The organism is Rhizobium sp. GR12 (genome assembly GCF_036596185.1).
In the GTDB taxonomy this organism is placed as follows: Bacteria; Pseudomonadota; Alphaproteobacteria; order Rhizobiales; family Rhizobiaceae; genus Agrobacterium; species Agrobacterium nepotum.
Window position 1 is genome coordinate 56,784 of sequence record NZ_JASXTH010000012.1, and the last position, 56,485, is coordinate 113,268.

56 protein-coding genes (2 of these 56 only partly in view) are annotated in these 56,485 nt (G+C 59.7%); 35 read left to right on the forward strand and 21 right to left on the reverse strand.

Going from position 1 to position 56,485, the window contains the following annotated elements:
* Nucleotides 1-588, reverse strand: the 5' portion of a protein-coding gene (locus QSK43_RS20380; RefSeq protein WP_332305093.1) for a LysR family transcriptional regulator. Its footprint begins 297 nt before the window's first position; 588 of the gene's 885 nt are visible here — the first part of the coding sequence; it begins with the start codon at nt 586-588; its stop codon lies off the left edge, out of view.
* Nucleotides 589-743: 155 nt separating this feature from the next.
* Between QSK43_RS20380 and QSK43_RS20385 the strand changes: the two genes are divergently transcribed.
* Entirely contained in the window at nt 744-1,397 is a 654-nt protein-coding gene (locus tag QSK43_RS20385; RefSeq protein WP_045020042.1) for a hydrolase, read from the forward strand.
* Between the two features lie 164 nt (nt 1,398-1,561).
* Here the strand turns inward: QSK43_RS20385 and QSK43_RS20390 are convergent, their stop codons facing one another.
* Nucleotides 1,562-1,966 (reverse strand): VOC family protein, encoded by a 405-nt coding sequence (locus QSK43_RS20390; RefSeq protein WP_332304997.1) that lies wholly within the window; start codon nt 1,964-1,966, stop codon nt 1,562-1,564.
* Nucleotides 1,967-1,992: 26 nt separating this feature from the next.
* Nucleotides 1,993-2,328 (reverse strand): cupin domain-containing protein, encoded by a 336-nt coding sequence (locus QSK43_RS20395; RefSeq protein ID WP_332304998.1) that lies wholly within the window; start codon nt 2,326-2,328, stop codon nt 1,993-1,995.
* Nucleotides 2,329-2,482: 154 nt separating this feature from the next.
* Here QSK43_RS20395 and QSK43_RS20400 point away from each other — a divergent pair, with 154 nt between their 5' ends.
* The gene (locus QSK43_RS20400; protein ID WP_332305094.1) at nt 2,483-3,028 is read left to right on the forward strand and encodes a MarR family winged helix-turn-helix transcriptional regulator; all 546 of its coding nucleotides are present in this window, start codon (nt 2,483-2,485) and stop codon (nt 3,026-3,028) included.
* A 30-nt stretch (nt 3,029-3,058) separates the two neighbouring features.
* Here the strand turns inward: QSK43_RS20400 and QSK43_RS20405 are convergent, their stop codons facing one another.
* Nucleotides 3,059-4,090, reverse strand: a complete 1,032-nt coding sequence (locus QSK43_RS20405) for a LacI family DNA-binding transcriptional regulator (protein ID WP_332304999.1) — start codon at nt 4,088-4,090, stop codon at nt 3,059-3,061.
* Nucleotides 4,091-4,255: 165 nt separating this feature from the next.
* On the opposite strand from QSK43_RS20405, the gene QSK43_RS20410 reads away from it, so the two are divergent.
* On the forward strand, nt 4,256-5,203 hold the full coding sequence (locus QSK43_RS20410; RefSeq protein WP_332305000.1) for a dihydrodipicolinate synthase family protein: 948 nt from the start codon (nt 4,256-4,258) through the stop codon (nt 5,201-5,203).
* A 228-nt stretch (nt 5,204-5,431) separates the two neighbouring features.
* Entirely contained in the window at nt 5,432-6,814 is a 1,383-nt protein-coding gene (locus QSK43_RS20415) for an MFS transporter (protein ID WP_332305001.1), read from the forward strand.
* A 163-nt stretch (nt 6,815-6,977) separates the two neighbouring features.
* Here QSK43_RS20415 and QSK43_RS20420 read toward each other — a convergent pair whose 3' ends face one another.
* Entirely contained in the window at nt 6,978-7,874 is an 897-nt protein-coding gene (locus tag QSK43_RS20420; protein ID WP_332305002.1) for a LysR family transcriptional regulator, read from the reverse strand.
* A gap of 123 nt (nt 7,875-7,997) precedes the next feature.
* Here QSK43_RS20420 and QSK43_RS20425 point away from each other — a divergent pair, with 123 nt between their 5' ends.
* Nucleotides 7,998-8,903, forward strand: coding sequence for an arginase family protein (locus QSK43_RS20425; RefSeq protein WP_332305003.1), 906 nt, complete (start codon nt 7,998-8,000; stop codon nt 8,901-8,903).
* A 97-nt stretch (nt 8,904-9,000) separates the two neighbouring features.
* Here the strand turns inward: QSK43_RS20425 and ehuA are convergent, their stop codons facing one another.
* From ehuA to QSK43_RS20480, 11 genes are all read right to left on the reverse strand, one after another.
* Nucleotides 9,001-9,780 (reverse strand): ectoine/hydroxyectoine ABC transporter ATP-binding protein EhuA, encoded by a 780-nt coding sequence (gene ehuA / locus QSK43_RS20430; RefSeq protein WP_332305004.1) that lies wholly within the window; start codon nt 9,778-9,780, stop codon nt 9,001-9,003.
* Nucleotides 9,777-10,469, reverse strand: coding sequence for an ectoine/hydroxyectoine ABC transporter permease subunit EhuD (gene ehuD / locus QSK43_RS20435; RefSeq protein ID WP_332305095.1), 693 nt, complete (start codon nt 10,467-10,469; stop codon nt 9,777-9,779). The genes ehuA and ehuD overlap by 4 nt, the downstream gene beginning before the upstream one ends.
* Before the next feature lie 13 nt (nt 10,470-10,482).
* Nucleotides 10,483-11,148, reverse strand: a complete 666-nt coding sequence (ehuC, locus tag QSK43_RS20440; RefSeq protein ID WP_045020026.1) for an ectoine/hydroxyectoine ABC transporter permease subunit EhuC — start codon at nt 11,146-11,148, stop codon at nt 10,483-10,485.
* 57 nt (nt 11,149-11,205) lie between these two features.
* Nucleotides 11,206-12,057 (reverse strand): ectoine/hydroxyectoine ABC transporter substrate-binding protein EhuB, encoded by an 852-nt coding sequence (ehuB, locus tag QSK43_RS20445; RefSeq protein WP_332305005.1) that lies wholly within the window; start codon nt 12,055-12,057, stop codon nt 11,206-11,208.
* 62 nt (nt 12,058-12,119) lie between these two features.
* Nucleotides 12,120-13,133: a N(2)-acetyl-L-2,4-diaminobutanoate deacetylase DoeB gene (gene doeB, locus QSK43_RS20450; RefSeq protein ID WP_332305006.1), complete on the reverse strand. Its 1,014-nt coding sequence runs from the start codon at nt 13,131-13,133 to the stop codon at nt 12,120-12,122.
* Between the two features lie 4 nt (nt 13,134-13,137).
* Complete coding sequence (gene doeA, locus QSK43_RS20455) at nt 13,138-14,316, reverse strand: ectoine hydrolase DoeA (protein ID WP_332305007.1); 1,179 nt, start codon at nt 14,314-14,316, stop codon at nt 13,138-13,140.
* Complete coding sequence (gene eutC, locus QSK43_RS20460; protein ID WP_332305008.1) at nt 14,313-15,326, reverse strand: ectoine utilization protein EutC; 1,014 nt, start codon at nt 15,324-15,326, stop codon at nt 14,313-14,315. Before eutC ends, doeA begins: the two co-directional genes overlap by 4 nt.
* Nucleotides 15,323-16,342, reverse strand: a complete 1,020-nt coding sequence (eutB, locus tag QSK43_RS20465; protein ID WP_332305009.1) for a hydroxyectoine utilization dehydratase EutB — start codon at nt 16,340-16,342, stop codon at nt 15,323-15,325. The genes eutC and eutB overlap by 4 nt, the downstream gene beginning before the upstream one ends.
* 63 nt (nt 16,343-16,405) lie before the next feature.
* On the reverse strand, nt 16,406-17,854 hold the full coding sequence (gene ehuR, locus QSK43_RS20470; RefSeq protein ID WP_332305010.1) for a MocR-like ectoine utilization transcription factor EhuR: 1,449 nt from the start codon (nt 17,852-17,854) through the stop codon (nt 16,406-16,408).
* A 180-nt stretch (nt 17,855-18,034) separates the two neighbouring features.
* Nucleotides 18,035-19,438 (reverse strand): aspartate aminotransferase family protein, encoded by a 1,404-nt coding sequence (locus tag QSK43_RS20475; protein ID WP_332305011.1) that lies wholly within the window; start codon nt 19,436-19,438, stop codon nt 18,035-18,037.
* Nucleotides 19,439-19,452: 14 nt separating this feature from the next.
* Complete coding sequence (locus tag QSK43_RS20480) at nt 19,453-20,931, reverse strand: NAD-dependent succinate-semialdehyde dehydrogenase (RefSeq protein WP_332305012.1); 1,479 nt, start codon at nt 20,929-20,931, stop codon at nt 19,453-19,455.
* 121 nt (nt 20,932-21,052) lie between these two features.
* Between QSK43_RS20480 and QSK43_RS20485 the strand changes: the two genes are divergently transcribed.
* Nucleotides 21,053-21,520 (forward strand): Lrp/AsnC family transcriptional regulator, encoded by a 468-nt coding sequence (locus QSK43_RS20485; protein ID WP_045020007.1) that lies wholly within the window; start codon nt 21,053-21,055, stop codon nt 21,518-21,520.
* Between the two features lie 129 nt (nt 21,521-21,649).
* Here QSK43_RS20485 and QSK43_RS20490 read toward each other — a convergent pair whose 3' ends face one another.
* Both QSK43_RS20490 and QSK43_RS20495 read right to left on the reverse strand, forming a co-directional pair.
* On the reverse strand, nt 21,650-22,510 hold the full coding sequence (locus QSK43_RS20490; protein WP_332305096.1) for a D-amino-acid transaminase: 861 nt from the start codon (nt 22,508-22,510) through the stop codon (nt 21,650-21,652).
* A gap of 8 nt (nt 22,511-22,518) precedes the next feature.
* Entirely contained in the window at nt 22,519-23,292 is a 774-nt protein-coding gene (locus tag QSK43_RS20495; RefSeq protein ID WP_332305013.1) for a LamB/YcsF family protein, read from the reverse strand.
* A gap of 242 nt (nt 23,293-23,534) precedes the next feature.
* On the opposite strand from QSK43_RS20495, the gene pxpB reads away from it, so the two are divergent.
* The 8 genes from pxpB to QSK43_RS20535 are packed head-to-tail and all read left to right on the forward strand — an operon-like array spanning nt 23,535 to nt 30,368.
* The gene (gene pxpB, locus QSK43_RS20500) at nt 23,535-24,278 is read left to right on the forward strand and encodes a 5-oxoprolinase subunit PxpB (RefSeq protein WP_332305014.1); all 744 of its coding nucleotides are present in this window, start codon (nt 23,535-23,537) and stop codon (nt 24,276-24,278) included.
* Nucleotides 24,275-25,249 carry a biotin-dependent carboxyltransferase family protein gene (locus tag QSK43_RS20505; RefSeq protein WP_332305015.1) on the forward strand — a complete coding sequence of 325 codons (975 nt, stop codon included), beginning with the start codon at nt 24,275-24,277 and terminating at the stop codon, nt 25,247-25,249. Before pxpB ends, QSK43_RS20505 begins: the two co-directional genes overlap by 4 nt.
* Nucleotides 25,242-25,886 carry a GntR family transcriptional regulator gene (locus tag QSK43_RS20510; protein WP_332305016.1) on the forward strand — a complete coding sequence of 215 codons (645 nt, stop codon included), beginning with the start codon at nt 25,242-25,244 and terminating at the stop codon, nt 25,884-25,886. Before QSK43_RS20505 ends, QSK43_RS20510 begins: the two co-directional genes overlap by 8 nt.
* Nucleotides 25,883-26,830 (forward strand): NAD(P)-dependent oxidoreductase, encoded by a 948-nt coding sequence (locus QSK43_RS20515; RefSeq protein ID WP_332305017.1) that lies wholly within the window; start codon nt 25,883-25,885, stop codon nt 26,828-26,830. Before QSK43_RS20510 ends, QSK43_RS20515 begins: the two co-directional genes overlap by 4 nt.
* Nucleotides 26,827-28,074, forward strand: coding sequence for a hydantoinase/carbamoylase family amidase (locus QSK43_RS20520; RefSeq protein ID WP_332305018.1), 1,248 nt, complete (start codon nt 26,827-26,829; stop codon nt 28,072-28,074). The genes QSK43_RS20515 and QSK43_RS20520 overlap by 4 nt, the downstream gene beginning before the upstream one ends.
* Before the next feature lie 5 nt (nt 28,075-28,079).
* On the forward strand, nt 28,080-28,724 hold the full coding sequence (locus QSK43_RS20525) for a GntR family transcriptional regulator (protein ID WP_332305019.1): 645 nt from the start codon (nt 28,080-28,082) through the stop codon (nt 28,722-28,724).
* Nucleotides 28,725-28,735: 11 nt separating this feature from the next.
* Nucleotides 28,736-29,920 (forward strand): M24 family metallopeptidase, encoded by a 1,185-nt coding sequence (locus tag QSK43_RS20530; RefSeq protein ID WP_332305020.1) that lies wholly within the window; start codon nt 28,736-28,738, stop codon nt 29,918-29,920.
* Between the two features lie 34 nt (nt 29,921-29,954).
* Nucleotides 29,955-30,368: a VOC family protein gene (locus QSK43_RS20535; RefSeq protein ID WP_332305021.1), complete on the forward strand. Its 414-nt coding sequence runs from the start codon at nt 29,955-29,957 to the stop codon at nt 30,366-30,368.
* Nucleotides 30,369-30,449: 81 nt separating this feature from the next.
* On the opposite strand, the gene QSK43_RS20540 is transcribed toward QSK43_RS20535, so the two are convergent.
* On the reverse strand, nt 30,450-31,625 hold the full coding sequence (locus QSK43_RS20540; protein ID WP_332305022.1) for a M24 family metallopeptidase: 1,176 nt from the start codon (nt 31,623-31,625) through the stop codon (nt 30,450-30,452).
* Between the two features lie 369 nt (nt 31,626-31,994).
* Between QSK43_RS20540 and QSK43_RS20545 the strand changes: the two genes are divergently transcribed.
* From QSK43_RS20545 to QSK43_RS20605, 13 genes are all read left to right on the forward strand, one after another.
* Entirely contained in the window at nt 31,995-32,621 is a 627-nt protein-coding gene (locus QSK43_RS20545) for an urea carboxylase-associated family protein (protein ID WP_332305023.1), read from the forward strand.
* The gene (locus QSK43_RS20550; RefSeq protein ID WP_332305024.1) at nt 32,618-33,427 is read left to right on the forward strand and encodes an amino acid ABC transporter ATP-binding protein; all 810 of its coding nucleotides are present in this window, start codon (nt 32,618-32,620) and stop codon (nt 33,425-33,427) included. The genes QSK43_RS20545 and QSK43_RS20550 overlap by 4 nt, the downstream gene beginning before the upstream one ends.
* Nucleotides 33,427-34,083, forward strand: a complete 657-nt coding sequence (locus tag QSK43_RS20555; RefSeq protein WP_332305097.1) for an amino acid ABC transporter permease — start codon at nt 33,427-33,429, stop codon at nt 34,081-34,083. The genes QSK43_RS20550 and QSK43_RS20555 overlap by 1 nt, the downstream gene beginning before the upstream one ends.
* Before the next feature lie 114 nt (nt 34,084-34,197).
* A complete protein-coding gene (locus QSK43_RS20560) occupies nt 34,198-34,986 on the forward strand; it encodes a transporter substrate-binding domain-containing protein (protein ID WP_332305025.1) in 789 nt (262 codons plus the stop codon).
* A 153-nt stretch (nt 34,987-35,139) separates the two neighbouring features.
* Nucleotides 35,140-35,598 carry a DUF1801 domain-containing protein gene (locus QSK43_RS20565; protein WP_332305026.1) on the forward strand — a complete coding sequence of 153 codons (459 nt, stop codon included), beginning with the start codon at nt 35,140-35,142 and terminating at the stop codon, nt 35,596-35,598.
* Nucleotides 35,599-35,862: 264 nt separating this feature from the next.
* Complete coding sequence (locus tag QSK43_RS20570) at nt 35,863-36,900, forward strand: NAD(P)-dependent alcohol dehydrogenase (protein ID WP_332305027.1); 1,038 nt, start codon at nt 35,863-35,865, stop codon at nt 36,898-36,900.
* 375 nt (nt 36,901-37,275) lie between these two features.
* Nucleotides 37,276-38,160, forward strand: a complete 885-nt coding sequence (locus tag QSK43_RS20575; protein ID WP_332305028.1) for an AraC family transcriptional regulator — start codon at nt 37,276-37,278, stop codon at nt 38,158-38,160.
* Between the two features lie 96 nt (nt 38,161-38,256).
* On the forward strand, nt 38,257-39,168 hold the full coding sequence (locus QSK43_RS20580) for an ABC transporter substrate-binding protein (protein WP_332305029.1): 912 nt from the start codon (nt 38,257-38,259) through the stop codon (nt 39,166-39,168).
* A 71-nt stretch (nt 39,169-39,239) separates the two neighbouring features.
* Nucleotides 39,240-40,742 (forward strand): sugar ABC transporter ATP-binding protein, encoded by a 1,503-nt coding sequence (locus tag QSK43_RS20585; RefSeq protein WP_332305030.1) that lies wholly within the window; start codon nt 39,240-39,242, stop codon nt 40,740-40,742.
* Nucleotides 40,732-41,709 carry an ABC transporter permease gene (locus QSK43_RS20590; RefSeq protein WP_045019995.1) on the forward strand — a complete coding sequence of 326 codons (978 nt, stop codon included), beginning with the start codon at nt 40,732-40,734 and terminating at the stop codon, nt 41,707-41,709. The genes QSK43_RS20585 and QSK43_RS20590 overlap by 11 nt, the downstream gene beginning before the upstream one ends.
* Nucleotides 41,710-41,747: 38 nt before the next feature.
* The gene (locus QSK43_RS20595; protein WP_332305031.1) at nt 41,748-42,479 is read left to right on the forward strand and encodes an SDR family oxidoreductase; all 732 of its coding nucleotides are present in this window, start codon (nt 41,748-41,750) and stop codon (nt 42,477-42,479) included.
* A gap of 27 nt (nt 42,480-42,506) precedes the next feature.
* Nucleotides 42,507-44,117, forward strand: coding sequence for an FGGY-family carbohydrate kinase (locus QSK43_RS20600; RefSeq protein ID WP_332305032.1), 1,611 nt, complete (start codon nt 42,507-42,509; stop codon nt 44,115-44,117).
* Nucleotides 44,118-44,172: 55 nt separating this feature from the next.
* Entirely contained in the window at nt 44,173-44,898 is a 726-nt protein-coding gene (locus QSK43_RS20605) for an SDR family oxidoreductase (RefSeq protein ID WP_045020210.1), read from the forward strand.
* 136 nt (nt 44,899-45,034) lie between these two features.
* On the opposite strand, the gene QSK43_RS20610 is transcribed toward QSK43_RS20605, so the two are convergent.
* The gene (locus tag QSK43_RS20610) at nt 45,035-45,331 is read right to left on the reverse strand and encodes a PRC-barrel domain-containing protein (protein WP_332305033.1); all 297 of its coding nucleotides are present in this window, start codon (nt 45,329-45,331) and stop codon (nt 45,035-45,037) included.
* A gap of 214 nt (nt 45,332-45,545) precedes the next feature.
* Between QSK43_RS20610 and QSK43_RS20615 the strand changes: the two genes are divergently transcribed.
* The 4 genes from QSK43_RS20615 (at nt 45,546) to QSK43_RS20630 (ending at nt 50,463) form a co-directional block, all read left to right on the forward strand.
* Nucleotides 45,546-46,385, forward strand: coding sequence for an inositol monophosphatase family protein (locus tag QSK43_RS20615; protein ID WP_332305034.1), 840 nt, complete (start codon nt 45,546-45,548; stop codon nt 46,383-46,385).
* Between the two features lie 53 nt (nt 46,386-46,438).
* Entirely contained in the window at nt 46,439-47,047 is a 609-nt protein-coding gene (locus tag QSK43_RS20620; RefSeq protein WP_332305035.1) for a dual specificity protein phosphatase family protein, read from the forward strand.
* Nucleotides 47,041-48,723 carry a metallophosphoesterase family protein gene (locus QSK43_RS20625; RefSeq protein ID WP_332305036.1) on the forward strand — a complete coding sequence of 561 codons (1,683 nt, stop codon included), beginning with the start codon at nt 47,041-47,043 and terminating at the stop codon, nt 48,721-48,723. Before QSK43_RS20620 ends, QSK43_RS20625 begins: the two co-directional genes overlap by 7 nt.
* Before the next feature lie 96 nt (nt 48,724-48,819).
* Nucleotides 48,820-50,463, forward strand: coding sequence for a Na/Pi cotransporter family protein (locus QSK43_RS20630; protein WP_332305037.1), 1,644 nt, complete (start codon nt 48,820-48,822; stop codon nt 50,461-50,463).
* Nucleotides 50,464-50,506: 43 nt separating this feature from the next.
* On the opposite strand, the gene QSK43_RS20635 is transcribed toward QSK43_RS20630, so the two are convergent.
* A complete protein-coding gene (locus QSK43_RS20635) occupies nt 50,507-51,493 on the reverse strand; it encodes a LacI family DNA-binding transcriptional regulator (RefSeq protein WP_332305038.1) in 987 nt (328 codons plus the stop codon).
* 518 nt (nt 51,494-52,011) lie between these two features.
* Here QSK43_RS20635 and QSK43_RS20640 point away from each other — a divergent pair.
* From QSK43_RS20640 to QSK43_RS20655, 4 genes are all read left to right on the forward strand, one after another.
* Nucleotides 52,012-53,865, forward strand: a complete 1,854-nt coding sequence (locus QSK43_RS20640; protein WP_332305039.1) for an ABC transporter permease — start codon at nt 52,012-52,014, stop codon at nt 53,863-53,865.
* The gene (locus QSK43_RS20645) at nt 53,865-54,998 is read left to right on the forward strand and encodes an ABC transporter ATP-binding protein (RefSeq protein WP_332305040.1); all 1,134 of its coding nucleotides are present in this window, start codon (nt 53,865-53,867) and stop codon (nt 54,996-54,998) included. The genes QSK43_RS20640 and QSK43_RS20645 overlap by 1 nt, the downstream gene beginning before the upstream one ends.
* Nucleotides 54,999-55,042: 44 nt before the next feature.
* Nucleotides 55,043-56,170 (forward strand): ABC transporter substrate-binding protein, encoded by a 1,128-nt coding sequence (locus tag QSK43_RS20650; RefSeq protein ID WP_332305041.1) that lies wholly within the window; start codon nt 55,043-55,045, stop codon nt 56,168-56,170.
* Between the two features lie 62 nt (nt 56,171-56,232).
* A protein-coding gene (locus QSK43_RS20655; protein ID WP_442967868.1) for an ABC transporter substrate-binding protein crosses the window boundary here: on the forward strand, nt 56,233-56,485 show its 5' portion. 848 nt of this gene lie beyond the right edge of the window; 253 of the gene's 1,101 nt are visible here — the first part of the coding sequence; the start codon lies at nt 56,233-56,235; the stop codon falls past the right edge of the window.

Genomic DNA, 56,485 nt, shown 5'->3' on the forward strand with positions numbered 1-56,485 from the left:
TTGCCAGGTTTCTGTGCCTTGCATCAGCGCCTGATGGTCGGACAGCTCCTGCAACGTTTCGGGCGCTCCATGAATCCTGATGTAGTCCGGGCTTGCAACGACTTTACCGCAGATCGGTCCGACGCGTTTGGCGATCAAATTGGAATCCGGAAGAAAACCGAGCCGTATCGCACAATCGTAGCCTTCTGCGATGAGATCGACGATGTGATCACTATAGCATGTGTGAATGTGGAGGAGAGGGTGGCGCCGTGCCATTTCCGCCAGCACGGAAGCGAAATGGGTTGGACCAAAGGACAGCGGTGCGGCAACCCTCAGACGGCCGCGAAGCTCGCCGGCGGGCAGAATGGTTTCCCTGGCGACGTCGATTTCCGCGCAGACCCTGGCGGCATAGTCCCGGAATGTCGCCCCGGCTTCGGTTAGAGCCGCGCCCCTGGTCGTCCTTGCAAGGAGCTGAACGCCAAGTTCCTGCTCAAGCCGGATGAGCCGTCTGCTGACCATAGACTTGGAGACGCCCAAGCGAAGCGCCGCGGCTGAAATCCCGCCGGCATCGGCAACTTCCACAAACGTTTCAAGCTCGACGATATCCAAGTCAGCGTTCCCGTTTTTGCGACACAGCTTAACGGCAAAGAGTACTACCGCATCACAAATGGGGATGACAAGTTTTGGCCGTCCGGGAGCGCGGAACTCCGCGCATGTCCCGTTCGAATCCCTATTCACCAACGACGCTAGCATAGGATGTATTCATGACCTTTCGTAACGGCCTTGATTCACTTCTTCGTCCTGAAGATTCCGTACTCGTTCTCATCGACCACCAGCCGTACCAGCTCACGAACCTGAACAGCCACGACCCGCATATGGTGGTGAACAATTCGACGGCTCTGGCAAAGGCAGCCAAGGCGTTTGGCGTGCCTACCATTTTGACAAGTGTAATCGCCGACCGGGGCGGACTCATTTTCCCGCAAATTACTGACGTGTTCCCGGGCCAGGAGGTGATCGACCGGACGTTCATCAACACCTGGGAGGACCGGAAGGTGGTGGATGCTGTCAAGGCGACAGGCCGCAAGCAACTCATCATTGCCGGCCTGTGGACCGAGGTTTGCGTCGCGATGCCGGTGATCCAGGCGCTGGGCGAAGGCTGGGATGTCACGGTCATCACCGACGCCTCGGGCGGGACTTCGGTCGAGGCTCATGAAGTCGCCATCCAGCGCATGATCGCGGCCGGTGCGAACATGATGACCTGGCTGGCGCTGGCCTCCGAATGGCAACGTGACTGGGCCAGAACCGCGCACGCCGCAGAACTGACGGACGTGCTCAAGCAACATGCCGCCGGCAGCGGCATCGCGTATTTGTGGGAGCAGCAACTGCTCAATACGCCGGTGCCGAGCATTCGAGGATAATCACAGCATGGATGACGAGAGTTGCGGTCCGATGCGTTGTGACAACGCGAAACGATCGTCTCTCTCGTCATTCCGGTTCGGTCGAATGTTCCACGTTCTGTGGGCGTGAAGGAAGGGCTAAGGTCGCTGCTCATTCCCGCTGCGGTCAATCGCCCTTTGTCATGTTAGCCGTCAACACTCAAATCCATATAGGCTGGCTCAAAAACATGGCCATCGAGGTCGGCGAAAGTGCGGAGATACATGAAACCCATATCCTGTGGTTCGCGAACATCCGCTTGCCCGCCCGCTTTTGCGGCGGCCTCAACCATGGCATCAACCTCTTCACGGCTTTCGCGGGAAAGCGCGATCATCATGCCGTTGGTTGCATGGGCGTCGGCGACCGGCTTGTCGGTGAAGGTCTTGTAGTAGTCGTGTCGCAGAAGCTGGAATGTGATCGTTTCCGACCACACCATCGAGCTCGCATCTTCATTGGAGAACTGCTCATTCTTCTCACAACCGATCGCCCGGTAGAAGGCGGTAGAAGCAGTCAGGTCTTTCACCGGCAGGTTCACGAAAATCGTTTTGGCCATTGTCTTTCTCCTTAAGTTTGAACGGATTACAGGAAAGTCTGCTCGAAGGTCGCGCTCGGGTGGATGCAAATGATTTCCAGCCGTTTCCTGCCGACATTTTCGAAGCGATGGGGGATATTCGCGGGCCCGACGACGATGTCGCCGGACGAGCCGCGCGCCTTTTGGTCGCCGATCGTGAACTCAGCCTCGCCTTCGCGCACGATCCACGTCTCGGCATAGGGGTGAACGTGCAGATCGGGACCGCGACCCGGATCGGCGTTGACCAGAAAGATCGATACGGCACTCCCGTATTCGCAGCCTTCGTAACGCACTGTTCGGCTCGCGCCGGGCTCGGGTTCATGATGACGACGAACAGAAAACATCGTGATCTCCTCCTGACGACGAAACTATCTTGACGAGAAGATATATTCTGGAATTATCTTCTCGTCAAGACATTTATCTTCTTGCAAAGATATCTTCACGGAGCGACCCAAGCCGTATATGGTTTGCGGATTGGAGATGACGGGGTCAGGTAAGATGATGCAGGCAATGCCGGATGCGAAAACGCGCGGGTCTATCGACGATGGCAGGGAGGATCATGTCGATCGGCTTCGCACCCAATGGGCGCGGGAATTACCTGATCTCGACACGGAACCGATGGTTATCCTCGGGCGGGCAAAACGGCTCTGCAATCTGGTGGCGCCGTCCATTGAGGAAACATTTGCCGGGTTCGGTCTTGATCGCGGCGAGTTCGACGTCATCGCGACATTGCGCCGGTCGGGCCCACCCTACCAACTGACACCGACAGAAATGTACACAACGCTGATGCTCTCGTCGGGCGGCCTGACGCATCGGCTTGACCGCTTGGAGAAAGCGGGCCTCATCGAACGCAGAAAATCTGAGCGTGACGGGCGAAGCGTCATTGTTTGCCTCATGCCCGCCGGCATCGAACTGGCCGAGAGGGCCTTTCGCAAGGACATGGCAAGCGAACTGGATTTTCTGCAGGGCCTCGATCGTGAGGAACGCGATAATCTCGCAGCATTGCTGAAAAAGCTGGTGCTAAACATCGAGTCTCGCCTGTAGCCCATCTCGAGTATGGTGATTCGTATCTCTTCAAGACCTGGGCTTGGCGGTCGATCTTCTGGGTATGAGGGTCGGAGCCGAAATGCGAATGCGGTCGTCAGCCGAAACGGCGCCACTTGTAAGCAGCTCCAAAGCGTTTGACGCAATCTGTTCGAAGGGTACGCGCAGCGTTGTCAGCGGGGTCGGAAGATGGCTGACAATAGGGATGTCGTTGTAGCCAACGACCGAAACATCGTTGGGTACGGAAATTCCGAGCCTGGCTAGACCAGAAAGAGCGCCGATCGCGGTGTTGTCGTTCACGGCAAAGATCGCCGTCGGGCGATCTTCCAGGCGCATGAGCTGCTCGGCTGCATCGGCTCCCGCGTCGATCCCGAAGGTCGATGGAACGATGCAATCCGGACAGATAAAAACTCCCGCCTCTTCCAGAGCCTGCCTATAGCCTTCGACGCGTCCCCGCGAGCTGGAGGCATATGACGGACCAGCAATCACCCCGATACGACGATGACCGAGGTCCAGGAGGTGGCGTGTCGCCAGATATCCTCCCAACCGGTCGTCGCCGATCGAAGAAAGATTTCGTCCATCGGTGCGAAGGGCGAGGACAAAAGGCACACCTCGGGCCATCAGCTCGTCAGGGAAATCATCATCTTCGCGTGCGGTCGAAAGGATCAACCCGTCAACGCCCCGTTTCAGAAGCGACTCGACGGCAAGGCGGTCGGCCCTGGGTTTGTCATCGGTCGTCGCGACAACGGCGAAGCGGCCACTTTTGCTGCACGCCTTCGCCAGCGATTCGTAAAGCATTGCCATGACGGTGTCGGTCAGCCGGGGCACGATCACGCCGACCGTCATCGTGCTGCCGCGTCTGAGGCTCGCAGCGGAAACATCGCGGACATAACCCATGTCGTCTGCGATCTTCCGCACGCGGCGCGCCGTTTCATTATCGGAGCGGGGGAGGCGCTCATCAAGGATGCGCGATACGGTGGATTTTGAAACGCCGGCAGCGGACGCAACGTCAAGTATGGTCACCCGTGTCTGGCGGTTCGCTTCTTCGGCCTTTGAATCCATTTCAATTTTTCCGTTTGGGGTGCTCTCATGATCTATGCACTAAGCATGCATCAAAAAAAATGTTGACTCCAGTAAAATCGAAAACGATATTGGGAACGTTCCCATTAACGATCCCAGCGCTGATCGCAAAAGGCGAACAGCGGCTATCCAGGAGGAGATACCCACATGCAAGCTATGGATTTGAGAGGCCTGAGCCCGGCACCGGTCACGGCATTCACCCGTGACGGAGAAGTCGATTACGCGGCGAATGCTCGTATCGCCAAATGGCTTGCGGGTATGGATGGTATCAAAAGTCTCGTTATCCTTGGCCATGCCGGCGAGGGCACGTTCCTGACAGAGGAAGAGCGCCTGAAGCTCATCCGCACCTATGTCGAGGCCGTCGATGGTCAAATTCCAATCATTGCCGGCATCACCGGCGAGGGCACCAGGGTCGCCGCTGAAGAAGCCAAAAAGTGCAAGGCGGCCGGCGCGACCGGTGCTCTTGTCTATCCGAACCATGGCTGGCTACGCTTCGGGTTCCAGAAAGGCGCCCCGCAAGATCGCTACAAGGCGATCTGGCAGGAATCCGGTTTGCAGTGCATTCTCTTCCAGTATCCGGATGTGACCAAGGCATCCTACGACCTGGATACCCAACTTGCGATCGCGACCCAGGATGGCGTCGTCGCCACCAAGAATGGCGTCCGAAACATGAAGCGCTGGTACGTTGAGATTCCGGAGCTCAAGAAAGCCAACCCAAACCTGCAGATCCTTAGCTGCCACGACGAATGGCTGCTGCCTACCATGTTCGATGTTGACGGCCTGCTTGTCGGTTATGGCAATATCGCTCCCGAACTTCTAATCGATCTGATCAAGGCAGGAAAGGCGCAGAACTACACGGAAGCCCGCCAGATTTTCGAGCGCCTCCTCCCGGTCACGCGTGCCGTCTATCATCGTGGTTCTCACATGGAAGGTACTGTGGCCCTGAAGCTTGGCCTCGTTCACCGTGGTGTTCTCGACCATGCCACTATCCGCGAGCCGCTGAAGAACCTTGGCGAAAAAGCCGAAGCGGAAATCTTTGCAGCCTTCGATGCTGCGGGCATCGGCCGGGTTGAGCAGCTTCTGGCGGCTGAGTGACCGAGAATGCCCCGCATTCACGCGGGGCCTCTTACGGGAAAGGGGTTGCGGCCGCATCGGGGAGTGATGCGGTGCAATTGCACGGTTTGTTACGGTGGTGCCCGCTTCACAGATGAGAATGCAATGCCTTCCGGATCCACGGCGACATCGTGGGTCCCGAAGTTCAAGACATGCAACGCATAGGTTCGACGCCCGGCCGGGAGAGTGGGTCAGGCAAAGGGAGGAAACATGAATATGGAACAACGGATGGCCGCGCCGTCGCCGGCTGTCGATACCCAAGCTGAAATCAGCGCCCGCCTGGAACGGTTGCCCGTGACGCGGGAGGTCTTCTGGGCTCGAAACATCGTCGGCGCCGCCACATTCTTTGACGGTTACACCGTCATTGCCATCGCCTATGCCATGCCGGTTCTTGTACGCGAATGGAATTTGACGCCGGGACAGACGGGAATGATCCTGTCAATGGGCTACCTCGGACAACTGATCGGCGCCATTTGTTTTGGCTGGCTTGCTGAAAGGATCGGCCGTCTCAAGGTGCTGCTATTCACGATCCTGTTGTTTGTCAGCATGGATGTCGCGTGCCTTTTTGCTGCTGGTGCCGGTATGATGATGGCATTTCGCTTCATTCAAGGCATTGGAACTGGTGGCGAAGTGCCGGTTGCAAGTGCCTACATCAACGAGTTGATCGGTTCAAAGGGGCGTGGCCGCTTCTTCCTACTGTATGAAGTCATGTTCCTGCTCGGCCTCGTCGGTGCGGGCCTGATCGGTTATTTCATGGTTCCCGTCTACGGCTGGAAGGCGATGTTCGTGGTTGGTCTGGTCCCTGCGATCCTGATGATCCCGCTGCGCTGGTTCCTCCATGAATCACCGCGCTGGCTGGCCGCCAACGGCCGCTATGAAGAGGCCGATCGCATCGTCTCCAAGCTGGAGAACAGTGCTCTTGCCGCCGGCAAGGAACTGCCCGATCCCAAAAAAGTGGCTGCTCCCGCCCGCCGCGGATCGGACTGGCGTGAACTCTTCCAGGGCATCTACCTCAAGCGTACATTGTCGATCTGGGCCATGTGGTTCTGCGCCTATATGGTTGCCAACGGGACGATCACCTGGCTTCCAACCCTCTATCGCCAGACGTTCAACCTGCCGCTTGAAACCAGCATCTTCTACGGTTTTGTCACCTCGGTTGGTGGCGTGATCGCGGCAGTTATCTGCGCACTGCTCATCGACAAAGTTGGCCGTAAACGCTGGTACACAGGTGCCCTTCTGATCGCGCCGATCCCGCTTGTCATCCTTGCCTGGTTAGGGGCGACGTCAGCGACCCAGGTTCTGATCCTCGCTGGTCTCGCCTATGCCATCCTCCAGACCGTGACCTTCTCGCTCTACCTCTATTCCGCGGAAATCTACCCGACCCGCCTTCGCGCCATTGGCACGGGTGCGGGCAGCGCCTGGCTCCGTCTCGGATCCTCTGCGGGCCCAATCGCGGTGGGCTGGGTCATGTCGTCGATGGGCATCCAGTATGTCTTCGGCGCGTTCGCAGCAATCCTTCTCGTTGGCGCTCTGGTTACGGTTCTCTTCGCTGTCGAGACCAAGGGGCAGGTTCTGGAGGAACTTTCACCGTGATGTCCTGAACCGCCAGCTATCGGCAAGAGTTAGGATCGAAGGCTCGGCGACGCTCGCCGGGCTTTGATCTTTTTCTGGTCGCGGCTCGGTGCCACTGATGGGTGTCCGTCCTGGGCAAACTGCACCATTACGCGGGACTTCAGCGGGAACTTATCCAGTGTCATCAGAGACGCAGGCCGGACGCCAGAAGGTCGATGAATTGCCGGACCCTTGGATCGAGAAGTCGACGGTCTGGATATAGGACACTAATCTCCACCGCCTCCGTCGGAATTTCCGGCAGGATGTGAACGAAACGGCCTGAGTGGATGTCTTCCGCCACAAGGAAGCTCGGCATCAGGCCTATCCCGAGATTGCGATCGATCGCGTTGTGCAAAGCCTCCCCGCTATCCAGCCTCAGGCGGCTTCGAACCGGTGCGGAAAACCAACGTCCTTCCGCATCCGTGAAGCGCCACTGTTGCCTGTGCCCGCGGCTGCTGAAAGCAAGGCACGGATGTTTTGCCAGTTCACCGGGATTGCCCGGCTTTCCGTATCGATCCACGTAATGCGCTGATGCGACGAGCAAATATCGGTCGCGCGCCAAAACGCGCGATACCAGTCGGCTATCGACCGAGGCGCTGCCGAAGCGAATAACGAGATCAAAACCTTCTCCCACGACGTCGACCAACCGGTCGGTAAAGCTCGCTTCGATTTGCGTCTCCGGCCACTGAGCGAGAAATCGTTCTATGAAAGGCATGATGACACGCTGACCAAAGGCGTGCGGCGCTGATAGCCGAAGTACGCCGCGGGGTACGCCAGCCGGGCTCGAAACGCTCGCCTCCGCCTGATCCACAGCATCGATTATGCGCTGACCATGTGCGTGAAAAGAGCGGCCCTCATCCGTAAGGCTCAACGCCCTGGTCGTCCGGTTCAACAGGCGGACCCCGAGTCTGTCCTCAAGTCGCGATACCGCTTTTCCCGCAGCGGAACGGGTAAGGCCCGACACCCTTGCGCCTGCGGAAAAGCTGCCTGCGTCAGCCACAGCCATAAATACCGCAATGTCGTTGATGTTCGCACCTGCCATTTGGTCTCCGTATTCGCGTCGTTTTGTTGCACTCTATGTATCCTGATTTTCCCCAATAGACCATGGAATGCGATGCCGACAATCGCCAAATGATGCGGATCGAAACGGCAAAGGATAAACACCATGGAACGCGAAAAAACGCTTCGCCTGCTCTTTCCGCAATGGCAGGGCGGGGGTGACCCCTCATACATGTTGGGTGCAAGACTTTTGGCCTGGCTCGCGCCTGAGGCCGATGGGCCGGTCGAGGAAGTCGCGGTAGCGGAGCCGGACGGGAAGCCTCTGGAGATCCATGGCGGTATTCTGGCGCGTGACGTGGTCGTGAAGCAGTTCAAGCACGCTCGCCGCCAGATCGATCAACATCAGCCGGACCGCATTGTTGTGCTTGGTGGAGATTGCGGTGTGGATTTGGCACCTTTCGCGTATTTGAACGAGCGATATGGCGGAGACCTCGCCGTGCTCTGGATCGACGCACATAGCGACCTGTTCTCCGACAAGGTCTTTCCCAACTCGCACGCACATGTGCTCGGTAGCCTGATGGGGCAGGGCGACGAAGAATTTCTGTCGGCGGTAAAAACGCCGATCAAGTCCGGCAATGCGTTGATCGCGGGTTGGCGGAGGCTTCCAGATAAATTTTCCGAATTGCGAGATTTCGAAGACAAGCTTGCTGAGCGCCTGGACATTCAGCGCATCGGGCCTGAAAAGCTTGCCGGCGGCAGCGAGCCTGTCATTGCCTGGCTACGGGCGACAGGGGCAAAACACGTTGCGGTGCATTTCGATCTGGACGTCCTAGATGCCAACTTGTTTCGGTCGCTGACTTTTTCGAAACCCGGCAAGACTGCTCCAACCGACGACGATATTCCCGCTGGCCGCATGACGCTGCAGCAGATTGTTGGGCTGCTGGCCGATGTCGCAAATGAGGTCGATGTGGTCGGCCTGGGTATTACGGAACATACGCCGTGGGACGCGATCGCACTGCGCCAGGCGCTCGCAGAATTACCTTTGATCGGAAATCCTAAGGAACAGGTCTGAAGCTACCAAAGCGACAGCAGGCAGCGGCCGCGCAGCCGCAACGGTAAGCGTTCTCTGCCTGCCTTTTCGCCACCCGAGTTCAGCACGCCATCACTGTCTAACCCAAAATAGAAGAAAGGAATTCACGCGTCCGCTCCTGTTGTGGAGCACCGAATATCTCCTCCGGCAGACCCTGTTCGCAGATGCGCCCCTTGTCGAAAAAGCACACTCGGTCTGAGACTTCACGGGCAAAACGCATCTCGTGGGTCACCATCAACATGGTCAGATCATGCTCATGCGCCAGGTCGCGAATGACAGAAAGCACTTCGCCCACCAGCTGCGGGTCAAGCGCTGAGGTCGGTTCATCGAAAAGCAGCACACGCGGCCGCATGGCAAGCGCTCGTGCAATTGCTACTCGCTGCTGCTGCCCTCCGGAAAGCTGCACAGGATAGTGATTTCTCTTATCTGCGAGACCGACCATCTGAAGGAGTTCTGTCGCGCGCGCTTCGGCTTCCTCGCGTGCCATTCCCAGCACCCGCACCGGCGCTTCGACGACGTTGCGCAGAACCGTCATATGCGGGAAGAGATTGAAGCTCTGGAACACCATGCCGACATGATTGCGGATCTGGCGCAGATGTTTCTCCGAGGCCCGAAATGGACCTTTTCCGCCGGGTTCCTGATAGGAGGTCCCCGCTAACGTCAGCTTTCCTTCCTGGAAAGGCTCGAGCGTCATCAGGATGCGCAGGACCGTGGATTTGCCGGAGCCGGATGGCCCGATAAGGGTTACCTTTTCCCCCTTCGCAACGCTGAAATTGAATTTGTCGAGCACGGTCAGGATACCGAAGCGTTTAGTGACATCGGAAAATTCAATGAGAGGCGAATTGTTGTTTTCGATCATCGCAGTGGTATCCCTGCTTTCGGTAGGGCCTTCTGCAGACGGTGGAGGCCCGCGGAGCAGATCAGCGTCAGGATAAGGAAAATGAGGCCGACAAGCGTCAGCGGCACGAGATATTCGAAGGTGCGTTCACCGATCATGTTGGCAAGTCCCATCATCTCAAGGACGGTCACGACGGAGAGAACCGGCGTTTCCTTGATCATGGCGACGAGATAATTGCCCATTGCCGGCACAATCCGTGGAACGGCTTGCGGGATGATGATGTCGCGATAAGTTTGCATGCGTGTCAGATTGAGCGCAGTCGCCGCCTCCCATTGGCCATGGGGCACCGCTTCGATGCCACCGCGATAGACCTCCGACGTATAGGCTGCATATTGCAGGCCGAGTGCCAACGCTCCGGTGAGGAAGGCGGGAAGCACAATGCCGAAGTCCGGCAGCACGTAATAAAGAAAGAACAGCTGCACCAGAAGCGGCGTGTCGCGCAGAAACTCAACCACAAAAGCGGTCGGCCAGGAAATCGCCTTGACGCGGCTGCGGCGTAACAGGGCGAAGACGAGGCCAAGCACGAGCGCGATGGCAAAGCCGGCGGCCGCCGCCTTTAACGTGACGGTCAGACCGATCAGGATGATGGGCAGGATCGAGGCCGTATAGGTGATCCAGGTCGTCGTATCCCATTCGTAGCCATACATCATAACACTAAGTCCCTCACGAATGGCGTTCGCGCGGGAAGACATTGCCGCGTCGTACGAAGTGTTCAATGACGCGGATGAAGACCATCAACACGAGCGACATGGCGAAGTAGCAGACGAGCGTGATCGAATAGATGCTTGCGCTATCCAGCGTAATGTTGCGGATCGACTGAGCCGCGAAGGTAAGATCCGCAATCGAGATCAGTGACACGAGCGAGGACAGTTTCAGCGTCTCGATCGCAAGATTGCCGAAGGCGGGCATCATTTCGACCGTCGCCTGCGGCAGGGAGATCCGGAACAGCGTCTGGAAGCGATTGAAATTTAACGCACGGGCGGCCTCGAGCTGCTGTACGGAGACGGATGAAAGTGCACCCCGCACGATTTCCGCCCCATAGCCGCCGGCATGTGCGGCCAGCACCAGAATGCCCGTCGTGATCGGATCGAAACTTAAGCCGACCAACGGAAGCGCATAGTAAAACCAGAAGAGCTGTACGAACAGCGACGTGCCTCTAAACAACTCCGTGTAACACAGCGCGACTGTCGACAGGACCGGCCCGCCTTCGACGCGAAGAATACCGAACACAAAAGCAAGCACTGCGCCGACGGCAATCGCCGCCAACGTGATCGTCATCGTGACGTAAGCACCTTGCCAGAGCATCGGCAGGTAGGCTGTCCAGTCCATGTGGATGTGTCCCAGTTTCAACGGGTGGCGCTCGGTCAGTACCGAGCGCCTTTGTCGTCATTTGCCTGCACACAGGTCCGCGACGGACTTTTCGGCAGCGGCAGCGATGCTCTGCACGGACAGGCCGTACTTGCCGAGGATCGTCTTGTATTCGTCCGTCTTGCGGAACTCGATGAGGGCCGCGTTGAAGGCGTCGCGCAGCGCCTTGTCTTCCGGGCGGAAGGCAAAGCCGCCATAGTTTCTGACCGGCGCGCCTTTGACGATCGGATCCGTGAAAGGTGCGACCTGCTCGACCTGCGCCTGGCCCTTGGCGAGTTCGGAGACCGTCAATTCGGTTGCAGCATAGGCATCGGCGCGGCTTTGTACGGTCGGGATCGCATCAGCGTTGGCGGGGATGAACACGATCTGCTCGTCCTTGACGCCGACCGCGCGCAGGAAGTCGACATTGTTGGCACCCGAAACCACGGCCACTTTCAATGATGGGTCTTTCGCAATATCGGCGTAGGTCGTCAGCCCCTTCGGATTGCCCTTCTTCACCAGAAGTCCTTCGCCATAAGACGAGTTAGGCTCGGTGAATGCGACCTGTTTGCAGCGTTCGGGCGAAATGTTCTGCTCGGCGGCAGCAAAGTCGAAACGACGGGCCTTGAGGCCGGGAATAAGAGTGCCGAAAGGTGTCACTGTCCAGTTGACCTCCTCGATGCCCATGGATTTGAGCACGGCGTTGGCCACGTCCGGACCGATGCCGGCGGAGGTGCCGTCCGGCTGCATATAGGAGTAGGGGACTTCGTTGGCTGTCGCAGCGCGGATGAACCCCTGCTCCTTGGCCTCTTCGACAGTAAGAGCGCCGGCAGACGTGATGCCGATGCCAAGAGTGAGGGCGCAAAGCCCGGCGATTTTGATGATGCACATGTCATGTTCCTCTGGTTGGTGTTTTTCGCGGTCCGTTTTCGGATCTCGCGATGTTCTCGGGGTTAAATTTTCTCCGTAACCGTCGCGATGACGGCAAGGCAGTCTCCGGCCTTGATGAGACCGGGCACGTGACGGGCCGCAAGCAGGCCATCCATGGCGGCACGATAGTCGATCGGCGCAACACCTGTCCTCCCGACAGGATAAACGCTGGCAATGATCTCTCCCGTCCTGACCGTGTCGCCAAGATCGCGGGCAAAGGCGATCAGCCCGTCATCTTGCGCGAAAGTGAAGCAGTCGTTCGACGGCATGTCCAGCCAGCGGGTCGGTTGAATATCCGGGCTGCCCTTCAGGATTCCGGCATGGCGCAGGACATTGAGGCTTCCCTTCCGGGCGATATCGATGGTGCGGGCACTTGCCGTTCCCGCTCCGCCAAGTTCGGTGGTGACGAAGACCTTGCCCATCTCCTCGACCGTCGTGTCCAGCATGCCGACCGCGTCGATCTCCAGCATTTTCATCGAATAGGGAGCGGCGAAAGCTGCCACCGCTTCGAAACACAGCGCTTCCTGATCCTTGTCGGGCAACCCGTGCGCCGCGGCATAGGGCAGGAAGTCGAGCGTCTTGCCGCCCGAATGGAAGTCGAGCACGATATCGGCCAAAGGTATCAAATGGCGGGTGGCGTAATCGGCGATCTTTTCCGTCACCGTGCCGTCCGGGCGACCGGGAAAGCTGCGGTTCAGGTTTCCCCGGTCGATTGGCGAGGTGCGCGTGCCTGCCCGAAATGCCGGATAATTCAGCGCCGGAACGATGATGATGCGCCCGCTGACCTGTGACGGATCCAGTGTCTGCGCCAGTTCGAACAGGGCTGCGGGCCCCTCATACTCGTCACCATGGTTGGCACCGATGAGAAGGGCGGTCGGGCCCTCTCCATTGGCGATGACGCAGATGGGAATCATGACAGATCCCCAGGCGCTGTCGTCCCGGCTGTAGGGCAGGCGCAGATGGCCGTGTTGCACGCCCTTCGCGTTAAAATCCACGGAAGGCGTAATAGGTGAAGGGCGCGGGGCGCTGGTCAGCATGGCCTCATCCCTTCACGAACAGCTGGCGCGGCACGTTCGACAGGCACTCGACGCCTGTCTCGGTGATCGCGATGCTTTCGGTGATTTCCAGCCCCATATCTTCGAGCCAGAGACCGGTCATGAAATGGAAGGTCATGCCGGGCATCAGTTCGGTGCGGTCGCCCGGGCGCAGGCTCATGGTGCGCTCGCCCCAGTCCGGCGGATAGGAGAGGCCGATCGGATAGCCGGTGCGGTTGTCCTTTATGATCCCGTATTTTTTCAAGACCGCGAAGAAGGCGTTGGCGATGTCCTCGCAGGTGTTGCCGGGTCTGGCCGCGGACAGGCCGGCCTCCATACCTTCGAGCGTCGCCTTTTCTGCATCGAGGAAAGCCTGTGTCGGCTTGCCAAGAAATACGGTGCGCGATAGCGGGCAGTGATAGCGCTTGTAGGCGCCGGCAATTTCGAAGAACGTGCCTTCGCCGGTCCGCATCGGCTTGTCATCCCAGGTCAGGTGAGGGGCGGAAGCGTCTGCGCCCGATGGCAAAAGCGGGACGATCGCGGGATAATCGCCACCGAATTCGGATGTGCCGCGAATGCCGGCATCGTAGATTTCGGCGACAAGATCGCACTTGCGCATGCCGGGTTCGACGACATCCACGATGCGCTTGTGCATCAATTCAACGATTTTGCCGGCCTTGCGCATATAATCGAGTTCGGTCGGGCTCTTGACGGCGCGCTGCCAGTTGACCAGCCCGGCTGCGTCCTTGAAGCGGGCATTCGGCAAATGCTTCTGGAGAGATGCGAAGGCGGCAGCCGAGAAATAATAGTTATCCATCTCGACACCGACCGTGAGGCGCGACCATTTGTGCTCATCGATGATCTGCGAAAGAAGATCCATCGGGTGGCGCTCGGTCGATTGAACGTAGTGATCGGGATAGCCGATGATGTTGGCGTGGCCAAGATAGGCGGTTCGCTTGGCGCCGTTGGCGTCCTGCTTGCGGCCGTACCAGATCGGCTCGCCGCTCGGCGGCACCACGACGCACTGGTGCACGTAAAAGGACCAGCCATCGTAACCGGTAAGCCAGTGCATGTTGGACGGATCGGTGACGATCAGAAGATCGATACCGGCTGCTTCCATGGCGCGGCGGGTTTTGGCAAGGCGTTCGGCATATTCCCCGGATGTAAAGTTCAGCGTCGCGCTCAAGCTGCATCTCCCATTTTTATGTCATTTTCAACGATCTGACCGCCTCCCTGCTCTTTAGCGCGGGTGAAGGCCAGATTTGCGATTGCGGTATCCTGCACGCCGGTGCCCGTAAGGTCGGCGAAGGTTATTGCATCTGCATTGACGCGGCCGGTCGCCTTGCCGGCGATGACGGTTCCGAGTTCGGCGAATTCCCGGTCCGGCTTGACCACGCCAGCCTTGATCGCATGGTGCAATTCACCAAGAACGCGTGTTTGCGTGAGGCGATCGGCGACGTAGTCAGTCCGAGCGAATACGGCAGGATCGATTTCGTTCTTGTGCTCGGCGTCCGATCCCATCGCGGTAAGATGCTGGCCCGGTTCGAGCCAGTCCGCCAGAAAGATCGGCTTTTCGGCCGGCGTCGTGGTGACAATGATGTCGGCCCCCCGTGCGGCTTCAAGTGGATCGGCAATGGCAGCGACTTCGATGCCGTATTCGCGGGCAAAATCGCTGGCAAGCTTCTGCGCCTTGGCGTGATCGCGTGCCCAGATGCGCGCCGATCCGATCGGGCGCACCAGCATCAATGCCGCAAGCTGAAGCTGCGCCTGCATGCCCGCGCCGAAGATCGTGGCGACGGAGGCATTCTCACGCGACAGATGTCGTGCGGCTACCGCGCCAGCCGCTGCCGTGCGCACGTCGGTAAGATAGCCATTGTCAAGAAGAAGGGCTTCGACCAAACCCGTTCTCGCGCTGAAGAGGATCATCAGCCCGTTGAGGCTAGGCAGACCGAGCCTGGGATTGTCGAAAAAACCTGGGCTTATCTTGATGGCGAAACCGTCGAAACCGGGCACATAGGCCGTTTTTACGTCTACTTCGCCACGAAATTCCGGAATGTCGAGGCGCAGGATCGGTGGCATGGCGACGGGTTTCGTGGCGAGCGCCGCAAATGCCTGTTCGACGCAATCGACTGCGGAACGGTCGAGCCTCACGATCGCACGAAGGTCCTTTTCCATCAGTATGCTGATGCGGCTCATGCTGTTGCTCCCCCGACGAGTTTTTGATGAAGCTGCGGGTCGATGTTTCCACCTGACACGATGATGGCGGTTGGCCCGGAAAGTTCGACCTTGCCTGAAAGGATGGCGGCGATGCCGACCGCGCCAGCACCTTCGACCGTTATGTGTTCTTCGCGCGCAGCATGGCGGATACCGGCTGCGATCTCGTCTTCGGTAAGGAGGATGATGTCATCGAGAAGATCGCGGCAAAGCGCGAAGGTGACACGGTTTGCAAGACCGATGCCGCCGCCAAGCGAATCGGCCAGCGTTTCCTCTTCGCGGACCGGGACGGGCCTGCCGGCGGCTATCGCCACATGCATTGCCGCCCCCCGCTCCATGGAGATGCCGACGATCTGCGCCTGTGGCTTTAATGCCTTGACGGCGCAGGCGATGCCTCCGGCAAGACCACCACCGGAAAGCGGAATGAGAACGGTTGTGAGATCGGCCAGATCCGCGACAAGCTCCAGCCCAATCGTTCCCTGACCGGCGACGACGTGCGGATCATCGAAAGGCGGGATCTGTGTGAGGCCAAGCCTCTCGACCAGACGCTCAACCTCCTCCTGCGCATCATCCTGCGAGGTGCCGACGATGTGAACTTCGGCCCCAAGCGCGCGGATCGCTTCGATCTTGTTGGTGGGAACGAGCGATGACATGCAGATGGTTGCCGGCACACCGAGTTCGCGCGCAGCAAAGGCGACGGCGCGACCGTGATTGCCGGTTGAGGCCGTGACGAGGCCGCGCGTGCGCGCCGCCTCATCGAGCGTCAGGATGGCGTTCATCGCGCCGCGCAGCTTGAAGGCGCCCGTTGGCTGGCGTGTTTCAAGCTTGAGATAAACATGCTGGCCAGTGCGTTCGGACAGGGCGGAGGAGCGGACGAGCGGCGTGCGCGTCACTCTACCGGCGATACGCGCCGCAGCCCGTTCGATATCCGCCAGCACGACCGGCGGCGATCTCTCTTCGGTGAATATGGTCGGGACTTCGCTGTTCATGATTGTCATGTTGGGAGCGAAGTAAAATCATGTCAATTATTATATTGTCATGATTCAATGATTGCCGTGGGACTAGCCGATCGAACCGATGTCGTAGACGGGCGGCAGTTGTTCAAAAGCCTGGCGCACGATCATCAGGGCCTTGGCCAGGCTCGCATGGTTCATACGTCCGCCAAGGCAGACACGAATGCCGCCGCCGTGGCCTGGTCCGGCGATGAATGGATCGGAAGGAGTGACTGCGACATTCTGGTTGGTGAGGGAACGCACCAGGCCTTCTTCGGTCCAGTGCGGCGGAACCTTCAGCCATGCGCAGAGGGAGAGCGGATGACTGGAGGCGATATGGTCGCGCAGGATTTCCGTCGCAATATTTTGGCGCGCACGCGCTTCGTCGCGCTGGATTTGAAGCAGCCGTTGCGCGGTGCCGTTTTCGACCCAGCGCGTAGCGATTTCGCCGATCAGGTAGGTGGCGCTCCAGCTCGATACGCGCAGGATGGAAGCGGCACGAATGGAATATGCGGGCGGAACGACGAGGTAGCCGACACGCAGACCGGTCAGCACCGTTTTGGTAAAACTCGTGACGAAGAAGCCGAGATCAGGCAACATCTCGGTGATCGACGGCAGCTCCTCCTCTATCATCGGGCGATAGACTTCGTCTTCGACGACAAAAATGCCGTAACGTTGGGCGATCTCAGCTATTTCGCGCCTGCGCTCCGCGCCCGAGATGTGACCGGTCGGATTGTTGAGTGTGGGGACGAGCACCAGGGCCCGAACGCCGCCAGCCGCACATGCGGCTTCGAGTGCGCCGGGCAGAATGCCTTCGTCATCGGTAGGCAGGCCCTTGAGGCTGAACCCCAATATGCTTGAAAGTCCGATGATGCCGTGATCGGTGAGGTTTTCACACAGGATGACGTCGCCGGAACGAACAATGCAGCTCAAGGCGAGAAAAATACCATGAGCCGCACCATTGGTGACGAGAATACGTTCGGCTGGGGCCGTGACGCCGAGCGTGCGCAGCCAGATGCGTGCCGTTTGCCTGTGACGGTCAAGACCTGCGATCGGACGGCAGGGCCGCATGAATTCCGCATTGTCGCTGTCCGCAAGTTCGCGAAGGATCTCGCGTGAGGCGTTTTCATGCGCATCGAGATAAACACCGCGCACGATGGAGAGGTCGAGCACTTCGTGGGGGCTGTGGTCGAGCATCATACGCCCGGCGCGATCCGTCACGCGCGCCTTGACGAAGGTGCCGCGACCTATCTCGCCGCTTAAATAGCCACGCCGTTCCGCCTCCTTATAGGAGAGGCTGACGGTCTGAACGGACAGGCTGAGTTCGCGGGCCAAGTCCCGATGGGTCGGCATACGATCCATCGGCTTGAGCACGCCGGCATCGATATCCGCGATGATGCGCTCCGTGAGGGCCGCATGTTTGGTCTCCCCCTTCTGTCTGGCGAGACTTGGTCGCCATTCAACCGGCTTCGTCGCGGGAATAAGATCGGAGGCGAGTGCGTTGGCTTGACGATGCATGAAATTGTCTCGTTTGCGGGACGATTATTTCATGACATTATGCATGCTTCATCCAAAAAGATGAAGCATTATGCATCGTAAGCCGGCGATTGCTTCAGGAATAATCGCCGTCATCATGATTGTTCCCTGAAACAGGCGGTCGAAAAACGATATAAATCCCGCCCGGCAGGTTCGTCTGCATCAGATCTTTTCGCCAGCCTGCACCAGTTCATCCATGACGGTGCGGACGGCTGCCTCGGCGATGGCGACGATCTCGTCGATTTCTTCCTTCGTGGTTACGAGCGGCGGCGCAAAGCCCAGAATGTCGCCATGGGGCATGGCGCGCGCAATAAGTCCGAGATTTCGCGCCGCCTTCGAGACACGCGCACCGACGCTGAGGCCGGGAGCAAAGCGCACCTTCTTTTCGCGATCCGCAACGAACTCGATTGCGCCCATCAGCCCGACGCCACGCACTTCACCGACAATGGGAAGTTGAGCGAATTTCGCCTTCAGCTGTTCCTGGAAATAGGCGCCGACTGTGCGGGCATTGCCCGGCAGGTTCTCCCTCTCGACGATATCGAGGACGGCGTTGGCTGCCGCGGCTCCGATCGGATGGCCGGAATACGTGTAGCCGTGAGAGAAGGCGCCGACGCGGTCCGCCCCTTCCTCGAGAACCCTGTAGACCTTTTCTCCGACGATTGCCCCGGAGAGAGGGAAATACGCCGAGGTCAGGCCCTTGGCGACGGTGACAAGATCCGGTTCGATGCCATAATGCTGGGATCCGAACATCGAGCCGGTTCGTCCGAATCCGGTGATGACCTCATCGGCGATCAGCAGGATGTCGTATTTTTTGAGAACATTCTGGATTTCCTCCCAGTATCCCTGCGGCGGCGGCGTGATACCGCCGGTTCCAAGCACCGGCTCGGCGATGAAGGCGCCGATCGTGTCTGGACCTTCGCGCAGAATCATGGTTTCAAGCTCTTCCGCGCGGCGTCTGGAGAACTCCAGTTCCGTTTCGCCTGCCTGGGCGCCCCAGTAGTGATGTGGCGATCCGGTATGCAGAATACCTGCGCGCGGCAGGTCCATGTGATCATGATAGAAGCTCATGCCGGTCATGGATCCGGCGACGACACTGCAGCCGTGATAGCCGCGTTCGCGGGAAATGATTTTCTTCTTGTTCGGCTTGCCGCGCAGGTTGTTGTAGTACCAGACGAGCTTGGCCTGCGTTTCGTTGGCATCGGAACCCGACATGCCGTAGAACACCTTGCTCATTTTGCCTGGCGCCATTTTCACGAGACGGTTGGAGAGGATCGCCAGCTCATCCGTCGTGTGGGCGGCATAGGAATGATAGTAGGCGAGCCGATAAGCCTGGCGCGAAATGGCCTCGGCCACCTCGGTGCGACCATAACCGACGTTCACGCAATAGAGGCCCGCAAAGCCGTCGATCAACTGCCTGCCATGCGCGTCCTGGATACGGATACCTTTGCCGGTTTCGACGATCGTCGGGTCGCCCATTTTGCCGGACGCGAAATCCTTAAGTTGCGTGAAGGGGTGAAGAACCGAATTGCGGTCCATTTCGGCGATCTGATCGAGGTTGACGGTCATGGCGAAGGATCCTTTCAGGCAGCGAGATTGCCGAAGCAGACATATTTTGCTTCGAGATATTCAGAGAGGCCGTGGCGCGATCCTTCGCGACCAAGGCCCGATTGCTTCCAGCCGCCGAAGGGGATCGGGGCTCCGGTGAATTTCGGCGTATTGACGGCAACCATGCCGTATTCGAGCCTGTCGGTCAGACGCATCGCGCGACCGAGATCGTTGGTGTAGACATAGGCGGCCAACCCCATTTCGGTGGCATTGGCGCGGGCGAGCACTTCCTGCTCGTCATCGAACGGCAGTATTGCGGCAATCGGCCCGAAGGTTTCTTCCCGGGCGATCAGCATGTCGTCGGTAACATCGGCCAGCACCGTCGGTGTGACGAAATTGCCGCCAAGCGGGCTGTCCTGCCCGCCGCAAACGCGCCGGGCGCCGGAAGAAAGCGCCTGTGCAATCTGCTGACGGCATTTTTCCGCAACGGAAGGACGCGTCATTGGACCGATATCGATACCGGGCTCGAGACCATGCCCGACCGTGAGTTCGGCGGTCGCCTTGGCGAATTGATCGACGAAACGGCTGTAGAGCCCTCGCTGTACGTAGATCCGGTTGGCAGCGAGGCAATCCTGGCCTGAGGTTGCGAATTTCGCGCCGATACAACCCTTTACGGCCTTGGAGAGGTCGGCATCATCGAACAGAATGAACGGTGCATGACCGCCAAGTTCCAGCGAGGCTTTCTTGATCGTCATGGCCGACTGCGTCAGCAGAATGCGCCCGACTTCAGTGGAGCCCGTAAATGAAAATGCGCGCACAGCCGTGTGCTCCAGCAGACGGCGCGCTAGCGGTTCAGCTTCGCCGGTCAGCACCTGGAATACGCCCGGGGGCATGCCGGCCTCCTGCGCGAGCTTTGTTAAAGCGAGGGCCGAGAGTGGGGTTTCCGGCGCAGGCTTGACGATCATGGTGCAGCCGGCAGCAAGTGCTGCCCCAGCCTTGCGCGTAATCATGGCGGAAGGGAAATTCCATGGTGTGATAGCGACGGTAACGCCCAGCGGCTGCATGTGCACCGAAAGGCGGCTGCCGGGCAGGTGGCTCGGAATTGTTTCGCCATAGGCGCGCTCACCCTCAGCGGCAAACCATTCGAGAAAATTCGCAGCGTAGAAAATCTCGCCGCGTGATTCCGCCAGCGGCTTGCCCTGTTCGGCCGTCATGATGACTGCGAGGTCCTGTGCGTTGTCGCGCATCAGCTTACCCCAGGCTCGCAGAATTTGACCACGTTCGGCGGGAAGCCTGTCGCGCCACTCGAGAAAGGCGGTCTTTGCCGCATCGACAGCAGTGTCGGCATCTTCAAGCGAACAATCCGCGACATTGATGATGTGTTCGTGGGTTGCCGGATCGATGACGCCAAGGGTCTTCCCGCGCGCCATCCAGGTGCCCTTCAGAAAAGCGCGGTGCTCCAGCAGATCGGGTCGCTGCAGGTGTTTCAGGGCCGCGGCGGCAATACCTTTCATAAGGTCACTCCAAATGGGTTTATACGGCAATGTAGCTGCGGAGCGCGGACGTTTTACTGCATTGACGTCCTCATTATCGCAGGTATTGTGCTGATTTCCGCATTAAACGCAGGATTTCTGCATGACCATGCTCGATAGAGCCGACAGGGCGCTGCTTGACGCCGTTCAGAAGAACAATCGCCTCACCTCGGAAGAGCTGGCGGAGATCGTCAATCTTTCACCGACAGCCTGCCAACGACGGTTGAAGCGGCTGCGCGAGCAAGGGGTGATCGAGGCGGATGTGTCCATCGTCTCGCCCAAAGCGGCAGGACGCGGAATCACCATGATCGTTCTTGTCTCGCTGGAGCGCGAAAGGGCTGATATCGTCGATCGGTTCAAGGCGGCGATCCGCGCCACGAAAGAGGTGATGATCGGCTATTACGTGACGGGCGATGCCGATTTCATTCTGGTGATCACGGCAAAGGACATGGAGGATTACGAAGTCTTCACACGTCGATTTTTCTATGAGAACCACGATATCAAAGGGTTCAAGACCATGGTTGTGATGGATCGGGTAAAAGCTGGTTTTGCTTTTCCGATGGAGAACTGACCATTCAGCTTTCCGGTCCTGTCCGACGCGGTTCTCGCCTTTGCGACGGGTTGATCTGGCTGATTAAGAAAGATCAAGGGCGGATCGTGTGACCCACCCTCGGCACTGATCACTCGGGGCTATCATCGATCAAAGTGCATCCGCCAGCTTCTGTTTGATATAAAGTTCGCGAAGCTGCAATGTCAGCGGTCCCGGCTTGCCGTCACCCACGTTTTCACCGTCGATCCGGGTCACCGGGAGAACGAAATTGGTCGCCGAGGTGATGAAGGCTTCAGCAGCGTTCCTGGCTTCGTTAGGAGTGAATGCCCGTTCCTCAAATTCGATGCCGGCTTTCTCGGCGATATCCAGCACGCTGGCCCGGGTGATCCCGTGCAGAATGGCGTTGGAGAGACCGCGCGTCACCAGCTTGCCGCCCTCCGTGATGATATGAGCGGTGGCGGAACTGGCTTCCGTAACGAAACCGTCCTCGACCAGCCAGGCGTCGTCGGCGCCCTTGGCCATCGCTTCCATCTTGGCCATCGACGGGTACAGCAGCTGTACCGTCTTGATGTCGCGGCGAGCCCAGCGCTGGTCGGGCAGGAGCGCCACCGAAATGCCCGTTGCCACCTTTGGGTTGTCGAGCACCGGCTTTGCCTGTGTGAACAATATCAGGGTCGGCGTCGGGTTTTCGGGGAAGGTGAAATCGCGGTCCGCCGGGCCGCGGGAAATCTGCAGGTAAATCAAGCCTTCCTTCAGTTCGTTGCGGCGGACGATTTCGCGGTGGACTTCAAGAAGCGCGTCCGGTGTCAGCGGGCAGGTGATGCCGAGTTCTGCCGTGGAGCGCTGCAAGCGCGCGGAATGGCCGGGATATTCCAGCAACTTGCCATCTACGACGCCGGTCACTTCGTAGATCGCGTCGGCGAATAGAAAGCCGCGATCGAAGATCGACACCTTGGCATTGGCTTCCGGCAACCAGTCGCCATTCACATAGACAATACGGGCCAAGTCAATTCCCTCATTCAGGTTTTCGATTTTGTAAATGGTGCGATTTCGATGCCCATTTCGGTGAGTTTGTCGCGCAGTGCCGTAGCGGTCGCGGCGGCGCCGGGCGTATCGCCGTGAATGCAGACGGTTGCCGCCTCGACAGGCAGATAAGTACCGGCGATCGTCGGGATGCGCTTGTCGCAGATCATCGACAGGACTTGATCGACGCTCTGTTGCAGGTCATGAATGACGGCGCCTTCCAACTGGCGGGATGCGAGCATGCCCTTGTCGTCGTAGCGACGGTCGGCATAGACCTCGCAGGCGACGGCGAGATCAGCCGCTTGCGCGGCATGCATCGTCTGCGAATAGGGTAGGGTGATGAAAACGAGGTTCGGATCGACCGCCTGGATGGCGCGGACGCAGACCCGGGCGAGGTCTGCATCCTCGGCGGCCATATTGCCCAGCGATCCATGCGTCTTCACATGAGTGATCGGCCAGCCCAGCGCCACCGCCATGCCCTGGATGGCTGCAATCTGGTAGATCAACTGTGCCTCGATGTCTTCCGGACGTTCGCCGGAAATGCGCCGGCGGCCGAAACCGTAGAGATCCATGAACGAGGGATGGGCCCCGATCGCCACGCCCTTTGCCTTTGCCGCCAGGATCGTGTCGCGCATGACGCCTGGATCGCCGGCATGGAAACCACAGGCGATATTGGCCGTCGTGATGATATCCATCATTGTGGCGTCGTCGCCGATCTTGTAGGCGCCGAAACTCTCGCCCATGTCACAGTTGAGATCGATGGTGGGCATAGTGCGCTATCCTCAAACAGTTTCGTCAAACCCGCGCCGGGGCATCAAAAACCGGGCGATGGTCTTGACATACAGTTGGTGTACTGAAATGACAAGCCTGTTGCAAGCCGCTCGAATGCGGTGCCATTCAGGCGGGGCAAGCCGATGAATGATCGTTTGTGGGCAGACCTTATTCGGGCTTGCAGATCGTTTTTGGGCGCAAAACATTGCTAAGATACGCCGTTGGGAATGGGAACCATGAAATGACTGTGCATGATCGCGGGCCACAGCGCTTCCCTCGTATTGCCGCCTGCGGCGACAGCGCCCTTGTGATCGAGCTTTCTGATCAAATCGACGAAGAGACCAATATTCGGGTTGTTGCGCTCGCCGACGATCTTGCGGCGAAGCCGATCGAAGGTGTCGTCGAAACCGTGCCGACTTATCGGTCGCTGCTTGTCGTTTACGATCCGGCGCTGGTGCGCGGCGCCCTGTTGGCAAGATTGCTTCAGGCGCGGTTGGCGGAGGTCTCTTTGGCAAACCGCGCTCAGAGGCGGATCGTCGTGCCGGTGATTTATGGCGGCCCGGTTGGCATGGACCTCGATGAACTCGCCGACATGAAGCAGATGGGTGCCGACGCGCTGATTGCACTGCATGCGGCGGCGGAATACCGGGTCTATATGATCGGCTTTGCGCCGGGTTTCGCCTATCTCGGCGGATTACCGGACATTCTGCACACGCCGCGCCTCGCGGTTCCCCGCCAGAGGATTGAGGCGAGCGCCATCGGCATCGGTGGAAAGCAGGCGAGTATCAATTCAGTTCCCGGCCCAAGCGGGTGGCGTTTTATCGGCCGCACGCCGCTGAGGCTTTTCGATCCGGCGCGCGAGGATCCCTTTCTGCTGCGTGCCGGCGACCGGGTTCGTTTTCGCCCAGTAGGGGCGGATGAGGCGGCGGCACTGGACGCGGCCTCGGTGCAAGGCACGCTTGCCGCAGAATGGGAAAGCCTATGACGGACATCCTCATCAAACAGGCAGGGCCGATGCTGACGGTTCAGGATCTCGGGCGTACCGGGATGCTGCATCGTGGTGTGTCGGGCTCGGGGCCAATGGATGGTCCCTCGATGCGTATCGCCAACCACCTTGTCGGAAATGATGACGGGCAGGCGGTTCTCGAGTTCGCGCATGTCGGTGGGCATTTTGAAGTCGCCCGGCCCGTGCGCTTCGCGGTGACCGGTGGCACAGCCGAGATCACCGTGGATGGCGAGCGCCGGCATGGTTGGGAGAGTTTTTCGCTTTTGCCGGGGCAGGTGCTGAAAATCGGCGTGATGCGGGATGCCGTGTGGGGTTATCTGGCGCTGTCCGGCGGGATCGAGACGCCTCCGGTCCTCGGCGCGCGCTCGACCCATCTGCGAACCGGCATTGGCGGGCTGGAGGGTCGGCGGCTTGCCGCAGGCGATCGGTTGCCGCTGGGGCTCACGCGCCCGGCGCCGATGATGGCGCTGACGCGGCCTTTTCGCCGTCCAATTGGGCCGGTACGCGTCATCAGGGGGCCGCAGGGAGATCACTTCGATGCCTCGGCCTGGCGGGATTTTCTGGGAATGGAGTTTGTCGTCTCGGCCAGTCGCGACCGCATGGCGCAGATGCTCGAAGGGCCGGCGGTTCGAGCCGTCGCGGGGCACGACATCGTGTCTGACGGAACGGTCAGCGGGTCCATTCAGGTCCCGGCATCCGGACGCCCGATTGTGCTGATGGCCGAACGCCAGACGACCGGGGGCTACCCCAAGATCGCCACGGTAGCCTCGATCGACCTGCCGCGACTTGCGCAGGCGATGACCGGCGCATCGCTGCGCTTCAAGGTGATATCGCAGGATGAGGCCGAAACACTGTCGATAGCCCAATCGCAGGCGCTGACCGCCGCCCTGTCCGGGCTTGAGAAAAAATCGGATTTTGCATGTCTTCGAGGAGGAATGGGCGATGAATAAACCGCTCGCCAAGCAGGCGTATGGCAGCATCATCGAGATGATACTCGCCGGCGCATTGAAACCGGGGGATCTGCTGCAGGAGGGCAAGCTCGGTGACGAGCTTGCCATGTCGCGAACCCCGGTGCGTGAGGCGATCAAGCGCATCGAGGCGGAGGGGCTCGCCGTTCAGGAGGGACGTTTCCTCAAGGTCCGCACACTGACGGCGGCCGAGGTCGAGGAGATATTCTTCCTCCGGCGTGTTCTGGAGCGCCAGTGCGCCCGCAATTCGGTGGCGATCGATCCCCGTATCCTCGACGGGCTGGAAAGCCGCGTGCTCGATCTGCAACGGGAAGGCCCGGGCGAAGAGGAGGAGCAGCGGCAGGTGGACGACGACTTTCATCATGCGCTGGCCCGTGCTGCGGGCAGCCAGATGATGGTCCGCACCATCAGCGATCTGCGCCGCCGCACCTGCATGTTCGACCATAGCCAGGTCCCCGAACGTTTCGGCAAAAGCTGCCAGGAGCACCTCGACATCATCCAGGCGTTGCGGAACCGGGATGGCGAACGCGCCGCGATGTTGATGGACGAGCATATCGCCCATGCTCGCGATGCCATCCTCGGGCGGCTCGGTCTTTCGAATGAGAGAACAAAGCAATGAAATGTTTGATCGTACAGCCGATCCATGCCTGCGGGCTCACCCTCCTGAAAGAGGCAGGCATCGAGCCGGTGCTTTGCCCGACATCGGACATGGAGACCGTTTCCCGGCTGATAGGCGGCTGTCAGGCCGTTATCACCCGTGACGCGGGCCTGTCTGCGGAAGCCATTTCCGCCGCCGACGTTCTCAAGGTTATCGCTGTCCATGGTGCCGGCCACGACCCCGTAGACAAGGGCGCTGCCGCGCGAAAGGGTGTGCTGGTGTGCAACACGCCGGGTGCCAATGCGCGTTCGGTGTCCGAACTCGCCCTCGGCCTGGCGCTTGCGGCAGCACGGCTCATTCCTGCCGCCGATCTGGCGGTGCGAAACGGAATTCACGGCTTTCGCGAAGATCACGCATTTCAGGAGCTGTTCGGTAAGACTGCGCTCATCGTGGGTTGGGGCGCGACGGGTGCGGGGCTTGGCAGGATGCTCGACAGCGCCTTCGACATGCGCGTTATCGTCTATTCGCCACGCAATCCGGACACCGGTTCATTCGAACGCGTGCCTGCCCTGGCCGAAGGCCTGGCGGTTGCCGATCTCGTTTCGCTTCATACGCCATTGCGGGACGAGACGCGCGGAATGCTCAGTGCCAAGGCATTCGCTGCGATGAAAAGAGGAGCCATCCTCGTCAATACCGCAAGGGCGGGCCTGGTGGACGAAGCGGCCCTTGCCAACGCGCTGTCGGACGGAACCGTCGCTGCTGCCGGCCTCGACGTCTATTCGTCCACGGCGCCTGCGGGACCGCTTGCGACCTCGAACAGGGTGGTCTTCACGCCTCATCTGGGAGGAACTACCGTGGAGGCGCTTCAGCGTGTCGCCATCGCTGCCGCCCGGCACGTCATCACCGCCCTGGCGGGAGGCCGGCCGGCGACAACGATCGAATTTCATCCGGAGCCTGCCCTATGAGCGATATCATCAAGGATACCGTCGAGCGTCTGCTAGACCGCATCAACGCGATTTCGCAAGGCGGTCCGGGTTTTACGCGCCCTTCCTACAGTCCGCTGGAAAGCCAGGCGCATCGTGTCATCGAGGATGAGGCCGTCGCTCTCGGCCTGACGGTTACGCGCGATGCCGCGCTCAATCTTTTCGCCCGGTTGCCGGGGCGTGACCGGAACGCACCCGCGATCCATATCGGCTCGCATCTCGATACGGTTGCGATGGGCGGCGCCTATGACGGTCAGGCCGGTGTTGCCGGCGCCATGGCGCTTGCCGCGGCATTCGTCGACAGCGGTGAGCCGCCGCCGGTCGATCTGGTCGTCACCATCACCAGGGCGGAGGAGAGCGTCTGGTTCCCCGTGTCTTATATTGGCTCGCGTGCGGCACTCGGAGGGCTGACGGCCGCAGATCTGCAAGCGACGCGCGCCGATACCGGCCGCAGCCTTTATGATCATATTCTTTCGGAGGGCGGTCGGCCGGACGATATTCTGAGGGATCCGCCGCTGGCGCCGGGACGGTTCATCGAGTTGCATATCGAGCAGGGAACGGTGCTGGACACTGCCGGTGAGCCCTATGGTGTTGTCAGCGGCGTTCGCGGCGGTCTGCGCTATCGGCAGGCCCGCATCGACGGCACCTGGGCGCATTCCGGCGGCCCGGCGCGGTCAGAGCGATCGGATGCCGTTTTTGCTCTTGCCGACCTGATCGTCGGCATGGATCGCCGCTGGGACGAGGCTCTGCGTTCGGGGGACGACCTTGCCGTGACCTTCGGTCGCGTCGACGCTGCGACACCCGAACATGCCTTCGCGAAAGTACCGGGAAGGGTCGATTTCTGTGTCGATCTGCGCAGTGACGATGTGAGCGTGCTCGAGCGGATGGACGCAACCTTTCGGGCTGAAGTCGCAACAATCGAGGCGGCACGGCGTGTGCATTTTGCGTTGGGACCACAGTCGCGCAGCCAGCCCACACAACTTTCGGCGACGCTCGGTGACCGCATTTGCGAGGCTGCGTGCGCGCTCGGCCGCGTGCCGCGTCGCATGCTGTCGGGTGGTGGCCATGATGCGGCCGCCTTCGCGCAGGCGGGATGGGATAGCGTGATGGTCTTCCTGCGGAACTGGAACGGCAGTCACAATCCCGACGAAGCCATGGACCCCGTCGACCTTGTGGCAGCGGTCAAGGCATTGCATCTGGCCGTCGGCGGCATGGGGGGCAGGTAGAAACGATGAGCGACAAGGAAACCCTGGCACAACAGTTTTACCGCGACCTCAAGCAGCGCATTCTTGAAGGCCGCTTCCCGTCCGACGAGATGCTGACGGAGCGCACGCTGGCGGTTGAGTTCGGCATTTCGAGGACGCCTCTGCGCGCCGCGATCTCGCGCCTCGAAAAGGAGAACGTCATTTCGCGGCTTCCCAACGGCGCCCTGATGGTTCGCCCGGTGACCGTCGAGCAATTGCTGGAGATCGTTCAGATCCGCAGGCTGCTCGAGGGTGCGGCGGCCGCAAGGGCGGCATCGACATCTGCCTTGACGCCGGAACTCGTTGAATGCCGTACGCGCATGCATGCTTACGCCGAGGGTGGCGGCGATATCGCCTTCGACAATTTCTGGCTGGATGATGACGTCTTCCACCTTGCCGTCGCCAAGGCCGCCGAGCTGCCGCTGCTGGCCGCGATGCTGACGGAAATGCGCAGCATCGCACGCCGTTGCACCATTACCCGCACCCATGACCGCTTCGACCAGCAGGCCCGTGAGCATATCGCCGTGGTTGACGCGATCGAGGCCGGAAATGCCGAGGCCGCGCAGGCGGCCATGGAAATGCATTTTGACAGCGTCAGGGCACGTTTCCTTGGTTGGCTGGCGCGCGATTGAGAAACCGACACATGATATCTTCCGCATTTACCGAGGATTTCCAGCAGCTGAGCGGTTGCGAAGCCTCCTTCACAAAGACAGAGTTCGCCGATCGCCAGAACCGGGCGCGGGCTGCCTTGCAGGAAGCCGGGCAGGAGGCCATCATCGTCTCCGGCCCGGAGACGATCTACTGGCTGACCGGTCGTCAGACCGCGGGTTATTTTGCCTTTCAGGCACTGATCCTTCCCGCCGACGGAGAGCCGACCCTGCTCGTCCGGCAGCTGGAACTGTTCGGCACGGTCGCCAATACCTGGCTCGACGATATCGTCGCCTATCAGGATGGTGAAAATCCCGTCGATGCATTGCTGGCGGTGCTCAAGGCGCGAAACATCCGCAAGCCAGCGATGGAGCTTGGCGGCTGGTTTCTGTCGCCGCGCGTCGCTGCCGAAATTGCCGAACGGCTGAATGTCGGCGGATTGTTTGACGGCTCGCATATCCTGCCGCCGCTGCGCATGCTGAAATCCGCGGCGGAACTCGATGCCATCCGGGCCGCTGCCCGCTATGCGCAGGCCGGCATCGTTGCCGGCATCGACGCCTGCACGGTCGGTACGGATGAAAATGCCGTTGCTGCGGCGATGCTGTCGGCGGCGACGCAGGCCGGGTCCGAAGCGATGGCGATGGAGCCGCTCGTCTCGTCCGGTCCGCGCAGCGGCCTGCCGCACATGACATGGCGTCGCCGGACCCTGGGCGCCGGTGATCCTGTCTTCCTCGAACTTGCGGGCAGTCACGCGCGCTACCACGCTGCGCTGATGCGCACCGTCTGGCTCGGCATGCCACCGGTCGAAGCACAGCGGATGATGGATTGCTCGCTGCATGCGCTGGATGCAGCCCTTGCCTCGATACGGCCGGGCGTATCCTGTTCTGTTCCTCACAATGCCGCGCAGGCAGTCATAAACGAGGCCGGTTATACCGCGGCCTTCCGCAAGCGGATCGGCTATTCCATGGGTGTCGCCTTTGCTCCCGACTGGGGTGAGGGGGCTATACTCAGCCTGTTTTCGGACGTTTCCCGTCCGATCGAGGCGGGTATGGTGTTTCACCTGCCGGCCACACTGCGCAGCTACGGTCACTGGACCGTTGGTGCCTCCGAGACCGTGATCGTTACCAACCACGGCGCCGAACCGCTATCGAGCCTGCCGCGCGGCCTCACCATTCGCTGATATCAACTTGCCAAGCACCAACGGAGCCTTTCGCATGCGTTCTCTTTTCCATCTGGCCTATCATGTCACCGATCTCGATGAGGCACGCCGTTTCTACGGCGACGTTCTTGGCTGCAAGGAAGGCCGTTCCACCGATACCTGGGTGGATTTCGACTTCTTCAACCACCAGATTTCGCTCCACCTCGGCAAGCCGTTCGAAGTGACGCGCACCGGCAAGGTCGGGAACCATATGGTGATGATGCCGCATCTCGGCGTCGTGCTGCAGCTTGACGACTGGCTGGCGCTGGCCGAGCGCCTGCAGCAGAAGGGCGTTGCTTTCGACATCCCGCCAGTGGTGCGCTTCGAAGGAGAGCCGGGCGAGCAGCGCACGATGTTCTTCTTCGATCCGAGTGGCAACCCAATCGAAGTCAAGGGTTTCAAGGATTTCGACGGTTTGTTTGCCAGCTGAGCAATGTGAAGAGAATACCGGGCAGATTGACGATCTGCCCGGCTTGTCCCGTTGATCAATTCTCCGGGCCGGGAAGCCGTATCAGAACATGCTCGGCGACCGGGTGAGCAGTTCGTTGCCGCTCCCACCGATAATGAGGATGTCCTCGTAGAAGGCCGCGCCGACGCCGTCCAGCGACAGGAAAGCCTCGACGCCGAACACCATGTTCTCCTCGACGATGTCCTGCGGCGTCGACATGCTGGTGGAAATGCGCGGCAGTTCGAAGCCGAGCCCGATGCCGTGGCCGTAGAACGGAAAGTTCTTCATGATCGCGGAGATCGAGCCACCGAACGCGGCCGTCATGCGATCGCCTTCGGCCGCTACATCCAGCAGCCTGACACCGGGGCGCAGCATGTCGGAGAGACGGTGGACGATGCCGCTGGTAGCATCGATCAAGCGTCGTTGCTCGGAATTTGCGTTGCCGCGGACGGCAGTGCGGCCCGGATCGAGATAATAGCCCTGATAGAGCGGGCCGTGCAGCGTTCCGGTGACGATATCTCCGACAGCGGGTGTATCGGCGCTATATCCGGTCAATGGGAAACGCTGGTCGAAACCGAGGGTTTCGCCGTGATTGGTGCCGATCATCTGGATGCGTCCGCCGCGCCGCACCGTTTCCCGCGCCGCTTCGCCCGCTGCTTCGCGCTCCGACATGCCGCTGACCAGGCTCTGCATCAGGACGGTCATGCCGGCGGTCGCCGTTTCGCCGGCAATGCGATAACAGTCGAGCTCCCGGGCGCTCTTGATGCGCCGCACCGAACGCACGAGATCGTCTGCCGGAACCCAGTCGATATCAGGGGCCACCGTTTCCAGCTGGCGGTAATATTTTACCGGAATGAAATTGGTGCCGACCAGCGCCACGCGTCCCTTGATGCCGCGCGCCACCAGAGCCTTCGCGACGCTTTCAAACGGATGGTTGCTGCAATGAACGTCGTCGACCGAAACAAGGTCGCGCCGGACTTCCGGCTCGTCGATGTGCAATTGGGGTGCGTGGCCGTGCTGTAGAATGACTCCGGCAAACGACCGTGCGGTCCATATGGCCGAGTCCATGCCGCTGCTGATCGCATAGTGATTGGAGAGATAGAGAACATCGCCGCAATTGTCGGTGGTGCCTCCGGCCCGTGAAAACACCACGGCGGTCTCGAACCCGCGTGCTTTCAGTTCGCGGTGCAGGCGATCCCAGCGTTGCTCATATTCATCGATCGGGAAATAACGATCCATCACTCGCTCCAGATGCAGCGGCTGGCGCCAACGAGATTGTCGTCGGCGTGCAGTCACAGAGAAAGGGCCAGAGACTGGCCTGTTGAATTTCGGTACACCGACAGTATTCTTGCGTCAACCGGATGCAGGCATCGTGATGATGCCGTTGCGAGATGCCTGCTGATATTCGCATCGTATGCACGAAAAGAACGCCAATGTTGCCCAATTTACGATCAACATGTCTGTTTTATATGCTTAAATTCTTGAATTCACTACTTGAATTCCATTGGTATACTGAATAGGCTTGGTGAAACTGAAGACATGCGAGTTCGATCACCTGCCGATGCCTTCCGGATCTGGCGCAGTTCGTACCCGAGAAAACAAGTTGGAATGAATTTGGAAACACAGGCTGTACCCGCAAGTCAGGGACGCGCATTTCGGATGAAGGCCGGGCAATTCGCCCGCATCGCCAATATCCACGGGAATCAGGTCGTCGATACCTGGGCGCTTTCCGAAAGCGATCCTTTCGAGGTCTCGTCGATGGATCACACCCGCTCGGTCAACAGCAACATCTTCTTCACCGAGGGCATGAGCGTCCAGAGTTCGCGCCGGCGTTCCATGCTGACTATGGTGGCCGACAGTGCCGGGGTTCGGCATGACACATTGCTATGCCCTTGCAGCAAGGAACTCTATCAGGAACTCGGATGCGCTGAATATCACCGCAGCTGCACCGACAATTTCCACGAAGCGCTGGCGCAGGCGAATGGCGTGCTTGGCTTCACGCCAGCCTCCCTCAACCTGTTCATGAATGTTCCTGTCGGGCCGGACGGAACCGTGGATCGCGTGCCGCCGGCAACGGCTGCCGGCGATTATGTGGTGGTGCGGGCGGACATGGATCTCGTCCTCGTGCTGTCAGCCTGTCCACAGGACATCACGCCGATCAACGGCGCTTCCCGCGCGCCGAAGGATGTTGCCGTGTGCATCACCAACGCGTTCCCATTGGAGGAAACCCAATGAGCGACCCGCTTCTGAAGCTGCGCGAAATCCGTAAGAGCTTTGGTGACAACGAGGTGCTCAAGGGCGTTTCGCTCGATGTTGCGGCAGGCGAGGTCGTATCGATCATCGGCGCCAGCGGTTCGGGCAAGAGCACGTTTCTGCGCTCGATCAACGCACTGGAAATGCCGCAATCGGGATTCATGGAGTTCGAGGGCCTGTCTTTCGATTTTCGCCCGGATTCGCGCTTCTTCCCGACGCCGGTACAATTGCAGTCGCTGCGTGCCCGCGTCGGCATGGTGTTTCAGAGTTACAATCTCTGGCCGCACATGACGGTGCTCGAAAACGTCACCCATGCGCCGACAAAGTTATTGAAGCTGCCGCGGGCGCGAGCCGTTGAGGAAGCGGAAGCGCTTCTGTCGCGGATAGGGCTTTTCGAAAAGCGCCATAGCTACCCCGCGCGGCTTTCCGGCGGCCAGCAGCAGCGTGTGGCAATTGCCCGGGCGTTGGCGATGAAGCCGCGATTGATGCTGTTCGACGAAGTGACTTCTGCGCTCGACCCGGAACTGGTGCACGAAGTGCTGGTGCTGATGGCCTCACTTGCCTCGGAAGGCATGACGATGCTGCTGGTGACGCACGAAATTGCCTTTGCCCGCGATGTCTCGTCGCGGGTGCTGTTCTTCGACAAGGGCGTAGTCGCCGAACAGGGTTCGCCGGACATTCTGCGGCATCCTGAAAGTGAAAGGCTGCAACAATTCCTGCACCGCATCCTGCATGACAAGGTCGGTCATGCCATTTCCAACGACAGCGGACAGGGAACGCGGGCGTGATGGTAAATTTCTTCGACGAGATCAAGATTTACGGCCCCGGATTTCTGGAAGCCTCCTGGACTGTGTTCGGCATCACCATCCTTACCATCGCCGTCAGCTGGGTCTGCGGCCTGGTGGCAGCGCTGGCGCAGCGTTCCGACTGGAGGGCCGTGCGCATGGCCGCCGGCTTCTACATCTGGTTCATTCGCGGCACGCCGACCCTGATCCAGGTGTTCCTCATCTATTTCGGCCTGCCGCAGCTCGGCATCCGGCTTTCCCCGTTCACGGCAGGCGTCATCGCGCTTGGTATCAACAGCGGTGCCTATGTCGCCGAGATCGTTCGTGGCGGCCTGACGGCGATCCAGCGCGGGCAGACGGAATCGGCACTCGCCCTCGGGTTCAACCCGGCGGAAACAATGCGCACAATCATCCTGCCGCAGGTTTTTCGCATCATCCTGCCCTCGATCACCAATGAGGCGATCTCGACACTAAAAAACACCTCGCTTCTGTCGACCATCACCGTCGTGGAACTGACGCTCTATGCGCAGACCCTGATCGCTTCGACCTTCCGGCCCTTCGAATTCTATATCGCGGTCGCGGTCATCTATCTGGTGTTGACCACGATCCTCACCTTCGTCGCCTCGTGGCTGGAACGCCGTTATGCCAACCTGGGGTGATCCGGGTGATACTCGTCCTCGCCTCCCGACGATCCATCTCGCGGCGTTGAACATTACCGACATAAAAGACTGCGAACGACATAATTCTCCATCAATAATAAAGGGAACTGAAACATGAAACTGAAGTCCTTGCTCGTGGCCGCTGTCGCCTTTGCCGGCCTCGCCATCAATTCCATCGCCAATGCTGCCGACCTCGAACTGCTGGAGTCCGGCAAGCTGATGGTTGCCACCGAAGGTACCTACGCTCCGTTCAGCATGCGTGCGCCGGACGGCAAGCTCGACGGTCTGGAAATCCGCGTGATGCAGGAGGTCGCCAAGCGCCTGAAACTCGAATACACGCCTGTTCTGATCAAGTGGGATTCGCTGCTCGTCGGTCTTCAGGCTGACCAGTACGATGTCATCAGCGCCGCGATGGACATCACCGAAGCACGCCAGAAACAGGTGACCTTCTCAAATGGCTGGCTTGAATCCGGTGGCCGCGTGGTTACCGCCAAGGACAGCAAGATTGCGAGCGCTGCGGACATCAAGGGCCAGACCGTTGGCGCACTCGTCGCTTCCAGCTGGACAAAGATCGCCGAGGACAAGGGCGCTACGGTCAAGGGCTACAAGGCCGAATCCGATGCCATGCAGGACCTCGTCAATGGCAATGTCGATGCGGTCATCACCGATTCGATCGCGGCTGCCTATGCCATCGAGTCGGCCAACATGCCACTCAAGATGACCGACGATTATGTCAGCCACGTGCAGAAGGGTTTCGCCTTCAAGATGGGCAAGCCGAACCTCGTCGAAGCGGTCAACAAGGCGCTCGCGGACATGAATGCCGACGGCACCTATGCCAAACTCACCAGCACTCTCGTCGGCTTTGATCCGGCTCCGAAGGAGCCGATCAAGACGATCAAGTAACCCGGCGACCTAACGGAATGCGGCAAGGGCGCACCGCCATGGTGTGCCCTTGCGGCTCGGTACTGGCCATCGTCCAGCGGGAACTTTTCCTTTTGCCTAGGCTTGAAATCGGCATAGGCTTTCTGATCGCGCAACATCGGGAGGGTAAGCGTGATGGGCGACAAGACGTTGGACGAAGCCGATGACATTGCCGGTGCCGAGCCGCCGGCTGCGACACCGAAGCTCCTTTCAGGTGGCAATCCCCAGATTGCCAAGGGATACGGCGATGCGCCGGTGCGGGCCTATATCGCGGCCATGCCGGGCTGGAAGAGTGCGGTCGGGAGCCGTACCGACGCATTGATCGAAGGCATTGTTCCCGGTGTGCGCAAGGCCGTGAAGTGGAACTCGCCCTTTTACGGGATGGAGGACGACTTCTGGTTCCTAAGCCTTCATTGTTTTACGAAATATATCAAAGTTACCTTCCTCAACGGCGCATCGTTGCAGCCTCTGCCGCCCGGTGCGTCCAAGCATCCGAAAGTTCGTTACCTCGATATCCATGAAGGTGCGTTCGACGAAACGCAGTTCTCCGACTGGGTGAAGCAGGCGAGCCGGTTGCCCGGCGAAAAGATGTGAGCGGCTCGGGCCAAGTTGCCCGGCGGAATTTTGCCCGGCCATGATCCGTGAAATGCGGCAGGCGAATCAAGCGCTCCTTTCCGCCCCCCTTAAAAACCTTGGTGCACCGTGGATGATGAGAAATCGCGGGTGCCTCGATACAGTTTTTCCCTCTTGAAGAAAAACCGGCCGGTCAGGCGGATTTCTGTTTACTTTTGCCGAAGTTACACGACATCACGCTGTTTGAATTCGCTGTAAGGCCTTTCGCAAACTTCGGAGGATGAGATGAAAGCACTGGTGCTGGAAGAAAAAGGAAAGCTCGCGCTCAGGGAGTTCGACATTCCCGGCAAGCTCGGACCGAAGGATGTGCGCATCCGCACCCATACGGTCGGGATTTGCGGTTCGGACGTCCATTATTATACGCATGGCAAAATCGGCCATTTCGTCGTGAAAGCGCCGATGGTGCTGGGCCATGAAGCTTCCGGAACAGTGATCGAAACCGGTGCCGAGGTGACGCATCTGAAGGCGGGCGACCGCGTCTGCATGGAGCCGGGCATTCCCGACCCGACATCGCGCGCTTCAAAGCTTGGTATATACAATGTCGATCCGGCCGTCAGCTTCTGGGCGACACCGCCCGTCCATGGTTGCCTGACGCCGGAAGTCATTCATCCCGCCGCCTTTACATACAAGTTGCCCGACAACGTTTCCTTTGCCGAAGGCGCCATGGTCGAACCCTTTGCCATCGGCATGCAGGCGGCGCTCCGGGCGCGTATCCAGCCCGGCGATGTCGCAGTGGTGACGGGCGCTGGCCCGATCGGCATGATGGTTGCGCTGGCCGCACTGGCGGGCGGTTGCGCAAAGGTGATCGTTGCCGATCTTGCCCAGCCGAAGCTTGATATCATTGCCGCTTATGACGGTATCGAAACCGTCAACATCCGTGAACGGGACCTGTCGCAAGCCGTGGCTGATGCGACGGACGGCTGGGGCTGCGATGTCGTTTTCGAATGCTCGGGCGCTGCACCCGCCGTGCTCGGCATGGCGAAACTGGCGCGGCCCGGCGGCGCGATCGTCCTCGTTGGCATGCCTGTCGATCCGGTGCCGGTCGATATCGTCGGCCTGCAGGCAAAAGAGCTGCGGGTGGAGACGGTTTTCCGCTATGCCAATGTTTATGATCGTGCGGTCGCTCTCATCGCGTCCGGCAAGGTCGATCTGAAACCGCTGATTTCCGCAAGCATTCCCTTCGAAGACAGCATCGCCGGTTTTGACCGTGCGGTAGAGGCAAGGGAAACGGACGTGAAACTGCAGATTCTGATGCCGCAATAAGCCCTTCCGGCCGATCGCCTGCCGATGCAGGAGCGGCAGATACCCCTCGGAAAAGTATAAGCGCAACCTGCCGGTGATCGACAGGTTGCGCTCTCAAAAATCATCAATTCACTTTTTGAGATGCGTGTTTTCTGGGCGTATGACGCTCATCTGCGCAAAATAATCGGCGTAACCGCAGGCTTTGTTATCCGCCCATGCGTGCCACTCTTCAATTTCTGACAAAAAACAGTCAAAAAAGTATCGGCAATTTCCCCGGCATGAGGTGGAAGTAAATGCGCGGTAAGCCGTATGCTCCCTATCAACGCCTGGGACGAGCCATAGAGGAATGGCCTCGCTCCGCGAATACGGCGGACGTGACCGGTGGGAGGAACATCGATGCAGCCCGATCTGGAACTGGTACATATCCGCAAGGGCGAATCTTTCGCCGCCTGGCGGCATGGCTATCCGTTCCGCACGGTGCGTTGGCATTACCATCCCGAATATGAAATTCATCTGGTTGTGGCGACGTCAGGCACGTTTTACATCGGCGATTTCGTCGGTCGTTTCGGCCCAGGCCAGCTTATCATGACTGGTCCCAATCTCCCCCAGAACTGGATTAGCGAAATCGAGCCGGACGAGATCGTGCCCACGCGTTCTCTCGTCATCCAGTTTCCAGAAGCTTTTATCGAGGATGCCTGCACGTCCATGTCCGAGATGGAGGTGGTGCGAGCCCTGCTGGACCGCAGCCGCCGCGGCATTCTGTTTGACGATGAGACGAGCGACCGTGTTCGCCCGCTGATGCTGCGGTTGATTGAGGCGCAGGGGTTGAGACGGCTTGCGCTTTTCTGGGAAATTCTCGACCTGCTCACCAACGCTCCGGCCCCTGAGGTGCTGGCAAGCCTGAGTTACGAGCTTGATCTGGCGGGGATCGGCGACAGTGGCATCAACCGCGCCCTGTCGCATCTGCGCCAGCACCTGACCGAACAGGTCGAGGAAATCGATCTGGCCGACATGGTCGGCCAGAGCCCCAGTGCCTTTTCCCGTGCCTTCAAGCGCCATACGGGAACGACTTTGGTGCGCTATCGCAATCAACTGCGTATCGATCTGGCCTGCCAGATGCTTCTGGTGGATCAGGACGTGAAGGTGGCGGAAGTCTGCTACGACGTGGGCTTTTCAAACCTTTCGAATTTCAACAGGCATTTCCTGAAACTGAAGGGAATGTCGCCATCGAGGTTCCGGACCATATTCGCGGCCCAGAAGGCAGCGGTCATGGCCGATTAAACCAAAGATACATCGCGGATTTTTCACCAATTCGGGCAGAGGACTGTCCGGAAACGGGCTCTTATTGCCCAGATTTCCAAACGGGAGGAAGTTACAATGAAAACGAAATCGAAATTGCTGATGGCGACAGCCGCAATCGCCATGATGGCCGCTCCGGCGCTGGCGCAGGAAAAGCTGAAGATCGGCATGACGTTCCAGGAGCTTAACAACCCCTATTTCGTGTCGATGCAGGAAGCGCTGAAGGAAGCTGCCGCAAGCATCGGCGCCGAGGTGATCGTGACCGATGCTGGCCACGATGTGGCAAAGCAGATTTCCGACGTTGAAGACATGCTGCAGCAGAAGATCGATATCCTGCTTCTGAACCCGACCGACAGCGCCGGCATCGAGGCGGCCGTGCATGCCGCCAAGGCGGCCGGTGTGACTGTTGTTGCCGTTGACGCCAACGCCAACGGTCCGGTCGATACCTTCGTCGGTTCCAAGAACCGTGACGCGGGTTACAAGTCGTGCAAATATCTCGGTGAAGCCATTGGCGGCAAGGGTGAGGTCGCGATCCTCGACGGTATTCCTGTCGTGCCGATCCTCCAGCGCGTCGAAGGCTGCAAGGCAGCGCTTGCCGAATTTGCCGACATCAAGCTTGTCGACACGCAGAATGGCCGCCAGGATCGCTCCGTTGCTCTCGGCGTTGTCGAAAACATGATCCAGTCCCGTCCGAACCTCGCCGGCATCTTCTCGGTGAATGATGGCGGTGCCATGGGCGCGCTGGCCGCAATCCAGGGCTCGGGCAAGGACATCAAGCTGACTTCGGTTGACGGCGCTCCGGAAGCGGTGAAGGCGATTGCCGATGGTACGCCCTTCATCGAGACGACCGCGCAGTTCCCGCGCGATCAGGTGCGCGTCGGTCTTGCCATGGCGCTTGCCCAGAAGTGGGGCGCCCGTGTCGTTCCGAAGGAAGTGCCGATCGACGTCATGGTCGTTGATAGCAAGAACGCCGGCGATTTCAGCTGGTAAGAATTCCTCCCCAGGTCCCGTCCCCGCCTTGTGCGGGGGCGGGATATGTCCCGACTATCGAGGAGGGTGAAATGCTGGAACTGAATGGAATAAGAAAAAGCTTCGGCAAGATCGAGGTCCTGCGTGGCGTTAACCTGCAAGCGCGCCCCGGCGAGGTGCATGCGCTTCTGGGAGAGAACGGCGCCGGCAAGTCTACATTGATGAAGATCCTGTGCGGCATTTTGCAACCGTCGGAAGGCACGATCCGCATCGACGGAACGGATCGCCGTTTCGCCAATTATGACGAGGCGATCGCCGCCGGTATCGGCATCGTGTTTCAGGAATTCAGCCTGATCCCCTATCTCGATGCGGTCGAAAACATGTTTCTTGCCCGCGAAATTCGTGGGCCGCTGCGCCTGTTGAACAAAGGCGCCATGCGCAAGCGGGCAGCCGAGATCATGAGCCGTCTGGCCGTGGACGTTCCGCTCGACGTTCCCGTGCACCGCCTTTCTGTCGCCCAGCAGCAATTCGTGGAAATCGCCAAGGCGCTTTCGCTCGATGCCCGCATTCTCGTTCTCGATGAGCCGACGGCGACGCTCACTCCGTCCGAGACCGAGCATCTTTTCAAGGTCATGCGCGAGCTGCGGCGTCAGGGCGTTGCGATCATCTTCATTTCCCATCACCTCGAGGAAATATTCGAGATCTGCGACCGCATCACCGTGCTGCGCGATGGCGAACTCATCGGTTCCTGCCTGACCTCGGAGGTCGATAATGACCGTCTGGTGGAGATGATGGTTGGCCGGCGCATCGAGGCCAGCTTTCCACCGAAACCTGACATCGATGTCTCCGCGCGCAAGGTGATCGAGGTTGAAGAGCTTCAACTGAAAAAAGGCGGCCCGATCTCGCACTTTTTCCTGCGGGAAGGCGAAATACTCGGCTTTGCCGGTCTTGTCGGTTCGGGACGCACGGAGACGGCGCTCGCCATGCTCGGCGCGCATTCCGCCTCTCGTCGCAAGCTCAGGGTGGATGGTGTGGAAACGCGGTTTTCCGGACCGGACGAGGCTTTGGCGCGCGGCATCGGCCTGCTGCCGGAAAGCCGCAAGGAGGAGGGGCTGATTACAAGCTTCTCCATCCTGCAGAACATTTCCCTCAACAATTATCGCAAGTACCCCAAGGCTCACTGGTTCATCGACCTGAAAAAAGAGCTGGAGCACACCACAAAAGCCATGGCGCAGGTGCAGGTCAAGGCGCAGGGACCCTATGCCAGGGTGGATACGTTGTCCGGCGGCAACCAGCAGAAGATCGTCATCGCCCGCTGGCTGAACCACGACATGCGCGTTCTGATCTTCGATGAGCCGACACGCGGCATCGATGTCGGCGCAAAAGCGGAAATCTACGCGCTGATGCGCGAATTCGCCGCCAAGGGCTATTCGATCATCATGATCTCCTCGGAACTGCCGGAAGTGATCGGCATGTCGGATCGCGTCTGCGTATTCCGTTCCGGCGGCATCGTCGCCACCGTCGAGGGCGCGGATATCAATTCTGAAACAATAATGACAAATGCCACCACCGGGAGGGTTGAACATGTCGCTTGATGCAAATACCGGCGTTGCCGCGAAAACGAGCGGTTTTGGTCTGGGCAGCGTGCTGCGCTCACCGCTGGCCCTGCCTTTGGCGGGCCTGATTGTCGTATCGATCCTGATGGGGCTTGCGAGCGACAATTTCTTCAGCGTGAACAACATCATGAACGTGCTGCGACAGGTTTCCGTCGTCGGCATTCTGGCCGTCGGCATGACATTCGTCATCCTGACCGGCGGCATCGATCTGTCGGTCGGTGCGGTCATGGCGCTGGTTGGCACATTATCGGCCGGCCTGATGGTGAATACCGGCCTGCCTGCCGCGCTCGCCTTGCCGGCGGGGCTGTTCATCGGACTGGGCATTGGTATCTTCAACGGCGCGCTTGTCGCCTGGGGCAAGATGCCGGCCATCATCGTCACGCTTGCAACCATGGGCATGGCGCGCGGCCTCGGCCTCATCTATTCCGGCGGCTATCCGGTCAGCGGCATTCCCAGCTGGATTTCCTGGTTCGGCGTTGGCCGTATCGGCGTCGTTCCGGTGCCTGTTATCATCATGGTGGTGATTTATGCCGTGGCCTGGGTGCTTTTGCAGCGCACGGCCTTCGGCCGCCACGTCTACGCGCTCGGCGGCAACGAGCTGGCGGCGCGCCTTTCCGGCGTCAAGACCCGGCGCGTCAAGCTTGCCGTTTATGGCATCTCGGGCGTGACGGCAGCCCTTGCCGCCCTCATCCTGACCGGCCGGCTGATGAGCGGCCAGCCCAATGCGGGTGTCGGCTTCGAGCTGGACGCCATCGCGGCCGTCGTTCTCGGCGGCACGGCGATTGCGGGGGGCAGGGGCCTGATCCTCGGCACGCTTATCGGCGCGGTGCTGCTCGGCATCCTCAATAACGGTCTCAATCTCGTGGGTATCAACCCGTATCTGCAGGACGTCATCAAGGGCGCCATCATCCTGCTTGCCATCTATATCGGGCGCGAATGGCGCTGAGCCGGCTCAAAACATCTTTAAAAACGCAGGAGAATTAAATGTCTGAATCGCTGCAAGGCAAGATTGCGGTCATCACCGGCGCCGCATCCGGTATCGGTCTCGCCACCACCGAGGCGCTGCTGGAAAACGGCGCGACCGTGGTGATGGTCGACTGGAACGAGAAAGCCTTGAATGAACTTGCCGGCAAACTCGGTAAGCGCGCCATCCCGCAGGTCACCAACCTGCTGGATGCGGATAGCTGCAACGCCATGATCCCGGAAATCCTGAAGAAGGTCGACCACATCGACATTCTCTACTGCAATGCCGGCACCTATATCGGCGGCGACCTCACCGAGACGACGCCCGAAGCCATCGACAAGATGTTGAACCTCAACGTCAATGCCGTGATGAAGAACGTACAAGCCGTCGTGCCGCACATGTCGGAGCGCAAGACCGGTGACATCATTGTCACCTGCTCGATCGCCGGACATTTCCCGACCTATTGGGAGCCGGTCTATTCGGGTTCGAAATGGGCGATCACCAGCTTCGTACAGGGCATGCGCCGCCAGATGATCCCGCATGGTGTGCGCGTCGGACAGGTCTCTCCCGGTCCGGTTGTTTCTGCACTTCTGGCAGACTGGCCGGAGGAAAATCTCCGCAAGGCGAAGGAATCGGGTAGCCTCATCGATGCGAGTGAAGTGGCGGATGCGGTGGTCTATATGCTGACCCGCAAGCGCACCGTCACCATCCGCGACATGCTGGTACTACCCACCAATTTCGACCGCGTATAATCGCCTGTCGCAAGGAGTATATCGAAAATGGCTTCCTACCTGATTGGCGTCGATGTCGGGACCGGCTCCGCACGCGCCGGTGTCTTCGATGTGGCGGGCAAGCTTCTGGCCACCGCCAAGCGCTCGATCACGATGCACCGCGAGGATGGCGGCATTGCCGAACAATCGAGCGATGAGGTCTGGAAAGCCGTTTGCGACAGCGTGCGGGAAAGTGTCTCGCACGCCGGCATCGATCCGGCAGCCGTAGCTGGCATCGGTTTTGATGCCACCTGCTCGCTCGTGGTGCGCGGGCCTGATAATGAGACCTTGCCGGTTGGCGCACCGGATCATCCAGAGCGCGACATCATCGTCTGGATGGATCACCGGGCCGTCGAACAGGCGGAACGGATCAATGCGGGCGAACATGCTGTTCTCAAATATGTCGGCGGCCGGATTTCCCCGGAAATGCAGACGCCGAAGCTGCTATGGCTTCGCGAAAACAGGCCGGACATCTATGCGTGTACAGAACACTTCTTCGACCTGACCGACTTCCTCACCTGGAAAGCCACTGGCGCACTCGATCGCTCCGCATGCACGGTAACCTGCAAATGGACCTATCTCGCCCATGAAGAGCGTTGGGACGCGGATTATTTCAGCGCCATTGGGCTTGGCGATCTGGCGGAGCAAGGTTTTCGCCGCATCGGTGAAAGCGTCGTCCATCCCGGCACGGCGTTAGGCGAAGGATTGACGGACGAAGCCGCAAAAGCCATGGGGCTGGTTGCAGGAACCGCCGTTGCCGCCGGTCTGATCGACGCCCACGCCGGCGGTGTGGGGACAGTGGCTGCGGGCGGCGACGCCTCGCGATGCCTTGGTTATGTCTTCGGCACTTCTTCGTGCACCATGACGACCACTGCCAAACCCGCTTTCGTGCCGGGTGTCTGGGGTCCCTATTATTCCGCCATGGTTCCCGGCGTATGGCTCAATGAGGGTGGTCAATCCGCCGCCGGTGCCGCCATCGATTATCTGGTGCAATTGCACCCGGCCTTTGCCGAGGCGAAAGCGCTTTCCGAAAGAGAAGGCAAATCATTGCCCGCATGGCTGGCCGACCGCGCGCTGGCATCGGTCGCATCCCCTTCCGCAGCCGTGCGGATTGCCGATAATTTTCATGTTGTGCCGGAATTCCTCGGCAACCGCGCGCCCTTCGCCGATCCCCATGCGCGGGCCGTCATCGCCGGTTACGGCACCGAGACGGGTGTGGATTCCCTTGTCGCACTTTATGTGGCGGGGCTTCTCGGCCTGGGTTACGGGCTTCGCCAGATCATCGAGACGCAGGCGCGCCATGGCGCTCCGGTGGAAACGATCAGTGTCAGCGGCGGAGCGGGCGCCCATCCGCTTGCCAGACAGTTGCTGGCGGATGCAACGGGATTTCCCGTGGAACTGAGCGAATGCGAGGAGCCTGTGCTGCTCGGATCGGCGATGCTCGGCGCGGTTGCCGCCGGGACCTATCCCGACCTGATTTCCGCCATGCCCGCCATGTCGCGTATCGCCAAATGCTCCATGCCGGACGCCGCGTTCCAGCAGGCGCACCAGTCTCGGTACGAAGCGTTTCTGGCGTTGCAAAATGCGGCACGCGCCATTCGTTCCGCAAACCATTCCTGAAGCGCCACAAGCCTATATCGTCCGGCCGCCATGGCCGCAAAATAAAGAGGATTCCATGCAGTTTTCCGGAAAATCCGTCATCATCACCGGCGCAGGAAAGGGTATTGGCCGTGCCTGCGCCATCCTGATGGCTGCACGCGGCGCTGAAGTCGTGGCAATCAGCCGGACCCAGTCCGACCTCGACAGCCTGAAAAGCGAAATCGGCGGCCGCTCGATCCGCGTCGATCTCGCCGATGTTGCTGCAACGCGGGCGGCGATGGCGCAGGCGGGTCCGTGCGACTTTCTGATCAACAGCGCGGGCGTCAATGTGCTCGAAAGCGTGCTTGATATGAGCGACGAAGGTTATGAGGCCGTGTTGGGCATCAACCTGCGCGCCGCTCTCGTCACATGCCAGGAATTCGCCCGCGCCCGTATCGCAAAAGGCGGCGGCGGTGCAATCGTCAACATCACCTCGATTGCCGGTCATCGCGGCTTTCAGGATCATCTCTGCTACGCCGCCTCGAAGGCCGGGCTGGAAGGGGCAACCCGTGTCCTCGCCAAAGAACTCGGACCGCACGGCATTCGCGTCAACGCTGTCGCGCCGACCATCACGCTTACCGAACTGGCTGCGGAAGCATGGAACGATCCCGCGAAAAGCGAACCGATGATGGTCCGCCATCCGCTCAGGCGGTTCGCTGAGGCCGAGGATGTGGCGCAGAGCATCGCACTGCTTCTGTCGGATGATAGCGGTATGATTTCCGGGGCGGTGTTGCCTATCGACGGCGGGTTCCTCGCCGTCTGACGGGAGTTTGTCCCGCAACCTTCGCCGATAAAATACGAAAACCTCTCCTCCATAAATCCTCGAGCAAGCCAAGGCCGAATGGGGAGAGGTTTGTCGTTATTTTCAGTCCGGCTGTTCGCCGGGCTTTGACTGAAGATTAGTGATGGTGCTCAGGCATTTCCTTCAGCTGATCTTTCGTCCATGAGGTAACCGCGTGGACATCGCCGTCCTCGTCCCGCATGAAATCGAGATCGCTGAGCGGGACGGCGACAGGTTTTGCGCCGATGCCGAGAAAACCGCCGACGTCGATGATCGCAGTGCTGCCAGACCCGACGCCATGGACATGATCGACCTTGCCGACCTTGTGGTCATCTGCGCCATAAACGGTCGCACCTTCCAGCACGGATGGGGTCAGTTCCGTTTCGACGAGGCGTACATGATTGGTGTGATCCACTGTTTTTCCTCCTGCTAGGGTTACAGGACAGGAACTCCTCCAATGCGAAACCGTTCCATCGCTCGCCGCATGACCTTGCGAAAAACTGGCTATCCGGAAACAAATTGACCGGTATGACATCGAGCAGACAATCAGTTAAAAATCGCGCTTGAAAAGAATGAACGCGTGTGCAATATGAACGCGTGTTCAATCATTTGAGAGATGGTTATTTCGCATGGACCTGATGCCTGATCCGGATACGTTGGCAGCCCGTGCCGAACTGTGCCGCAGCGTTATTCTTTCCGCCGGCGAACTGGTGCTGAAAGGCTTCCAGGGCGAGGCGACACGCAGCTTCTCGATGAAGGGTCCGCAGGACTTTCTGACGGTGACGGATGCGGCCTCTGAAGCGCATATTCGCGGCGCGATCTCGGCTTGCTTTCCCGAGGACAGTTTTTTCGGCGAGGAGGGCGGCGGAGTGATCGGCGACCGCGTCTGGGTCGTTGACCCTGTGGACGGCACCGCGAATTTTGCCCGCGGCATTCCGCATTTCTGCATCTCCATCGCCTATGTCGAAAACGGGCAAACCGAAATCGGCGCGATCTATAATCCGGCTCTAGGCGAACTTTATTTCGCCCGGCGCGGCGAGGGGGCGACGCGCAACGGACAGCCTATCTGGGTTGCGCAGACGGAGCGTTTTGATGCGGCCTCAATCGAAATGGGCTGGTCTACCCGTATCGCGAATGCCATCTATCTCGATGTTGTCAAAAACCTGCTCGATATGGGCACCAATGTGCGCCGTGCCGGTTCTGGTGCGTTGGCACTTGCCTACGTGGCCGATGGCCGCTCCGATGCCTATCTCGAATTGCACATGAATTCATGGGATTGTCTTGCGGGACTGCTACTCGTCAGCGAAGCTGGAGGCGACGTTTGCCCTTTCCTGGAAATTGGTAGTCTTGAAGACGGCGGACCGGTGCTGGCCGCGGCCGGTGGCGTTGCGAGCGGCGTCAGCCAGGCATCGAAGATACCTTTGGCGAAGCGGCAGCCGTCGGATCGGCAGCGCGCCATATCGGCCTGAATTTAGGCGAGCGCCCGTCCGTAAAGGGCGCTTGGTGCATGTGGAGGAATGACATGGATGGACCCGTTTATGCCCGGCCCGCGATGAGCCTGATTGCTGAAGGGCTCGGCCCGCATAACGTCGCGCTCTATATCGGCGGCAGCGATGGTGCGAGCGACCTCGGGCTCCTGCGCCGGCACGGCATCACCACCGTCGTCAATTGCGCCGTCAATCTGGATATCAATCTCGTTCAGGCGGTGGCCGAAGAGGGTGACAGGCGTGCCGTGGGCTATGGCGATATCCGTTATTACAAGCTCGGTCTTATCGATGGCGAAGGCAGCCCGGACACGATGATGCTGGGAGCTTATTATATTCTCGACGGCGCGTTGCGGCAGACCATGCCGAAGCGCGAAACCTATCCGTTCCCCGACGGTGGCAATGTACTCGTCAATTGCCGCAGCGGTCGCAGCCGCTCGGTCTCGCTGGTGGCGCTTTTCCTGCACAAGCAGCAGCCGAACCTCTATCCCACCCTCGACGATGCACTGGCCGTGATCCGCATGAAGCGGGAATTGCGGCCTGACGAATGGTTCGAGACGCCAAAACCCATGCTTTATGCTGCCGCCCGCCGTGCCTCGGAATGGATCGATATGGTCGATGGTAGAAAGACTGTCCAATCATGCTGAAACGCACGCTTCCCTCCGTCGCCGTCATTGCCGACGCCCATTTCCATGACACTGCTGCCGATTTCGGTTTTCCCGGCATAGAGGTCGATGGGGAGCGCATCACCATGCGCAGCTGGTCGGATACCCGCGAATCCACCCGGGTTTTCAACGAAAGCGCCGATGCGCTGTATGCCGCACTCGAAGAAGTGCGGAAGCGGGACATTCGCCATGTGGTGCTGCTTGGCGACTATACCGACGACGGCCAGCGCGCGACATCCGAAACGCTGAAGGGTATTCTGGAGCGTCATCGCGATGCCCACGGCACCGCCTTTTATGCGCTGCCCGGCAATCACGATATTTTCGGTCCGCGTGGCCGGCATCATACCAAGGAGTTCCTGACGGAAAACGGCAAATGCCTTTCCGTTTCGAGCGATGCGCAGCGGGCCGGTGAGCGGGTGGTAATCAGCGACCGTATGTATTGCGAAGGCTACCCCGCGGGCCTCAGGCCGATGGCGGCTTTCGGCTATTTCCGTCAGCCGGACTATCTGCATTGGGAAACACCTTTCGGGCTCTCCGATGCGGCGGAAGACCGCCTTTACGAGGTGCGTTCGCCGGACGGACGCAATGTTTATCGGCTGATGGACGCATCCTATCTGGTTGAGCCGGAGCCGGGCCTCTGGCTGCTTATGATCGACGCCAATATTTTCGAGCCGCTCGACGGCTCTTTCGAGAGGGGTGAGGAAGCGGCCTTTACCGACAGTACGTCCGGCGGCTGGAACGCACTTTTGCGCTGCAAGCCCTTTGTCATCGACTGGATTGCCGATGTGCGCGAGAGGGCGCAGGCGCGTGGTAAGACTTTGCTTGGTTTTTCCCACTATCCGGCGCTCGATCCTTTCGATGGCGCAAGCGGTGCCGAAAGTGCGCTGTTTGGCGAAACCAACGTCGTGCGCCGCACACCGCGCAAGGCGGTTGAGGATGCACTGGTTGAGGCCGGGCTTCAGGTCCATTTCAGCGGACACCTGCACGTGGAAGGCGTAACCCGGCGCGGGGAGGGGGAAACATCGCTCACCAATATCGCCGTGCCGTCTCTGGTTGCCTTTCCGCCCGCCTTCAAGATCGTCCATCCCTTGCAACACGAGATTTCCGTCGAAACGGTGGAAATGGCCGCCCTACCGCTAAACAGTCGCATTTGCCTGGGGTATGCACAGGAAACTGCACTTGCGGGCGAGGACGAGGACCGCGCATTTGCGGCCGGCAATTATGGTGATTTCCTGCTTGGCCACAAACGTGCGCTGATCAGGCATCGTTATTTCACCAAGGAATGGCCAGCCGGGATCGTGGCGGCGATTGCGGATAAAACCGTGTCCGAGGTTATCGGTCTGCTTGGTGAAAAGAGCCTTGCCTCGCGTGATGCCGGGCTGTCCTGCGATCTGCCGATGTTCGAGCTTATTGCCGACTGGTATTGCCTGCGTCAGGGCGCGAGCCTGGCGCTCGCGCATATCGAGCCTCAACGGCTTTCCCTTTATCGGGCGCTGGCGGAGCGTTTTGGCCGCGAGCCCGATCAGCACGATGGTACGGTCAAGAGCTTTATCGAAATCTTCTTCGGTGCCCTTGGACTATTTCTCGATCGCGCAGAAGGCGGTTTGCGGCATCTGCAACTCCGTCTCACACCACAACGTCAATCCATTGCGGTGTAATCCGAAGGTTTTTCGCCGCAATCGACGATGTGAACGGGGCAGATCAACGGTCCCTCGAGGGCGATTGGCGGCAAGCACGACAGGCGAGGTGATCTAGTGGAATCGGTCGTTGTCAGCATCAATCTGTTCGGTGCAGTGGCGCTGCTGCTGTTCGGGCTTGGGCAGATCAAGGATGGAATGTCGCGTGCCTTCGGCGCCAAGCTTCGCATCGGCCTAGCAGCCGGAACGCGCGGCGGGTTTCGCTCCTTCATCGCCGGCCTCGTGGCGACGATTGCCCTGCAGAGTTCGACAGCTACGGCGCTGATGGTTGCCTCCTTCGTCGAAAAAGATCTCATCGCACCCGCGATGGCGCAGATCGTGCTGCTCGGCGCCAATGTGGGTACCGCAACCACCGCGTGGATTGTTGCACTCGGTCTTGGCTGGCTGTCGCCACTGCTGATCCTTGCCGGTGTCATCTTGTTGCGTGGAAAGTCGGTGCAGCGGCAGGGTGCCGGTGCGGCCCTTGCCGGTGTGGGGCTGATGCTGCTTTCCCTGCATCTTCTTTCTGCGGCGACAGATCCCATTAGGCAGTCGCCGGCGCTTAACCTCTTCATTTCCATGCTCGGAAATGCCCGGCCGGTCGCGTTGATATTTTCTGCGGTGCTGGCCGTGCTGGCATCTTCCAGCCTTGCCATCGTCGTCCTTATCCTGTCGCTTGCGGCAAGCGGCGGCATCGAAACGAGCCTCGTCATCGTGCTGGTGCTCGGCGCCAATCTTGGCGGCGCGGTTCCGCCGGTACTGGCGACGTTGAAGGCGCCGGTGGCGGCCCGGCGGGTGGCGCTCGGCAATCTCATCGTCCGGACGACCGGCTGTGTCGCAGCCCTGCCTCTTGCCGGATACGGCGCAGCACTGCTCGAAATGTCGCCTTTCTCCCACACCAATCTTGCGGTTGATGCACATCTCCTCTTCAATCTGGCGGTCGCTGCGATAGCGTGGCCGCTGTCGCCTTTGTTGCTGCGGGTGACGACCGTGTTATTGCCGGAAAAAGAGGGCGCCGAAAGCGGCCGCAGCTATCTCGACAGTCACGATCTGAGCCAGCCGGTTGCTGCTCTTGCCGGTGCAAGCCGCGAAGTCATGCTGGTCGGAGACCTGATCGAGCGCATGCTGCGTCAGGCAAGTGAAGCCATGCGCGACAGCGATCCTTCGAAACTCAACGGTATCAGCACGCTGGAAGGTCGAGTGGATAGTATCCAGCACGCTATCAAGGTCTATGTCTCGAAGGTTAGCCAGGATGGATTGTGCCAGAAGGACCAGCGGCGCGCGATGGATATCGTCGAATATGCCATCAATCTCGAACACATCGGCGATATCATCGAAAAGGGCATACGCCCGGAAATCGCCAAGAAGATCAATCTCGGTCTCAGATTTTCCGATGACGGAAAAAGCGAGCTGGAACGTCTTTTCTCCATAACGCTCGACAATATCCGCATGGCGCAATCCGTTTTTGCCACCCGTAATGCCGACCTTGCCCGCCGGCTGGTGGAGGTGAAGGAAGATGTGCGCCGGCTGGAAAAACAGTCATCGGAGCGTCATCTCCAGCGTCTGCGCGACGGCCGGACCGACAGCATTCAGACAAGCTCCGTACATCTCGACATGCTGCGCGATCTGAAACGCATCAACGCCCATATCGCCGCCGTCGCCCATCCGATCCTCGATGAAAGCGGTCTCCTGATCGAAAGCCGGATCAAGCAGGCGGGTTAAAGCCAATTCGGCCGAGCGGCGCGTGGTTTTCCAGAGTGCTCTTCTAGCGCGCGGTGATCCGCTCTACCATTTCAACGGGCACGACCTGAAGCCGGGTCTCGGGCTCGTCGCTGTCGAGGGCGGTCAGGACCTTCTCGGTCAGTGCGTCAAAGGATTGGGCAACGGTCGTCAGCTGATAGCTTTTCCAGCCCGCTTGCGGAATATCGTCGAAACCGACGATCGACAGGTCTTCCGGAACCCGGCGACCCATTTCCAGCCTGGCCGCATCCATGAAGCCGAGTGCCAGTAGATCGGTTACGCAGAAGGCACCGTCTATCGTCTTGTCCGTCAGCAACTCGCAGCCTGCCTGATAGCCGCTGTCATAACTCGTCGGACCGCCCGACCACGGAACGACCTCGATACCCTCGATGGTCATCCGCTGGGTGAAGGCGCCGGCGCGGCGCAGCTGTGCCGGTGTCTGGCTGCCGCTGGAAACGACCGCGACCTTCCGGCATTTTGCCGCCACAAGCCGCATGGCGGCGAGATCGGCGCCGTGCGAATCGTCGCTCAGCACCATGTTGGTATCGGTCCGGTCGAGACGCTGGTTGATGAGGATGAGACGCACGCCATTGGCGATGCACTCGTCGACGATCGAGGCCGGCGGCTCGCCGGAGAGAACGACGATGGCCTGGGCGCGAAACTCGAAGAGCAGCTCAATCAGCGGCGCGATATCCTTGCGTGCATCGGCCGCGTTCAGCAGCAGGCATTGCAAGCCGCGACGCAGAAGGCCGATGCTGAGAAGATCGAGCTGCTTCGAAATGAACGGCGAGCTTAGATTGGCGCCAACCACACCGATGAGATTGGATCGGTCATTGTTGAGGCCCTGGGCCAGACGGTTGACGCGGTAGCCAAGTTCATGCGCGGCTTTCAACACCTTGCGCCGAACGGCCTTCGATACGCTGCCGCCGGGGGTGAAGGTGCGCGAAACGGCGGAGCGCGAGACCCCGGCCTTTTTCGCCACCTCTTCGGCCGTCACGAACCCTCTCGCCATTCAACTCCCCCGTTGCAAAACCGTATGTCTGATATCACAGGCCATAGCGTGCCGACTATTCCAATCGAAATATTTCACGTGCGAGGCGCTCTTGTCGAGGAAAGGCGGTTCTCGCTTTCGCCTGTAAATATATCGTCCTTTCCATTCTCATTCCGCGCGAAAAGATGATCGCTGTTGCTTTGATATAAAAATTTGCAAAACACCTTCAATAAAACCGTTTAAAAACAAATATATAAATCAATGATCGCGTGTGCATTTTTTCATTGACAAAATGCCGCTTAGGATGGATCATGCATTCCAAGGTCAAGTGTTATATGGAATATTTATTCCATATTTGCTTGCCGGCGATGTTTCCGGGAGGAGCTGGATCATCGTTGCTTGCGGGCCTCATGTGCCCGCTGCTGAAGCATTGACACATTGCTCATGTTCGACGCACGCGCCGCCTGTCCCGCAGGTTGCGCGCAGGCACATGCTTGCCGGCGTGTCGGGGCAATGTCGCGGCCATATGGGGAGGAATAATGGCTCTTTTAAGCGAATCAACGAAGGCGGAGGCACTGGGGCGTCCCCCGGCGACCGCGCCTTCGGCATGGCAGGCCTGGCGATATCGCCTCAAGGTCGCGCTCAGGGAGCCGACAACGCTGATCGGCGTGCTGACGGCGCTGCTTTTCACCTATCTGATCGTCGTTCCGATCATCTCGATCGTTCTGGATGCCGTGCGCGTCCAGTTCGGCCACGAACGGCGTCTTGGCAAGGATGTCGGTGACCTCACGCTCTATTATCTTGACAGGGCGTTCTTCTCACCTGTCGCAACGGATCTTTTCTGGCATCCGCTCTTCAACACACTCACCGTTGCCTTGGGGGCGATTGTGCTTTCGCTGGTCATCGGCACGGTGCTTGCCTGGCTTATCAGCCGCACGGATATGTTCGGTCGCCGCTGGTTCGCGACCGCACTGATCGTGCCCTACATGCTGCCCGCATGGACCTTCGCACTCGCCTGGACGACGCTGTTCAAGAACCGCACCGTTGGCGGCCAGCCCGGCTGGTTTGAAGCGATGGGGCTGACACCGCCGGACTGGGTGGCGTATGGGCGCTTCCCGATCACCATCATCCTTGCCCTGCATTACACACCTTTCGTCATCCTGCTGTTCGGCTCGGCGCTCCGCCGCTTCGACTCGCAGCTGGAGGATTCGGCCCGCATTCTCGGTGCCCGTCGGTATCAGGTGGCTATGCAAGTCATCCTGCCCTTGATGCGCCCAGCGCTGCTGTCTTCCATGGTTCTGATCTTTGCAAAGTGCCTTGGCGAATTCGGCGTACCCTATGTTCTCGGCCTTCCCGTGAAGTTCGAAGTCCTGTCGACTTCGTTGTTCCGCAGCATTGCCTCGCGCCAGACCGGTGTCGCCGGTGTCGTTGCGGCCTCAATCATGCTCATCGGCATCATCACGCTGATGATCGATGCCCGCCTGGTCCGCGAAGCCCGCCGTTTCGTGACGATCGGCTCGAAGGGGTCGATGAACCGGCAAAGCCGTCTCGGCAAAATGCGTCTTCCGGCAACGGGCTTTGCGGCCGCTGTCTTCATTCTCAGCGTCGGTCTGCCTTTGCTCACACTCGCTCTCTCGACCGTCATGAAGATGCCGGCCAAATTCACGTTTGACAATTTCACGCTCGACTACTGGATTGGCAGCAATCTCAACACGGTGGCCTTGCAGACCGGCGTTCTTCTGAGCCCCGATCTCTGGGCGGCCGCGAAAAATACGATGATGATCGTCGGCCTTGCCTCACTTACATCGGGCATCCTCGGCCTGCTGGTCGGATATGTTGTCATCCGCACGCCGGTGCGCGCCCTGTCGGTCTATCTGCGTCAGGTCACGTTCCTGCCCTATCTCGTGCCCGGCATCGCCTTTGCTGCCGCCTATCTATCCCTCTTTGCAGTTCCGCGCGGGCCGATGCCGGCGCTCTACGGCACGGTGACAATCCTTATATTGGCGCTTATCGCCGACCAGATGCCCTATGCCTCGCGTGCCGGTATCTCGGCCATGACACAGCTTGGAAAGGACCCGGAAGAAGCGGCGCAGATTGCCGGTGCAGGCTGGTTCCGCCGCATGGTCTCGATCGTCATCCCGATCCAGAAGGGATCGCTGGTGACGGGGGTTCTGCTGCCCTTCATCTCGGGCATCAAGGGCTTGAGCCTTTTCGTGATCCTCGCGGTGCCGAGCACGGATGTTCTGACCACCTATTCACTGCGGCTGGTCGATTACCACTATACGCAGGCCGCAAACGCCGTGGTGCTGATCATCGCCGGTATCGCCTATTTCGGCACTCTGTTGGCCCAGAAACTGACCCGCACAAATCTTGCAGAAGGACTTGGAAGCTGATGCCTACCATCAACCTGCGCGGGGCGCAGAAGAACTATGGCGTGAATTCCGCAAATGCGGTTTCCGATCTCGATCTCGAAATCCGCGACGGCGAGTTCATGTGCCTTCTTGGCCCTTCCGGCTGTGGCAAGACCACGACGCTTCGCATGATCGCGGGCCTTGAAAACCTCTCAGGCGGTGAAATCCGCGTCGGCGACAGGGTGATAGACTCCGTCAACGACGGCATCTTCGTGCCGCCGGAAAAGCGCGAAATGGGCCTTGTCTTCCAGAGCTACGCACTCTGGCCGCATCTTACCATCGAGCGTAACACCGACTTCGGCCTGCGCCTGCGCAAGCTGCCGAAAGCCGAGCGGGAGGCACGCGTCGAGCGCGTTATGCAGGCGCTCGACATTGCCAAGTATCGAGACCGTTATCCCTCTCAGCTTTCCGGGGGGCAACAGCAGCGTGTGGCGCTGGCCCGCATGCTTGCCGTCAATCCCGGCGTGCTTCTTCTGGATGAGCCGCTTTCCAACCTGGATGCCCGGCTGCGGCTGGAAATGCGCGCTGAGCTGAAGCGGCTGCACAAGGAGTTCAAGACCACCATCGTTTTCGTGACGCATGACCAGTGGGAGGCCATGACGCTTGCCACGACCATCGCCGTCATGAACGAGGGAACCCTTCAGCAGATGGGCACGCCGAACGATATTTACGACCGTCCGGCCAACCGCTTCGTCGCCGAATTCGTCGGCAGCCCGCCGATCAATATCCTGACCTTTGGCCAGCCCGGTGTGTCTGATATCGCCGACAATGCGGAGGCCTATTTTGCTACGCGTTATCCGCAGTTGCGCGGCATCACCTCGGTCGGCATGCGCCCGGAGGCGATGGGTTATGTCGCAAGGTCGGAGGATGTGCCGCAGGGGAGCCTGTTCGGTGAGATGACGGTGACCGGCGTGCTTCCGACAGGCGGCAGCTGGATTCTCGAATTGAGGAGCGAGAACCACACACTGTTTCTGACCACCCATGCCTTGCCGCGCGTCGACAGTGGCGACCGCGTGTGTTTCCACGTGCCGCCCGACGCCCTGCATGTCTTCGATGCCAAGGGGCAACGGATCACCGAAGCCGACGCCGTGCTGAGGAGCAGTAGCTACAACTGAAAACGACGAAAAGACTGACAATCGCTTGCTGAAGGAGGAGCAGTATGAAGCGGAAAATGACGGGCGGCCAAGGCCGTCTCCTGTGCGCAACGGCAATTCTGGCAACGCTTGGCGGCGTGGCGAAAGCGGAGGAGCCTTTCGACCTCAACGCTCTGATTGAGGCTGCAAAAAAGGAAAAACCGATCACCGTCTATGACAGTACCGGCAAGATCGTGGAAATGGCGAAGAATTTCGCTGCGAAGTATGGCCTGGGCGCGGAGGGGGCGAAGGTAAAGGCGTCCGCGCAGCTGGAGATGGTCATCCGCGAGGCACGGGCGAACAATATTCAGGGTGACGTCTCGATCATCAGCGATGCCCCGGCCGCGATGGCACAGCTCATTCCGATGGGCTTTGTCGAAAGCTGGTTGCCGCCGGATCTCGCCGGCAACATTCCACCGGAATATCAGGATCCGCTCACCGTGGTTACCAGTGCCAATGTCTGGGCCTACAATACCGAGCTTTTCGACAAATGCCCCGTATCCAACATCTGGGAACTGACCGACCCGAAGTGGAAGGGCAAGGTGGCGATGCAGGATCCGCTCGGCAAGGCATCCTATGTCGACTGGTTCAACCAGATGGCCAAGCATGGCGATGGCGAGGTGAAGGCCGCCTATAAGGCGCTTTACGGTAAGGACCTTCAAACAGCGGAGACGAGTGCGACAGCGGCTTGGGTCAAGGCGCTGGCCGCCAACGCACCGCTGCTGACCGATGCCGATGCGGCGGCTGCCGAAGCCGTTGGCACGCCCGGCCAGAAGCAGCCCTTCATGGGCCTCATCAGCTCGGCAAAGTTTCGCGACAATGCCGACAAGGGCATGAAACTAGGCCTCTGCAAGGAGCTGAAGCCGTGGATTGGCTGGCTTTATCCGGGTGTTGGCCTGATCACCAAGGGCACAGACAGCCCGAATGCGGCAAAGCTGTTTATCCACTACGTCATGACTGCCGAAGGCATCGCGCCGCAGGCGATCGACGGCAAGATGTCCACCAACAGAGACGTGAAACTACCCGCCAACGAGCCTTCCGGCATCGGCGCCGTGCTCGATCGCATTCTGCCCTACAGCATGGCCACCAGCCTGGAAGACTGGGACGCACGCGAAACCTGGCAGGACTTCTGGCGCGTGAGCTACGACAAATAAAGGGGGACGACGCAGTGAATATCATGACCAAGAAGCAATATGGTGGCGAGCAGAAGCGGCGAATGGCGGCTTCTGCACTCTCCCTCATCTTCTCGCTGGCGCTTGGCGGTGCTGCCCATGCGCAGGACGCCTTCAATCTCGATGCGCTCATCGACGCCGCGAAGAAGGAAAAACCCATCACCGTTTATGCGGTGACCGGTAAGATCGTCGATACCGCGCAGGCCTTCACCGCCAGATATGGCGTGCAGGCGAGCGGCAAGAAAGTGAACGAGGCAACGCAGGTCGAGTTGATGATCCGCGAACATCGCGCCGGCA

Coding starts and splice junctions, on each gene's coding strand:
- QSK43_RS20650 (WP_332305041.1), top strand. CDS start 55,043: ATGAAGCGGAAAATGACGGGCGGCCAAGGCCGTCTCCTGTGCGCAACG.
- QSK43_RS20555 (WP_332305097.1), top strand. CDS start 33,427: ATGGTAAATTTCTTCGACGAGATCAAGATTTACGGCCCCGGATTTCTG.
- eutB (WP_332305009.1), bottom strand. CDS start 16,342: ATGACAATCATGAACAGCGAAGTCCCGACCATATTCACCGAAGAGAGA.
- QSK43_RS20475 (WP_332305011.1), bottom strand. CDS start 19,438: ATGACCGTCAACCTCGATCAGATCGCCGAAATGGACCGCAATTCGGTT.
- QSK43_RS20480 (WP_332305012.1), bottom strand. CDS start 20,931: ATGAAAGGTATTGCCGCCGCGGCCCTGAAACACCTGCAGCGACCCGAT.
- QSK43_RS20425 (WP_332305003.1), top strand. CDS start 7,998: ATGGAACGCGAAAAAACGCTTCGCCTGCTCTTTCCGCAATGGCAGGGC.
- QSK43_RS20510 (WP_332305016.1), top strand. CDS start 25,242: ATGAATAAACCGCTCGCCAAGCAGGCGTATGGCAGCATCATCGAGATG.
- QSK43_RS20405 (WP_332304999.1), bottom strand. CDS start 4,090: ATGGATTCAAAGGCCGAAGAAGCGAACCGCCAGACACGGGTGACCATA.
- ehuR (WP_332305010.1), bottom strand. CDS start 17,854: ATGCATCGTCAAGCCAACGCACTCGCCTCCGATCTTATTCCCGCGACG.
- QSK43_RS20515 (WP_332305017.1), top strand. CDS start 25,883: ATGAAATGTTTGATCGTACAGCCGATCCATGCCTGCGGGCTCACCCTC.
- QSK43_RS20620 (WP_332305035.1), top strand. CDS start 46,439: ATGGATGGACCCGTTTATGCCCGGCCCGCGATGAGCCTGATTGCTGAA.
- QSK43_RS20560 (WP_332305025.1), top strand. CDS start 34,198: ATGAAACTGAAGTCCTTGCTCGTGGCCGCTGTCGCCTTTGCCGGCCTC.
- doeB (WP_332305006.1), bottom strand. CDS start 13,133: ATGCTGACCAGCGCCCCGCGCCCTTCACCTATTACGCCTTCCGTGGAT.
- QSK43_RS20485 (WP_045020007.1), top strand. CDS start 21,053: ATGACCATGCTCGATAGAGCCGACAGGGCGCTGCTTGACGCCGTTCAG.
- QSK43_RS20575 (WP_332305028.1), top strand. CDS start 37,276: ATGCAGCCCGATCTGGAACTGGTACATATCCGCAAGGGCGAATCTTTC.
- QSK43_RS20390 (WP_332304997.1), bottom strand. CDS start 1,966: ATGGCCAAAACGATTTTCGTGAACCTGCCGGTGAAAGACCTGACTGCT.
- pxpB (WP_332305014.1), top strand. CDS start 23,535: ATGACTGTGCATGATCGCGGGCCACAGCGCTTCCCTCGTATTGCCGCC.
- QSK43_RS20570 (WP_332305027.1), top strand. CDS start 35,863: ATGAAAGCACTGGTGCTGGAAGAAAAAGGAAAGCTCGCGCTCAGGGAG.
- QSK43_RS20640 (WP_332305039.1), top strand. CDS start 52,012: ATGGCTCTTTTAAGCGAATCAACGAAGGCGGAGGCACTGGGGCGTCCC.
- QSK43_RS20530 (WP_332305020.1), top strand. CDS start 28,736: ATGATATCTTCCGCATTTACCGAGGATTTCCAGCAGCTGAGCGGTTGC.
- ehuC (WP_045020026.1), bottom strand. CDS start 11,148: ATGGACTGGACAGCCTACCTGCCGATGCTCTGGCAAGGTGCTTACGTC.
- QSK43_RS20525 (WP_332305019.1), top strand. CDS start 28,080: ATGAGCGACAAGGAAACCCTGGCACAACAGTTTTACCGCGACCTCAAG.
- QSK43_RS20415 (WP_332305001.1), top strand. CDS start 5,432: ATGAATATGGAACAACGGATGGCCGCGCCGTCGCCGGCTGTCGATACC.
- QSK43_RS20395 (WP_332304998.1), bottom strand. CDS start 2,328: ATGTTTTCTGTTCGTCGTCATCATGAACCCGAGCCCGGCGCGAGCCGA.
- ehuD (WP_332305095.1), bottom strand. CDS start 10,469: ATGATGTATGGCTACGAATGGGATACGACGACCTGGATCACCTATACG.
- QSK43_RS20410 (WP_332305000.1), top strand. CDS start 4,256: ATGCAAGCTATGGATTTGAGAGGCCTGAGCCCGGCACCGGTCACGGCA.
- QSK43_RS20615 (WP_332305034.1), top strand. CDS start 45,546: ATGGACCTGATGCCTGATCCGGATACGTTGGCAGCCCGTGCCGAACTG.
- QSK43_RS20520 (WP_332305018.1), top strand. CDS start 26,827: ATGAGCGATATCATCAAGGATACCGTCGAGCGTCTGCTAGACCGCATC.
- ehuB (WP_332305005.1), bottom strand. CDS start 12,057: ATGTGCATCATCAAAATCGCCGGGCTTTGCGCCCTCACTCTTGGCATC.
- QSK43_RS20385 (WP_045020042.1), top strand. CDS start 744: ATGACCTTTCGTAACGGCCTTGATTCACTTCTTCGTCCTGAAGATTCC.
- QSK43_RS20595 (WP_332305031.1), top strand. CDS start 41,748: ATGTCTGAATCGCTGCAAGGCAAGATTGCGGTCATCACCGGCGCCGCA.
- QSK43_RS20635 (WP_332305038.1), bottom strand. CDS start 51,493: ATGGCGAGAGGGTTCGTGACGGCCGAAGAGGTGGCGAAAAAGGCCGGG.
- QSK43_RS20590 (WP_045019995.1), top strand. CDS start 40,732: ATGTCGCTTGATGCAAATACCGGCGTTGCCGCGAAAACGAGCGGTTTT.
- QSK43_RS20420 (WP_332305002.1), bottom strand. CDS start 7,874: ATGGCAGGTGCGAACATCAACGACATTGCGGTATTTATGGCTGTGGCT.
- QSK43_RS20580 (WP_332305029.1), top strand. CDS start 38,257: ATGAAAACGAAATCGAAATTGCTGATGGCGACAGCCGCAATCGCCATG.
- QSK43_RS20400 (WP_332305094.1), top strand. CDS start 2,483: ATGATGCAGGCAATGCCGGATGCGAAAACGCGCGGGTCTATCGACGAT.
- QSK43_RS20540 (WP_332305022.1), bottom strand. CDS start 31,625: ATGGATCGTTATTTCCCGATCGATGAATATGAGCAACGCTGGGATCGC.
- QSK43_RS20645 (WP_332305040.1), top strand. CDS start 53,865: ATGCCTACCATCAACCTGCGCGGGGCGCAGAAGAACTATGGCGTGAAT.
- QSK43_RS20495 (WP_332305013.1), bottom strand. CDS start 23,292: ATGCCCACCATCGATCTCAACTGTGACATGGGCGAGAGTTTCGGCGCC.
- QSK43_RS20535 (WP_332305021.1), top strand. CDS start 29,955: ATGCGTTCTCTTTTCCATCTGGCCTATCATGTCACCGATCTCGATGAG.
- QSK43_RS20505 (WP_332305015.1), top strand. CDS start 24,275: ATGACGGACATCCTCATCAAACAGGCAGGGCCGATGCTGACGGTTCAG.
- QSK43_RS20565 (WP_332305026.1), top strand. CDS start 35,140: ATGGGCGACAAGACGTTGGACGAAGCCGATGACATTGCCGGTGCCGAG.
- ehuA (WP_332305004.1), bottom strand. CDS start 9,780: ATGATCGAAAACAACAATTCGCCTCTCATTGAATTTTCCGATGTCACT.
- QSK43_RS20545 (WP_332305023.1), top strand. CDS start 31,995: ATGAATTTGGAAACACAGGCTGTACCCGCAAGTCAGGGACGCGCATTT.
- QSK43_RS20600 (WP_332305032.1), top strand. CDS start 42,507: ATGGCTTCCTACCTGATTGGCGTCGATGTCGGGACCGGCTCCGCACGC.
- QSK43_RS20605 (WP_045020210.1), top strand. CDS start 44,173: ATGCAGTTTTCCGGAAAATCCGTCATCATCACCGGCGCAGGAAAGGGT.
- QSK43_RS20625 (WP_332305036.1), top strand. CDS start 47,041: ATGCTGAAACGCACGCTTCCCTCCGTCGCCGTCATTGCCGACGCCCAT.
- QSK43_RS20550 (WP_332305024.1), top strand. CDS start 32,618: ATGAGCGACCCGCTTCTGAAGCTGCGCGAAATCCGTAAGAGCTTTGGT.
- eutC (WP_332305008.1), bottom strand. CDS start 15,326: ATGAGCCGCATCAGCATACTGATGGAAAAGGACCTTCGTGCGATCGTG.
- QSK43_RS20585 (WP_332305030.1), top strand. CDS start 39,240: ATGCTGGAACTGAATGGAATAAGAAAAAGCTTCGGCAAGATCGAGGTC.